Origin of the sequence: Bacteroides sp. f07 (assembly GCF_042854785.1) — a bacterium.
Lineage (GTDB): Bacteria > Bacteroidota > Bacteroidia > Bacteroidales > Bacteroidaceae > Bacteroides.
Window position 1 is genome coordinate 980,414 of sequence record NZ_BAABXI010000001.1, and the last position, 57,671, is coordinate 1,038,084.

37 protein-coding genes and 1 pseudogene (2 of these 38 running past the window's edge) are annotated in these 57,671 nt (G+C 43.7%); 23 read left to right on the plus strand and 15 right to left on the minus strand.

Going from position 1 to position 57,671, the window contains the following annotated elements; all coding sequences use genetic code 11:
• The 19 genes from ACGHVY_RS03940 to ACGHVY_RS04030 form a co-directional block, all read left to right on the plus strand.
• Nucleotides 1-39, plus strand: partial view of an alpha/beta fold hydrolase gene (locus ACGHVY_RS03940; RefSeq protein WP_390597291.1) — the 3' portion only. It extends 1,884 nt beyond the left edge of the window; the window shows 39 of its 1,923 coding nt (coding positions 1,885-1,923); its start codon lies beyond the left edge, outside the window; its stop codon occupies nucleotides 37-39.
• A 44-nt stretch (nucleotides 40-83) separates the two neighbouring features.
• Nucleotides 84-2,363: a heparinase II/III family protein gene (locus tag ACGHVY_RS03945; RefSeq protein WP_390597293.1), complete on the plus strand. Its 2,280-nt coding sequence runs from the start codon at nucleotides 84-86 to the stop codon at nucleotides 2,361-2,363.
• Between the two features lie 101 nt (nucleotides 2,364-2,464).
• Nucleotides 2,465-5,236: a two-component regulator propeller domain-containing protein gene (locus ACGHVY_RS03950; RefSeq protein WP_390597295.1), complete on the plus strand. Its 2,772-nt coding sequence runs from the start codon at nucleotides 2,465-2,467 to the stop codon at nucleotides 5,234-5,236.
• A 186-nt stretch (nucleotides 5,237-5,422) separates the two neighbouring features.
• The gene (locus tag ACGHVY_RS03955; protein ID WP_308744291.1) at nucleotides 5,423-5,938 is read left to right on the plus strand and encodes a sigma-70 family RNA polymerase sigma factor; all 516 of its coding nucleotides are present in this window, start codon (nucleotides 5,423-5,425) and stop codon (nucleotides 5,936-5,938) included.
• A gap of 44 nt (nucleotides 5,939-5,982) precedes the next feature.
• Nucleotides 5,983-9,192 (plus strand): TonB-dependent receptor, encoded by a 3,210-nt coding sequence (locus tag ACGHVY_RS03960; RefSeq protein ID WP_308744292.1) that lies wholly within the window; start codon nucleotides 5,983-5,985, stop codon nucleotides 9,190-9,192.
• Nucleotides 9,193-9,219: 27 nt separating this feature from the next.
• Nucleotides 9,220-10,941: a RagB/SusD family nutrient uptake outer membrane protein gene (locus ACGHVY_RS03965; protein WP_308744293.1), complete on the plus strand. Its 1,722-nt coding sequence runs from the start codon at nucleotides 9,220-9,222 to the stop codon at nucleotides 10,939-10,941.
• 34 nt (nucleotides 10,942-10,975) lie between these two features.
• A complete protein-coding gene (locus tag ACGHVY_RS03970; RefSeq protein WP_308744294.1) occupies nucleotides 10,976-12,439 on the plus strand; it encodes an Ig-like domain-containing protein in 1,464 nt (487 codons plus the stop codon).
• Between the two features lie 53 nt (nucleotides 12,440-12,492).
• On the plus strand, nucleotides 12,493-13,758 hold the full coding sequence (locus tag ACGHVY_RS03975; RefSeq protein WP_308744295.1) for an alginate lyase family protein: 1,266 nt from the start codon (nucleotides 12,493-12,495) through the stop codon (nucleotides 13,756-13,758).
• 96 nt (nucleotides 13,759-13,854) lie between these two features.
• Nucleotides 13,855-17,010, plus strand: a complete 3,156-nt coding sequence (locus tag ACGHVY_RS03980) for a glycoside hydrolase family 2 TIM barrel-domain containing protein (protein ID WP_390597298.1) — start codon at nucleotides 13,855-13,857, stop codon at nucleotides 17,008-17,010.
• 186 nt (nucleotides 17,011-17,196) lie between these two features.
• Complete coding sequence (locus ACGHVY_RS03985; protein ID WP_390597300.1) at nucleotides 17,197-20,019, plus strand: two-component regulator propeller domain-containing protein; 2,823 nt, start codon at nucleotides 17,197-17,199, stop codon at nucleotides 20,017-20,019.
• Between the two features lie 287 nt (nucleotides 20,020-20,306).
• On the plus strand, nucleotides 20,307-20,822 hold the full coding sequence (locus ACGHVY_RS03990; RefSeq protein ID WP_308744298.1) for a sigma-70 family RNA polymerase sigma factor: 516 nt from the start codon (nucleotides 20,307-20,309) through the stop codon (nucleotides 20,820-20,822).
• A gap of 127 nt (nucleotides 20,823-20,949) precedes the next feature.
• Nucleotides 20,950-24,186, plus strand: a complete 3,237-nt coding sequence (locus ACGHVY_RS03995) for a SusC/RagA family TonB-linked outer membrane protein (protein WP_390597302.1) — start codon at nucleotides 20,950-20,952, stop codon at nucleotides 24,184-24,186.
• 3 nt (nucleotides 24,187-24,189) lie between these two features.
• Nucleotides 24,190-25,923 (plus strand): RagB/SusD family nutrient uptake outer membrane protein, encoded by a 1,734-nt coding sequence (locus ACGHVY_RS04000; protein ID WP_390597304.1) that lies wholly within the window; start codon nucleotides 24,190-24,192, stop codon nucleotides 25,921-25,923.
• A 32-nt stretch (nucleotides 25,924-25,955) separates the two neighbouring features.
• Nucleotides 25,956-27,479: an Ig-like domain-containing protein gene (locus ACGHVY_RS04005; protein WP_390597305.1), complete on the plus strand. Its 1,524-nt coding sequence runs from the start codon at nucleotides 25,956-25,958 to the stop codon at nucleotides 27,477-27,479.
• 5 nt (nucleotides 27,480-27,484) lie between these two features.
• Entirely contained in the window at nucleotides 27,485-28,888 is a 1,404-nt protein-coding gene (locus ACGHVY_RS04010; RefSeq protein ID WP_308744873.1) for an alginate lyase family protein, read from the plus strand.
• Nucleotides 28,889-29,087: 199 nt separating this feature from the next.
• Entirely contained in the window at nucleotides 29,088-29,351 is a 264-nt protein-coding gene (locus ACGHVY_RS04015) for a hypothetical protein (RefSeq protein ID WP_390597307.1), read from the plus strand.
• Nucleotides 29,332-29,493 carry a hypothetical protein gene (locus ACGHVY_RS04020; RefSeq protein WP_390597309.1) on the plus strand — a complete coding sequence of 54 codons (162 nt, stop codon included), beginning with the start codon at nucleotides 29,332-29,334 and terminating at the stop codon, nucleotides 29,491-29,493. The genes ACGHVY_RS04015 and ACGHVY_RS04020 overlap by 20 nt, the downstream gene beginning before the upstream one ends.
• 344 nt (nucleotides 29,494-29,837) lie before the next feature.
• On the plus strand, nucleotides 29,838-31,490 hold the full coding sequence (locus ACGHVY_RS04025) for a glycoside hydrolase 43 family protein (protein ID WP_390597311.1): 1,653 nt from the start codon (nucleotides 29,838-29,840) through the stop codon (nucleotides 31,488-31,490).
• A 27-nt stretch (nucleotides 31,491-31,517) separates the two neighbouring features.
• Nucleotides 31,518-32,738, plus strand: a complete 1,221-nt coding sequence (locus ACGHVY_RS04030) for a glycoside hydrolase family 88 protein (RefSeq protein WP_390597313.1) — start codon at nucleotides 31,518-31,520, stop codon at nucleotides 32,736-32,738.
• Nucleotides 32,739-32,892: 154 nt separating this feature from the next.
• Here ACGHVY_RS04030 and ACGHVY_RS04035 read toward each other — a convergent pair whose 3' ends face one another.
• The 4 genes from ACGHVY_RS04035 to ACGHVY_RS04050 form a co-directional block, all read right to left on the minus strand.
• Nucleotides 32,893-33,372 carry a copper resistance protein NlpE N-terminal domain-containing protein gene (locus tag ACGHVY_RS04035; RefSeq protein ID WP_390597315.1) on the minus strand — a complete coding sequence of 160 codons (480 nt, stop codon included), beginning with the start codon at nucleotides 33,370-33,372 and terminating at the stop codon, nucleotides 32,893-32,895.
• 54 nt (nucleotides 33,373-33,426) lie between these two features.
• Complete coding sequence (locus ACGHVY_RS04040) at nucleotides 33,427-34,713, minus strand: hemolysin family protein (protein WP_308744880.1); 1,287 nt, start codon at nucleotides 34,711-34,713, stop codon at nucleotides 33,427-33,429.
• Nucleotides 34,714-34,901: 188 nt separating this feature from the next.
• Nucleotides 34,902-35,687 (minus strand): M48 family metallopeptidase, encoded by a 786-nt coding sequence (locus ACGHVY_RS04045; RefSeq protein WP_308744881.1) that lies wholly within the window; start codon nucleotides 35,685-35,687, stop codon nucleotides 34,902-34,904.
• 29 nt (nucleotides 35,688-35,716) lie between these two features.
• The gene (locus ACGHVY_RS04050; RefSeq protein WP_390597317.1) at nucleotides 35,717-38,095 is read right to left on the minus strand and encodes a TonB-dependent receptor domain-containing protein; all 2,379 of its coding nucleotides are present in this window, start codon (nucleotides 38,093-38,095) and stop codon (nucleotides 35,717-35,719) included.
• Nucleotides 38,096-38,209: 114 nt separating this feature from the next.
• Between ACGHVY_RS04050 and ACGHVY_RS04055 the strand changes: the two are divergent.
• Both ACGHVY_RS04055 and ACGHVY_RS04060 read left to right on the plus strand, forming a co-directional pair.
• A pseudogene (locus ACGHVY_RS04055) lies at nucleotides 38,210-38,278 on the plus strand (DUF2007 domain-containing protein); the annotation flags it as partial.
• 26 nt (nucleotides 38,279-38,304) lie between these two features.
• Nucleotides 38,305-39,123: an alpha/beta hydrolase family protein gene (locus tag ACGHVY_RS04060; protein ID WP_308744883.1), complete on the plus strand. Its 819-nt coding sequence runs from the start codon at nucleotides 38,305-38,307 to the stop codon at nucleotides 39,121-39,123.
• Between the two features lie 130 nt (nucleotides 39,124-39,253).
• On the opposite strand, the gene ACGHVY_RS04065 is transcribed toward ACGHVY_RS04060, so the two are convergent.
• Complete coding sequence (locus tag ACGHVY_RS04065) at nucleotides 39,254-40,663, minus strand: S41 family peptidase (RefSeq protein WP_390597318.1); 1,410 nt, start codon at nucleotides 40,661-40,663, stop codon at nucleotides 39,254-39,256.
• 197 nt (nucleotides 40,664-40,860) lie between these two features.
• On the opposite strand from ACGHVY_RS04065, the gene mnmA reads away from it, so the two are divergent.
• Nucleotides 40,861-41,928: a tRNA 2-thiouridine(34) synthase MnmA gene (gene mnmA / locus ACGHVY_RS04070; RefSeq protein ID WP_390597319.1), complete on the plus strand. Its 1,068-nt coding sequence runs from the start codon at nucleotides 40,861-40,863 to the stop codon at nucleotides 41,926-41,928.
• An 89-nt stretch (nucleotides 41,929-42,017) separates the two neighbouring features.
• On the opposite strand, the gene ACGHVY_RS04075 is transcribed toward mnmA, so the two are convergent.
• The 8 genes from ACGHVY_RS04075 to ACGHVY_RS04110 all read right to left on the minus strand — a co-directional run bounded on the left by ACGHVY_RS04075 (nucleotide 42,018) and on the right by ACGHVY_RS04110 (nucleotide 55,672).
• Nucleotides 42,018-42,677 carry a DNA-binding response regulator gene (locus tag ACGHVY_RS04075; RefSeq protein WP_390597321.1) on the minus strand — a complete coding sequence of 220 codons (660 nt, stop codon included), beginning with the start codon at nucleotides 42,675-42,677 and terminating at the stop codon, nucleotides 42,018-42,020.
• 92 nt (nucleotides 42,678-42,769) lie between these two features.
• Nucleotides 42,770-43,360, minus strand: a complete 591-nt coding sequence (locus ACGHVY_RS04080; protein ID WP_308744886.1) for a DUF4251 domain-containing protein — start codon at nucleotides 43,358-43,360, stop codon at nucleotides 42,770-42,772.
• A 67-nt stretch (nucleotides 43,361-43,427) separates the two neighbouring features.
• Nucleotides 43,428-44,855 carry a Na+/H+ antiporter NhaC family protein gene (locus tag ACGHVY_RS04085; RefSeq protein WP_308744887.1) on the minus strand — a complete coding sequence of 476 codons (1,428 nt, stop codon included), beginning with the start codon at nucleotides 44,853-44,855 and terminating at the stop codon, nucleotides 43,428-43,430.
• A 44-nt stretch (nucleotides 44,856-44,899) separates the two neighbouring features.
• Nucleotides 44,900-45,772, minus strand: coding sequence for a VIT1/CCC1 transporter family protein (locus ACGHVY_RS04090; RefSeq protein ID WP_308744888.1), 873 nt, complete (start codon nucleotides 45,770-45,772; stop codon nucleotides 44,900-44,902).
• Between the two features lie 122 nt (nucleotides 45,773-45,894).
• Nucleotides 45,895-46,329 carry a hypothetical protein gene (locus ACGHVY_RS04095; RefSeq protein WP_308744889.1) on the minus strand — a complete coding sequence of 145 codons (435 nt, stop codon included), beginning with the start codon at nucleotides 46,327-46,329 and terminating at the stop codon, nucleotides 45,895-45,897.
• A gap of 47 nt (nucleotides 46,330-46,376) precedes the next feature.
• Nucleotides 46,377-47,552, minus strand: a complete 1,176-nt coding sequence (locus tag ACGHVY_RS04100) for an MFS transporter (protein ID WP_308744890.1) — start codon at nucleotides 47,550-47,552, stop codon at nucleotides 46,377-46,379.
• Between the two features lie 25 nt (nucleotides 47,553-47,577).
• A complete protein-coding gene (gene pbpC / locus ACGHVY_RS04105) occupies nucleotides 47,578-49,917 on the minus strand; it encodes a penicillin-binding protein 1C (RefSeq protein WP_390597324.1) in 2,340 nt (779 codons plus the stop codon).
• Nucleotides 49,918-50,035: 118 nt separating this feature from the next.
• Entirely contained in the window at nucleotides 50,036-55,672 is a 5,637-nt protein-coding gene (locus tag ACGHVY_RS04110) for an alpha-2-macroglobulin (RefSeq protein ID WP_390597326.1), read from the minus strand.
• A 98-nt stretch (nucleotides 55,673-55,770) separates the two neighbouring features.
• Here ACGHVY_RS04110 and ACGHVY_RS04115 point away from each other — a divergent pair, with 98 nt between their 5' ends.
• The gene (locus ACGHVY_RS04115; protein ID WP_308744893.1) at nucleotides 55,771-56,172 is read left to right on the plus strand and encodes an FKBP-type peptidyl-prolyl cis-trans isomerase; all 402 of its coding nucleotides are present in this window, start codon (nucleotides 55,771-55,773) and stop codon (nucleotides 56,170-56,172) included.
• Nucleotides 56,173-56,191: 19 nt separating this feature from the next.
• On the opposite strand, the gene ACGHVY_RS04120 is transcribed toward ACGHVY_RS04115, so the two are convergent.
• Both ACGHVY_RS04120 and ACGHVY_RS04125 read right to left on the minus strand, forming a co-directional pair.
• Nucleotides 56,192-56,593 carry a LytTR family DNA-binding domain-containing protein gene (locus ACGHVY_RS04120; RefSeq protein WP_308744921.1) on the minus strand — a complete coding sequence of 134 codons (402 nt, stop codon included), beginning with the start codon at nucleotides 56,591-56,593 and terminating at the stop codon, nucleotides 56,192-56,194.
• A 149-nt stretch (nucleotides 56,594-56,742) separates the two neighbouring features.
• Nucleotides 56,743-57,671, minus strand: partial view of a helix-turn-helix domain-containing protein gene (locus tag ACGHVY_RS04125; RefSeq protein WP_390597328.1) — the 3' portion only. It continues 172 nt past the right edge of the window; the window shows 929 of its 1,101 coding nt (coding positions 173-1,101); its start codon lies off the right edge, out of view — the gene reads right to left on this strand; it ends in the stop codon at nucleotides 56,743-56,745.

The following is a 57,671-nucleotide window of genomic DNA, read 5'->3' on the forward strand; positions in this document are numbered from 1 at the left end:
AATGCAGCATTGGAAGAATTTTTGAAAAACGTTCAATAAAGAATAATATTGTAACTGATTATATATAGAATAGACTAAGTAGCATGAAACAAACTATTATTGCTGTTATCTGTTTTTTGTGTGTTTCTTCATTATATATACAAGCACAAAAAATAAATCATCCTTCATTACTGTATACTCCACAACGCATACAGCAAGTGAAACAGCGTATGCAGCATGAACCTAAATTGCAGGAATCATGGGGAGATATTAAGAAAACAGCAGATGAAGCTTTGCAAAAGAAAGATTTTAATCGATTAGACTATTTGTCATTAGCTTATTTGATGACTGATAATAAGGAGTATGCAGACGCAATCAAAGAAATCCTCCTGAAAACTGTGGAAGCCGAATCATGGGGAGATGTGGAAATGATGGCACGTATTCCTGCGTGGCGTTCACAACTGGGTATGGCTCATAAGAGTTTTCTTTCCGCAGTGGGGTATGATGCTGCATACAATGTCATGTCTTCTTCAGAAAGAAAAAAGATAGCCGAAGGATTGAAACGGTTAGCCGTGGAACCGGCATTGGGAGACTGGTTGTTGGAGCCGACCCGTATTCACTCATTGAATTCGATGGGACATAACTGGTGGACCTCCTGTGTTTGTCAGGGTGGAATATTGGCTTTGAGCCTTCAAAACGAAATCCCCGAAGCCAGGGAATGGGTGGAACAACTTCACGAATCTCTTCCTGAATGGTTCGATTTTGCCGGTGATGTATTGCAACAGAAAGCAAAGAGTTTTGATGAGGCCGGTGGAATGTATGAAAGTCTGAATTATGCTAACTTTGGTATTCAGGAAGCTTTGTTGTTTAGGATAGCTTGGATAAACACTCATCCCGGACAGAATCCGGGTGATATTCCTCAATTGGCAAAATTGCCGAGTTACTTCTCACAAGTCTGCTACCCACGTACGGGTATGCTGCATAGTTTGAATTTTGGAGATAGCCATAAAAATGTATCGGCAGAATCCAGTATGATGTTATTGTATGCATTGGGGATGAAAGATCCAACTATTTTGTGGTATATATCTCAAGTGGAACAAGGACAACATCGTGATGGCTTTTTCCTGAATCGTCCTATGGGTTTCCTTTACACTCCTGATTTGAGTAAGGCGCCCGCTGTCCTTCAACTGCCGACTTCTCAATTATTTGCCGATTTTGGTTGGGCTACGATGCGTGATTCGTGGGAAAAGGATGCTACGATGCTGGCTGTAAAAAGCGGTCATACATGGAATCATTCTCACGCAGATGCCAATTCATTTATTGTCTTTCATAAAGGGGTAGATATTATTAAAGACGGGGGAAACTGTTGGTATCCTAATCCTGCTTATCGGAATTATTTCTTTCAAAGCCAGGCGCATAATGTAGTACTGTTCAATGGCGAGGGACAACCCCGTGAGCAGCAGTACAGCGGTTCTACTTTGAGAGGATATTTACATCATCTTTTGGATGCGGGAAATGTGAAATATGTCCTGGCTAATGGAACAGGTCCTGTATCTAATAATTTCAGTCGTAATTTCCGCCATTTCCTTTGGATGGATAATGTGATTTATATGATTGATGATTTAAAGACGCATAAGGTCGGCCGTTTTGAATGGCTGTGGCATACCAACGGGACTTATAAGAAGTCGGGAGTTGACGTGAATGTGACGAATGGTAATTCTTCCGTTGTGATTCGTCCTCTTTATCCCCGTTTGCTTGCTAAGTCTGATTTTGTACACGACTATCCGGAGGATTTGTATTGGGAAGAAATACAGGCTCCAACTGAAGATTTGAAAGGTACTGAAACCTATTATTCATTTCATTTGCCGGCAGAAGTCAATCGAGTAAAAGGGCTGACAGCTATTATTTTGAAGGAGACTCCCAATGAAAAAGACCTGCCGCAAATGGAACGGCGGGAAGGGCAGGACTGGATTGGTCTTCGTATCCGTCACAAAGGTAAAGTGACTGACTTGTATATTAACCAGTTGGCAGATGGCAGACTGATGCACAGCAACTCATGGATTATGCCGGACGGCTGGATGACAGATGCCTATATGTTTGCAGTTTCTTATCCCGAAGGAACGGAAGCCAAAGACGCCAAAGATTTCTTTATCTGTCATGGCAGTGCATTAAGGCGCGATAAGGAAACCTATTTTTCTTCTTTGGCTAAGTTATTCGTTATCCAAAAGGAAGAAGATAAGAAACTCAATCTTTGGATAGACGGGCAACCGAAGATCCATGCCAGTTTCAGGAGTAAGAAGAAGCCTGTAAGAGTAGAGGTTAATAATAAGAGAATTCCTGTTGTTTATAAACAATTCCAATTGAGTATAAAGCTGGTAGATTAACACTCATTTTTAATGAGGAATGTGTTTTGTTTTTGTATAAACCTACATAAAATTCGGGATATTTTATGTAGGTTTGCATTGTTTCATCAAATATGAATCCTATGAATAATCTGATACGACATATAACAAGCCTTATATTTATTTCTTTTTCTCTGTCTGCCTATCCGATTTCTTATTCCTTCCGTGGTCTGTCAGAAACAAATGGATTATCTGATTTAACGGTCAGTGCCTTGTATAAAGACTCCGTAGGCTATATCTGGATTGGAACAGCTACGTCAGTTGAATGTTTTGATGGCTTTCGTTTCAAGCATTATCCGATATTCGGAGATGATGAGAAACTGAAATGGGTGAATGTTATTGCAGAAACACAAGGCAATCAGATTTGGATGGGAAACGATATGGGGCTTTGGCGGATAAATAAAGAATCCGGTAAATTAGAACCGTTTGTTGCTGAAGTGATAAAATTTGGAGTTCGTTCTTTATTGACCGATGCGCAGGGAAACTTATATATTGGCAGTGAAAAAGGATTGTTTGTCTGCAAAAATAATGAAATGGAGCAGATTACTATCAATCCGGATATGTGGTCATCGGATAATTTCATAGTCGATTTGAATATGGGAGAAAAAGATACATTATGGATTCTGACCCGCTCCAAACTATATTCAATGAATCTGTCTACCCGAAAAATATCTTTATGCCCATACGGTGACAATGATAGACAGGATTATACTTATCGGAAAATGGCACGAATTGGTTCCAGGCTCTATTTAGGAACAATGGAACATGGAGTGGTTGTTTACGATATACCGACAGGGAAGTTCAAGGATAATTGGATTGATTTGGGATGCAATGTAATTTCCTCTTTGTCGGGTGACGGAAAAGATATACTTTATGTTGGAACAGACGGAAATGGAGTACATTTTGTATCTGTCAAGGAAAATAAGGTTATGAAATCTTTCTGTCATGAACCCGGTACTAATGGCGGAATCCGCTCTAACTCTGTCTATTCATTGCTGGTGGACAGGGAAGGATTGATATGGGTTGGATTCTATCAGTTGGGACTTGATTATACACTGTATCAGAGCGGGCTTTTCTCTACCTATTCTTATTCTCCTTATTTTGATTCAAAAGACATACCGGTACGGGCCATAGCTATCAATGAGAATGAAAGATTGATAGGTTCCCGCAATGGCCTCTTCTATGTCGATGAGACGAAACGGCGTTTTAGGAGTTTCAAGTCACCTCAATTACGCTCTAATATGATAATGTGCATTTACCCGTTTCAGGGAAAGTATTATATCGGTACGTATGGTGGTGGCATGTATATACTGGATTCTTCTACATTAACTATCCATGATTTTGAACCTTCGGAGACTCCTTTTGTGAAAGGGCATGTTTTCTGCATCAAGTCGGACAATGACGGTTGTCTGTGGATTGCCACTTCAATGGGCTTATATCAGTATAAAGATGGCGAACAACTCAATCACTATACCAGTTCGAACTCCAAACTCCCGGAAGGGAATGTGCTTGATATATGTTTTGATTCTACAGGAAAGGGCTGGATTTGTACGGCTACCGGTTTATGTATCTGGGATCCTTCCACTCGTAGTATAAAATCAGATGTATTCCCCGAAGGCTTTATACATAAAGAGAAAATCAGGACAGTATATGAAGACTCTTCCCACGAGCTCTATTTCCTTCCGGATAAAGGCCCTATTTTTATTTCAGATTTGTCGATGACTCATTTCCGAAGATTCCAGCCGGGCACTCTTTTGGAAGGGAAAGATGCCATGTTTATGATCGAAGATCGTGAAGGGTGGCTGTGGATTGGTACGAATCTGGGCTTGTACCGTTATGATAAAAAAAGTACAATTGTTCCTTATACTTTTGTGGACGGGTTGCCGAGTTCTGTTTTTATTACCTGTTGCCCTGTTATAGATACTTCGGGAACAATCTGGTTCGGCAATTCCAAAGGATTGATTTATTTGACCAGGGATTTACGTGATATAAATGAAGAAAATAGTTATCCCCTGGCTATCACAGATGTATATGTGAATGGTAAAGAACCTTATCACCCTGCTATACAGAGAGAACAGCATCTCTATAAAGTCTCTTTGGAACCGTCGCACAAGAATTTGACTATCTGTTTCTCCGGATTTACCTATTCCGATCCTGCATATATGTCTTATGAATATAAAATGGAAGGGATGGATGATGATTGGCAGTTGTTGGGTGGTAAATCCGAACTGACCTATTATGACTTGTCTTCCGGGAAATATCAATTCAAAATCCGTCGGATTGGTGAGCCCGGTTCGGAAATCTGTTTATCAGTGACTATTGCTTCCTCTTTTAACGCGACCTTATGGGGAACAATTCTATTATTGATTGCAATAATATGCTTAAGCTATGCTTATTACCGGAGAAAAAAGAACTCTCCGGCTCTTGCGGCGGACGCCATAGAAACCGGGAAACCGGTAGTTGAAGAAAAATACAGAAAGAGCAATGTGAGTATGGAAGAATGTCATCGGCTGGCAAACGAACTGGATATGCTGATGCAGGAAAAAAGACTGTATGTTAACCCTGATTTAAAGATTGCGGATTTGGCGTCAGTATTGAACGTCTCTCCATATACATTGTCCTACGTGTTTAATCAGTTCTTGAACAAGAATTATTATGATTATCTGAATGATTACCGCATAGCTGAGTTTAAACGGTTGCTTAATGAGGATGAATATTCAAAATATACCTTAAGTGCTTTAGCTGAACTGTGTGGTTTTAGTTCTCGTACTTCCTTTTTCCGTTATTTTAAAAAGACGACCGGAATAACCCCGAACGAATATGTCCAAAGTATAGGACGAACTAATGAAGATTGATTGCCGGAGTCTCATATAATAATTTGAGACTCTGGTTTTTAATTGTCTAATTAATTGATTACCAGTAAGTATTGTGACTTCTGTTTCCCTTCCAATAGGATGAAATCTATCCGCCCTTTTTTATTGTTTCTTTTCCGTATTTACCATTTATATTTGCCAGCGTAATGATAAACAAAAATCTAAGCAATGGAAAATATAAACATGAAATCCACTCAACTGGTTGCTGACTCTTATAAGAGTTATCATCATTCCGTTTATCTTTATATCTATTATAAAATAGGTAAGGACGAAGAAGCAAAAGACCTGTCACAAGATGTCTTTTTGCGTTTGATGGACTATAAGCAGATATTGCGTCCGGAAACAGTGAAACATTTTATATTCGCGATTTGCCGGAATCTGGTAACGGACTATTTGCGTCGTTTTTACAAAGCTCAAGAAGTAACTTCCTATCTTTTCGACCGGATTCCTACTTGTACCAATGAAGTGGAGAGCCAGATTATTGCCAATAATCTATTGACATGTGAATGGGAGCGAGCCAAACAGCTTCCTGAACAACGTCGGAAGATTTATATCATGAGTCGTTTCGAAAATAAATCCTCGGCTGATATTGCCGCCCAATTGGGAATTTCTTCCCGTACGGTGGAAAACCACTTGTTTATCAGTCGGAAAGAAATCCGTGAGTATATTCAACAGTGTATCTAATATTAGAATAAATAGTATAAATGTTAGTTTTAAATTTTATGTATATGAAAAAAAATCTCTTCAGATTCTCATCGAGAAGATTTCTATTCTCTACGGTGATAGCCTCTGCTCTTGTAGCAGGTGCTCCGCAGGCGGTATTTGCCTATGTGGGAGAAGTACAGGTTGTTTCACAGACTGGGGCAATCAAAGGTAAAATCGTGGATTCCTATGGAGAACCTGTTATTGGTGCCAATGTCAAAGTGAAAGGCACTACCAATGGTACGATAACGGATATGAATGGAAACTTTACTTTGAATAATGTATCAGGTGGTACGTTGGTGATTTCTTTTATTGGTTATAAAACGTTGGAAGTTTCTGTAAAAGGGACGAATCTGGCTAAAATTATCATGCACGAAGATACAGAGGTGCTGGATGAAGTTGTCGTGGTAGGTTATGGTACTCAGAAAAAAGAATCGTTGACAGGCTCGGTAACAGTGGTCGACCAAAAACTTTTTAAGGACAAAGGTACAGTGGCCAATCCGCTTTCGGCTATGCAAGGTCAGGTTCCGGGTTTACGCATCACTCGTTCGTCAGCTGCTCCCGGCGAAGAAGGATGGGGTGTCTCAATACGTGGCTCTGTATCGAAGAACAAGGTAGAACCTCTTTTGATTATTGACGGTGTACCGGCTAGTGGTGTAAGCGAGATGGCTCAACTCAATGCCGACGACATTGAAACCATTAACTTCCTGAAAGATGCTTCGGCTGCTATTTATGGTGCAAAAGCTGCGGGTGGTGTGATTTTGGTAACTACCAAACGTCCCGATGCCGGCAAAACCAAAGTGGAATATAGTGGTTCGGTTACACGTAAAATTGTGGGGTTGCAGCCTCGCATGATGAGTATGGACGAATGGACGGACGGTGTGCTCCAAGCCCGTTTGAATGACGGTTATGGCGAAGATGACAACTGGGTTCGCTATGCCCGTTTGGCGAAAGCGATGAAGGGGAGTTGGATTAACCTACATGGTGGAAACAATCCTGATGAAGATCCCATTCCGGGAGGATTTCGCGGTGTGGCTGACTTTGTGTTTCATGATATGAACTGGACTGATGTGCTGTGGGGAAATGCCACTTCTACCCAGCATAACCTCAGTGTAAGCGGAGGTTCGGAAAAATCGACCTATCGACTTTCGTTGGGTTATTTGAACGACCAAGGGACGCTGCAATGGGGGAACAACTCGAACGAACGCTATAACGTACGTTTATTCAACAGTTTCAAGATAAACAACCGTATCAGCCTGGAAACCAATATGTCAGCCAGTCGTCAACATCAGGTGGCTCCTACACAGATCGGTAGTGTATTAGGTAGTAGCATCCCGCAGCCAGGGCTACCGGTTTCGACTATTGATGGCAAACCGTATGCGTGGGGAGGTATTCATACTCCTAACTGGTCGGCTGAATTGGGTGGCGACAACAAACTTGTGGTGACTACTATGAATGTGAACGAAATTTTGAAAGTGAACATTTTGGATGGCCTTGATTTTCAGGGTACTTTGGGGTACTCAACGAACAATGCGGCTCGTGACGAACAATATCTTTCGATTGATTGGTATCAATATGACGGTACACCGATTCAAAATGAGAACTCTCCCTATCCCGCAAAAGAAAAATCATCGTATACTAAAAGTTCTGCGCGTACCGACAATTACACGGCATCAGCTTTCCTCACTTATAAGAAATTATTTGATGAGGTTCACGACATATCGCTTATGGGAGGTGTTCAATACGACTATGTCGCTTACGATTATAGCGGTACCAAAGCAATGGACGTGGAAGCGGCAATCGAATCACTTAATGGTAAAGGACAAATCTACATAGACAAGGTAGACCGTTGGGAAGAAGCCATTCTCTCTTATTTCGGTCGTTTGAATTATAACTATAAGTCGAGATATATGGTCGAGGTGAATGCTCGCTACGACGGCTCTTCGAAATTCTTGCCCAAGAATCGCTGGAACTTCTTCTGGGGCGCATCAGCCGGATGGCGTATCACTGAAGAAAAATTTATGGAGAACTTGCGTGACTATGTGAATGAACTGAAACTACGTGCTTCATATGGTGAGGTAGGTAACCAAAATGGTATCGGACGCTATGACGGCATCCAACTTTACAATTACAAATCGAACAATGGCGCTTTGTTGGGCAACTCGAAAGGAACATACGTAGAATCTGCCGGACTGGTGAGCACTGTGCGTACTTGGGAACGTATCTACAACTATAATTTAGGTATTGACTTCGGATTCCTCAACAATCGTCTTACGGGTACGTTTGAGGTCTTTAAAAAGAAAAACGACAATATGCTGGTTTCGCGTCTGCACCCCGGTGTCTTGGGTGGAACTGCTCCCAGTACTAATAGCGGTAAGTTTGAAGCCAATGGTTACGATGCCAGCTTGACTTGGCGTGACAAGATAGGCGGTTTTAACTACCACGTTGGCGGTACATTAACCTATATGACCAACAAACTCGTCGATGGAGGTAACATCGTGATAAGCGCAGGTTATAACGAAGCTGTGAATGGTTATCCGCTCAATTCGGTATTTGGCTACCGTTATGTGGGTAAAGTACAAAACCAAGACCAATTGGACTATTATGTGGACAAATATGTGGGCAGCAACTCTATCTCCCTACCTGCCAACTTGCGTTTGGGCGACCACATGTATGAAGATGTGAACAAAGACGGCAAACTGACACAAGACGACCTTGTATTTCTCGGTTCCGACGACCCCAAATATTCGTTCTCGTTTAATTTAGGATGCGAATGGAAAGGATTTGATTTCAATACCGTGTTCCAAGGTGTGGGCAAGCGTACCATCTATCGTGAAATTGACTCTTGGAAAGTGCCTTTCAAAGCTATTTGGCTGAACACTACCAACCAGTCGGTAGGCAATGTATGGAGTCCCGAAACTCCCAATAACCATTTCCCGACTTATTCAAACAGTAATGACATTAATAACTATAACTACATTCCATCTACCTGGTCGGCCGATAATGGTGCTTACCTGCGTCTCAAAGAGGTTGTACTAGGTTACACATTGCCAAAGGCATGGATAAATAAGAGTGGTTTCATCAGTAACTTACGTATTTATGTATCGGGTGCCGACTTGTGGGAAAAATCGTATATCACCGATGGTTGGGATCCCGAAGCTACCCGTAAGGTAGAAAAAAAGCAACGCTATCCGTTTAACCGCACCGTGACTTTCGGTGTGAATGCCACATTCTAATTTTTATTCTTAATATTGAAGATAACAATGAAAAAAATAGCATATATTTTAGGAATTATTTGCGCCATGACCATGCAGTCGTGTTTAGACCTTGAGCCCAAGACGCAATTGGCGGATACCAATTATTGGAAGTCGCCCGAACACTTCAAACTTTTTGCCACCCAGTTCTACGGCTGGTCGGCCGACTTTCGATGGCTCGATGACAGTCAGCATGCTGATATTCGATCGGACTTGTTTGCCGGTAGCACGGTGAACATCTATAGTAACGGAACGAACAGTATTCCGTCGTCTGACAAGCATTATACCGACAATTACAATCGTATTCGTCAAGCCAACACCTTGTTGCAACAGGCTGATGCATATGACCAACCAGCCGACATCGCCATTTCAGTGGGGGAGGCCCGTTTCTTCCGTGCTTATTGTTACTTCGAGTTGTTGCAGGCCTACGGTGACCTTATCATTACCCGCACGCCGCTCGACATCGACTCGCCTGAGATGCAGAAGGCCCGCAATCCTCGTACCGAGGTAGCTGACTTTATCATTGACGACTTGAAAGAAGCCGCTAAACTATTACCTGTTGATAAGGCTATCAGTAGCAGCGACAAAGGTCGTCTCTCCAGCGAAGCTGCTTTGGCATTTCTTTCGCGGGTAGCCCTTTATGAAGGTACATGGGAGAAATTTCATACTGGCGGTCAAAATACCGAACGTACAAAAGATTTGCTCAATACCGCAGCACAGGCGGCTCATGATGTAATAGAGGGCGGAGCATTCGAACTTTTTGCTCCTCAAGAATTGGGTACGGAAGCCTATAAATATCTCTTTATCTTGGAGAATGAAAAGTCGAATCCTGCCAGTATCAATAAAACAGGTAATAAAGAGTATATCTTTACCCGCCGCCACGATCCTGTTATCAATTCTATCGGCTTCAACATCACACAAGGGCGTTTGGGCAATGCCTTGTATGTTACTCGTAAAATGGCTAATATGTATCTGCAAAGCAATGGATTGCCTATCAATCCTCAAACGTGGAATTATACGAAAATGGATGATGAATATAAAAATCGCGACAACCGCATGAACAATCAGCTTATGGTGCCCGGACAAACTTACTGGGGTACAAGCGGCGGACGCATCGATTGGAGCGGCAATGCTGCCGAAATAGCCAATGCCTCGCATAGGAACTTCATACCTCAAACGGGTACAGGGTACTTTCCTCACAAGTGGTGCTGCGAACGCGACGGAGTGCCTACCGGTATGGAAGCCTATGACTTCCCCGTCATCCGCTATGCCGAGGTACTGCTGAACTATGCCGAAGCCGTGTTTGAACGCGATGGACAAATATCGGATGAAGACTTAGCCATCAGCTTGAACCTGACACGCAAACGCATCAACCCCGAAATGCCTGACTTGACTAACGACTTTGTTACGGCAAATAGTCTGGATATGCGCACAGAAATTCGTCGTGAGCGCACCATCGAATTTTTTGATGAGAATTTCCGCATTGATGATCTGAAGCGTTGGAAAACGGCCGAAGACGAAATGCCGATGAACCTCACTGGGGTGAAGTGGAAAGGTACCGATTTTGAAAACAGATGGCCTGATGCTTCTTTTAAGGACAAAGATGGCGAAGGTTGCATTATCCACGAAAAAGGACGCAACTGGCACGAAAAGCATTACTTGTTGCCACTGCCCACCGACCAACTCAAACTGAACTCCAACTTGAAACAAAATCCGGGTTGGAATCAATAATCCATTCATTATTCATTTATAAAGTAATCGAATTATGACATACAAAAATATACTTCAAAAGGGTGCGTTTGCAGCACTGATGACGGCTGGTTTAGTGATGACCGTTTCGTGCAATGATGACGATGTATCCCCTGTTTTAGAAGAAAGAGTACTCGTTAAGGAAATCAACCTTGAAGTGACTCCCGAACTGCCTCTGTTGATAGGCACTGACACTTTGATAAAATATACCGTAGGTCCTAATGAGGCTTTCAACAAAGAGGTGGTATGGAAATCGACTGTACCTGATGTGGCTACCGTAGATGCCGAAGGACGCATTACGGCAGTGAAGGCAGGTAGCACGGTAATTTCGGCTAAGCCGGCTGTGGGCTATTCTGCTACTTCGACCATCAATGTGAAGGTGGTAAACGAAATTATTCACATCACTGACATCAATCTCACTAACGAAGAACTCGAAGTGTTTGTAACCTCGACTTTGCCACTCACTTGGCAGACTACCCCGGCCGACCCCACTTACCCTGGCTTGATTTGGAAAAGCCTTACTCCCGATAAAGCCACTGTCAATGAAAAAGGCGAGGTGAAGGGTATAGCCGAAGGAAAGGCACGCATCCAAGTTATCGCTACCGATGACAAACATTTCACGAAAGAGTTTGAAATAAAGGTGAAGCCTATTATCTATATCGAAAGTATGGAATTTGTGAAAGAATCAGACAAACTGGCCTTAGGCGAAACTTACACTCCGCAGATGAATGTAACGCCGATAGATGCTACGCTTTCGTACATCGCATGGGAAAGCAGTAAGCCGGATGTTGTAGAGATTGACGAAAAAGGCCGGTTCGTGGCGAAGGCTTATGGCAATGCAGTGATTACCGCTCTGGCTGACTATGGTGACGGTAAACCTGTCAAAGCTACGATGAGTGTCAACGTAAGCGAAGGTTTAATGAACGACCAGTTTACCATTGAGAACATCTGGCAGCCGTTCGGCAACTTTACCCACCGGGAATTTGAATGGATGGAGAATGACGGAGTACTTCGTATTTTCCCCGGTGAAGATAAGGCTTACAAAGCTGTCCGCATTTGCCGCACCGGTGGTTTTGGGTTTAACGTAACCAACTATCCCATTTTGGCCTTTAAAGTGAAATTCCCCCAAAATGTGTTCGAAGCATCGACAGGTATAGAGTGGTATCTCGACATTTGGGGTGGAAGTGGCATTACCGTAGCCGGTAAATATGGCGAAGATACCGATAAAGGAAAAAATGCCATGACTGTGGTAGATTGCGGTGAATACAAAGTATTCTATGCTGATTTCACGAAGAAATTCCTCGGCAAAAACCAACAGTATATGCCTACCTCATTGACGAAGTACGACACGGTGGAACTTCAAATTTGGAAAATCTGGTATGAAGCCAATGAAACAGGCAGCATCTATGTGGATTGGATAAAGACTTTCGAATCGGAACAAGAACTGAAAAATTTGATAAAGAACGAAAGTGGCAAATAATTGCATCTACTTTCTCTGGAAACTGATTGAATAACAAAATGAAAATTGAATGTATGAAGAATCTGATTTATACCTTCGTAGGCAGCGTAATGCTTGTGTTGCTGACCAGTTGTAGTGTTGAGTTCGAGAACGGAACTCCCGAACCATGGCAACGTGAAATCAACCCCAATGAAAATTATGAGTACACCATCAAGCACCCTTGCCTGGTGAATACCGAAGCCGACTTTGAACGCGCACGCCGTAAAGTGAACGAACGTGCCGAACCTTGGATAAGCGGTTGGCAAAAATTGTGCGAAAGCCGATTTGCCCAACTGAGTTACAACTCAAACCCTCAAGAAGAAATTGTGCGCCACTCGAAAGGAGGAAACTTTAATACGGCCGCTTTTGATGCCGGTGCCGCTTATCAGTTGGCTGTACGCTGGAAAATTTCAGGAGACGAAGATTATGCCAAGGCAGCTATTAAAATTCTGAACGGATGGGCTAAGACTTGTAAGGGGGTGAATTATAAAACATGGCCCGACGACAGCCATCGCCTGCTTGCCGCCGGATTTATCGGATACCAGTTTGCTGCTCCCGCTGAATTGATGCGGGATTACGAAGGCTGGAAAACCGAAGATTTTGAAGTATTCAAGAAATGGATGGATAAAACTTTCTATCCCATTTGTGATGATTTTTTGGATAACCATTTTAATTCTTCAGCCATTTCGGGCTGGATGAGTTGGGATTTGCCTGCCATGCTCACTATTCTTTCTATCGGTGTGCTGAATGATGACGATGCCAAGATTAAACAAGCTTTGGAGTTTTTCTATCACGGAAAAGGTATGGGGTGTATTGAATGGTCGGTGAAAGGTATGCACGAGGATCCTGCAGGAAAAGTGAAAGGCAGACATTTGGCACAGAGCCAAGAAATGGGACGCGACCAGGGACACGCTACTCTCAACGTAGGCTTACATGCTTACTTCTGTCGTACAGCCTATAACTTGGGTATTGATCTTTTTGCTTACAACGACAACATCATTCTCGACCTTTGCGAATATACAGCTAAGTACAACTTAACTTCGACCGAAGATGTGGAAATGCCTTTCGAACCTTACTATCACCCTAAATACGGTTGGCATGAGAAGGTGTCGGTCGACGGTAAGGGGCGTGCCCGTCCGGGATGGGAACTCCTTTACAACCATTATGCCAAGGTGAAAGGTCTGAATGCTCCATATTCGCAAGCTTTTGCCGAAAAAGAACGTCCTGAAGGGTATGGTGAGCGTGGTACTGCCGAAGCCGGTGATTTAGGGTTTGGAACTTTATTGTATACTGAAGAATAACTTTTTGAGATTTTCCTACAGATTTCAAGGAGTTAAGAGGTTAGGCTTCTTAACTCCTTGTTGTTACTCAATGAACCCTTCACAATTCTTTGTCTTATGATAAATAGATTATTTTCTACCTTATTATTCCTTGCTTGTCTCTTTTGTGGTTTGTCCCCAATGGCAAAGGCGCAAAACAACGAGTGGGAAAATCCCACCCAATATGAGTGGAACAAAGAGAAACCACACGCTGACTTTCGTCTCTACGAGCGGGCAGATGATGCTGTGAACGATAATTCCCAGAAATCGCCTTGGCAGCACTCGTTGAATGGTACGTGGAAATTTGTTTATGCTCCCTCTATCGCAGAAAGCATAAAGGATTTTTATCGTACAGATTTATCCGATAATGATTGGGATACAATTACTGTCCCTTCCAATTGGGAAATCCAAGGATTCGGTGAACCGATAATCCGTAATATTCAGTATGTGTTTTCGCCCAATCCACCTTATATTGATGTTGATAATCCTGTGGGGACTTACCGGCGTACATTTACGGTTCCTCAAAACTGGCAGGGGCGTGAAGTGTTGTTGCACTTCGGGTCCATCAGTGGCTACGCCCGTATCTATGTGAACGGGCAGCAAGTGGGGATGACTAAAGCGTCCAAGACTCCGGCAGAATTTAATGTGACAAACTATTTGAAAAAAGGAGAGAACTTACTTGCTGTACAAGTGTATCGCTGGCATGATGGCAGCTATATGGAAGACCAGGATTTTTGGCGTCTAAGCGGTATCGAACGCGATGTTTTCCTGACCGCTTATCCCCAAACGACCATTTGGGATTTCTTTCTGCATGCAGGACTGAACGATACCTACCGACATGGGCAATTTCAGGCTACTGTAGACTTGCGTTCGTTCAATACCAATGCAACCCTGCAAAAGGGGACACTTACACTCGAATTGAAGGACGCAGGGGGGGAGACTGTCCTATCTGCGCAGAAAGCATATTGTATCTCAGGCATAAGTACTACACTTACTTTCGAAGGCACTGTGCATAATGTGCAGAAATGGAGCGCTGAACACCCTTCGCTCTACGACTGTATTCTGACACTTCGAGCCAATGGCGACAAGCAACAGACGGTAGTAGCTCATAAAGTCGGATTCCGCCGCATTGAGATAAAGAATGCACGGTTACTGGTGAATGGTGTACCCACCTATATAAAAGGTGTCAACCGCCACGAGCACAATGATACGTTGGGACATGTGCAGACCCGCGAAATCATAATGAATGATTTGCGATTGATTAAACAACTGAACATGAACGCTGTTCGTACCAGTCATTATCCAAATCATCCGTTATTCTATCAATTGTGTGACCAATATGGTATTTATGTAGTGGACGAAGCCAATATTGAAACTCATGGAATGGGTTCGGTTCCTTATTTCAAAGATACCATCCCGCATCCTGCTTATCGTTCCGAATGGTATGCAGCCCATGTCGACCGTATCACCCGAATGGTGGAAAGGGATAAAAATCATCCATGTATCATCGGATGGTCGTTAGGAAACGAATGTGGTAATGGAATCGTGTTCCACGACGAATATAAGCGCTTGAAAAAGTATGACCCCGGTCGTTTTGTACAGTTCGAGCAGGCTTGGGAAGATTGGAATACAGATATTGTCTGTCCTATGTATCCCAATATGTGGAAAATAACAGAATATCGGAATTCTGGCAAACAGCGACCGTTTATCATGTGTGAGTATGCTCACGCCCAAGGAAACAGCAATGGCAATTTTAAAGACCTTTGGGATATTATTTATGACAGCCCTAACTTGCAGGGCGGTTTTATCTGGGATTTTATGGATCAGGGATTTAAGATAAAAACCGAACCAAGAGACGGACGTACTTATTGGACGTATAATGGTAAGATGGGTAGCTATAAATGGCTGGAAGATAAGAAAGGGGAACTAAACACAGGAACTGACGGCTTGATTTCTGCCAATGGTATTCCTAAACCACAAGCGTATGAAGTGAAGAAAGTGTATCAGTACATTCTGTTTAGCGCAAAAGACTTGGGGAAAGGAATTATTTCCATTAAAAACCGTTATGACTTTACCAGTCTGGATGAGTATGCTTTCATGTGGGAAATATACAAAAACGGAGAAAAAATATCTACAGGGGATTTTAGCGTTGATTTAAGACCTCACGAAGAGAAAGAGATACGTTTATCTCTTCCCGTTATTCCGGAAGACGGAAATGAGTATTTCCTTAATCTCTATGCGTATACCCGGGTTGCTACCGATTTAGTACCTGCCCGCTATGAAGTAGCTAGAGAGCAGATGCAATTAAATAAAAGTAGTTTTTTTACATCGCTTCCACCTTGCTCGGGAAAACTGTCTTATGAAACGAAAGACAATATTTTGTCTTTTCAATCGGGGGTCGTTTCAGGTAAGATTGATTTGAAAAAGGGAATCTTGTTTGATTATATGATAAATGGCAAGCAACCTATCAGGCAATATCCCGAACCTGCCTTTTGGCGTGCTCCGGTCGATAATGATTTTGGGAATAAAATGCCCGTTTTGGCAGGTGTCTGGCGGACGGCTCATGTCAACCGCTATGTGAAGAAAGTGACAATAGGGGAGAAGAATGAAAAAGGGTTATCCGTAAGGGTTGATTGGGTCTTAAGCGATATTCAAGCGCCTTATACGATGGAATATTTGATACGGGATAACGGAACTATCATTGTGACAGGGAGTATTGAACTGACAGGAACGAAACTTCCCGAACTTCCCCGTTTTGGTATGCGTATGGAATTGCATCAACCTTATGAATACTTGACCTATTACGGTAGAGGGCCTTTGGAGAACTATATCGACCGTTATTCAAGTTCATTTATCGGACGATATGAAGACAAAGTTGAAAACCAGTTCTATTGGTATATACGTCCACAGGAAACGGGAAATAAGACAGATGTTCGTTGGCTGACCTTATTGGATAGTGAAGGGCAAGGAGTGAGAATTACAGGCTTACAACCTATCGCATTTTCCGCTTTACATTTCTCGCCGGAAGACCTTGACCCCGGTTTGACTCGTAAATTGCAGCATACTATTGATATTGTTCCGCAAAAGAATATCTTTCTGCACGTTGACTTGAAGCAACGCGGATTAGGCGGTGATAATAGTTGGGGAATGTATCCGCACAATAAATATCGCTTGCTTGACAAGAAATATACTTATAGCTATATGATTGAATTGGTAGAAAAAGGTTCAGATTAAGACTGTTATTAAAGCAGGTGCAAATAAAATTTTCAATAGCATTGAGTAAATAATCACGCCCCTTCGTATTTGTTTGTCATATACAACAAATACGAAGGGGCTACTTTTTTAGGAAAAGGAATGTGCTCTTTTGGAGATTTTTATGTATGTTTGTCACATGTTTAATATGAAAGGAAGCAGTTGTAAGTGAAGAACACGATTAAATATCAGATTCTTATATTAATATACTTGGTTTGTGGTATGGAACTGCAAGCCCAGAATTACACATTCCGTAATGTCGTCATGTCCGACGGGCTGTCCGGACTGTTGGTCAATGCTATTTATAAAGATTCCGAAGGCTTTGTATGGTTGGGGACGGATAACTGTCTTGACCGTTTTGACGGCGTGAAAGTGCGCCATTTTGAATTCCGGGGCATTGAGTCGGGAAGAATGAAACGTGTGAACTGTATCACGGAAACTGCCAAGAAACAACTTTGGGTGGGAAATGGCATCGGACTTTGGCGGCTGAACCGCGCAAACAGCCAATTGGAGAGGATTGTTCCCGAAAAGATAGACTTTGCCGTCAATACGTTACTGTCCGACGGAGATATTCTTTATATCGGTACGGAAAAAGGCTTGTTCATTCATAAAGACGGCCAGTTGCTCCAAGTATTGACAGACCGGAATATGTTGGCTGCCTGTAATCGAATCATGGATATTTGTCTGAATGAAGATAAGACCGCACTGTGGTTGGCTACGGTGCAAGGACTGTACTCCTATTCATTGAAAGACGGAAAGATTGATTCCTGGCATTTTCAGGAGAATGTGCCCGAAGCCGATTATTTCCGTTGCCTTACCCGTATCGGGGAGACGCTCTACTTGGGGACAATGAGCCAGGGGGTAGTACGTTTCGATATGAAAAAGAAGACGTTCTCCCATACGGTATCTTTAGGATGCGATGTTATTTCCGACATCTCCAGTGACGGAAAAGAAACCGTCTATATAGCTACCGACGGCAATGGCGTCCATTTCCTTTCACATAAAGACCAGCAGGTGACGCGTCGTTTCTACCATGATGTAAGCGATAAGGAAGGGATTCGCAGTAACTCTGTCTACTCCTTGCTCGTTGATGACAGAGGTGCCGTATGGGTAGGACATTTCCAGGCAGGCTTGGATTATTCACTCTACCAGAACGGTCTTTTCCGTACATATGCCTATCCGCCTTCGTTCAATTCGGCAAACCTTTCTATCCGCTCTTTCATAAGCAGAGGGCAGGAGAAAGTTATCGGTTCGCGTGACGGCTTGTTCTATATAAACGAAGCTACGGGAATAGTGAAGAGCTTTGTAAAACCTGTCCTGACCTCGGATTTGATACTGACCATCAGCTTCTATCAAGGAGAATATTATATCGGTACGTATGGTGGCGGCATGATGGTATTGAATCCGGAGACGTTATCTCTTAAATATTTCGCCCAGGGGGATACCGAGCTTTTTCAGAAAGGACATATCTTCTGTGTGAAACCGGATACAAAAGGAAATCTCTGGATAGGCACTTCGCAAGGACTGTTCAGCTATAATGGACTGACAAAACAGATAAAGCACTTTACCAGTGCCAACTCCCAACTGCCGGAAGGCAATGTATATGAGGTCAGTTTCGACTCTACCGGCAAAGGGTGGATTGCCACGGAAACCGGTATGTGTATTTATGACCCGGCTTCCCAGAGCCTGCGTTCCAATGTCTTTCCTGAAGGATTCGTGAACAAGGACAAAGTACGGACGATTTATGAAGACTTCGAACATAACCTTTATTTTATCCGTGAGAAAGGGAGTCTGTTTACGTCTACGCTGACAATGGACCGTTTCCGTAACCAGTCCGTATTTTCCACGCTTCCTGACAATTCGCTGATGGCGATTGTAGAGGATAATCAAGGTTGGTTGTGGGTAGGCTGTAATGACGGTTTGCTGCGTATAAGGAAAGAAGGGGAAGAGTATGACGCTTTCACTTTCAATGACGGAGTGCCCGGGCCGACTTTCACCAACGGGGCTGCCTATAAAGACGATAAAGGAATACTATGGTTCGGCAATACCAAAGGATTGATTTACGTCGACCCGAAGCGTGTGGATGAAGTACGTGGCAAGGCGCGTCCGATAGTATTTACGGATATATTGGCTAACGGCGTTTCCTTTACCGGTTCGTCCTTGAAATATAATCAGAATAATCTGACCTTCTGCTTTACGGATTTTGCCTACGGATTGCCTTCTGCCTTGCTATACGAATATCAGTTGGAAGGGATTGATAAAGATTGGAAACTATTGGCTGCGCAGAACGAAGTTTCTTATTATGGACTTCCTTCCGGGACTTATACATTCCGTGTCCGCCTTCCGGGAAATGAACATTCAGAAGCTACCTGCCAAGTGACGGTATGTCCTATGATTCCTTGGTGGGGATGGGCGCTTTCTATCTTATTAATCATAGGAATTGTAGCCTTTATACGCTATTATGTATGGAAACGCATGCGCCGCTTGCTTCCCTCTCCCGTTCAGGTGGTTTCGACACCGGTAGAGGATATATCCCGGAAAGAACAAGTAACGGAACAACCGGGAGTGATTTCTGAACAATCGTCCACTGCTACCGAAGAGAAGTATAAGACCAACAGGCTGACTGAAGAGGAATGCAAAGAGCTTCATAAGAAACTGGTAGTTTATGTAGAGAAAGAAAAGCCTTATATTAATCCCGACTTGAAAATGGGTGACTTGGCTTCCGCATTGGATACTTCTTCACATTCGTTATCGTATCTTTTGAACCAGTATCTGAACCAGTCCTACTACGACTTTATCAATGAATACCGCGTCACTCAATTCAAGAAAATGGTAGAGGACAGCCATTATTCCCGCTATACATTAACCGCATTGGCAGAGCTTTGCGGCTTTAGCTCACGTGCTTCTTTCTTCCGGTCATTCAAAAAGAGTACGGGAGTCACTCCGAACGAATATATCCGTAGCATCGGTGGAACTGCCAAAGAAGAGTAAGTACTTCTTTCATCAGTTTCACGTACATCTTTCACTGATATCCAGTACTTGATTTACCCAAATGTTCTACTTGTTTATCTTCTCAAGATTCTCTAAATGGGGATAATTGAGTCTCATTTTATAAAATGAGACTCAATGAAATATAAATGTAATATACTGATATTGAGTGATATAATTTGGAATAAGTCTATCTCGATTCGTTGAGATTGATACGCCCTGTTTTCCTGCTATTATCTCCGGAATCCCCTTTATATTTGCATTGTGATTAAAACCGAAAAGATAGTATTATGGATACAACGACTAACACTTCCGACAACATTATCACCAATTCTTATAAAGAATATTATCAGGTGATTCTTACCTATATTACTTATCGTATCACTCATCGCTACGAAGCTGAGGATTTAACCCAAGACGTATTTATACGTCTGCTGGACTATAAACAAATGCTCCGTCCGGATACAGTGAAGTATTTCCTGTTCACCATTGCCCGTAATATAGTAACCGACTATATCCGCCGTTATTATAAGAAGCAGGAGATAGACAGTTATATGTATGATTTTGCCGTAACCTCGTCCAATGAGACGGAAGAAACGATTATTGCCGATGATTTGGCTTCCGTTGAGCAGCGGCAACTTTCTACCTTCCCCGAACAGCGTCGGATAGTCTACGCATTGAGTCGTTATGAAGGCAAGACATCTGCCGAAATAGCAGAAGAAATGCAACTTAGCCGTCGTACGGTAGAGAACCACTTATTTATAGGTCGCCGCGAAATGCGTGAATTCTTCAGAAAATGTATTTAATCTTATTTATTTAATATATAATCCTTTGTGCTTATGGAAAAAGAATCTATGGAGAGACATCCTGATGCCTCATTTAATTTTAGAAAACAAGAAATAAATATTATTTTTAAACCTCAAATTTAATTTTATGAAACGAAGAGGATTAATTTTTAATTCGCGGCCTAACAAAACAGCAGTGTTTGCGTTAGGATTAATGCTGGGATTTTGTCCTGTTTCAAAGGCATGGGCCGATACGAATATGTACGATAGCCAGGTTGTGGCGCAGGCTCAGAAGAAAGTGAAGGGTCAAGTGGTTGATGCCACGGGTGAGCCGTTGATTGGTGTGAACATAACTGTGATAGGCGGAACGGAAGGAACCATTACGGATATTGATGGAAATTATACGATTAGTGTGCCTGCCGGAGCCAAACTGAAATTCAGCTATATCGGCTATAAAGACCAGATTATAGATGTAGCTGCGCAAACGGTGATTAATGTAAAATTGCAAGAAGACAGCGAAGTACTGGACGAAGTGGTGGTAGTAGGATATGGTTCGCAAAAGAAAGAGACATTGACAGGTGCCGTAACGGTAGTATCCGATAAAATGCTGAAGAATAAAGGGACGATGTCAAGTCCGTTACAGGCAATGCAAGGTCAGGTTCCGGGTGTTACGATTACTCGTAATTCAGCAGCACCGGGAGATGAGAGCTGGGGCTTGAAATTGCGTGGTTCTGTTTCTGCAAATAATGCGGAGCCATTGATTGTAATTGATGGAGTAGCTTATGACGGTGTAAATGCATTGCGTAATATTAATCCTTCTGATATCCAGTCTATCAATTTTCTGAAAGATGCATCGGCAGCTATTTATGGTTCCCGGGCGGCAGGTGGTGTCGTATTGGTAACCACCAAGCAGGCAAAGGAAGGAAAAGCGAGAATAGAATATAGCGGTTCATACACTTACAAGATGGTGGGATTGCAGCCGGAACTGATGAAAATGAACGAGTGGGCGAATGCTGTGTTGCAGACTTGTCAGAACGATGGTCAGCCGGATTCTTATTCATGGGTTAAATATGCGAAAATGGCATTGGCAAACGAAGGCAAATACATTGATTTGGAGCATAGCGCCAATCCTTTTGCTCCCAGTTATTCGGATGTAATGGACTTCGTATTTATGGATACCAACTGGCAAGATGTATTGTTCGGCAACTCTTACTCCACGCAACATGACCTGGCTATTTCCGGAGGTACGGAGAAAAACTTGTATCGTTTGTCCGTAGGATATATGTATGATGACAGTAACCTGAAATGGGGAAATAATAACAACCAGCGTTTCAACCTTCGTCTGACTAACAAACTGAAAGTCTTTGATAACTTCGCTATTGAATCTGTCATAGCTTATAACCGTCAGGATCAGGTAGCTCCATCCCAACTGAATAGGACGCTGACTTCCAGTTATCCGCAACCGGGTCTTCCGGCTTCTACCATCGACGGGAAACCGTATTCGTGGGGAACCTGGCTGTCACCTATCTGGTTTGCCGAACTGGGTGGCGATAATAAATTGAAAGTATCCGAAATCAATATCAGCGAGAAGTTCACTTACAATATCAATAAGCACTTGGATGTGGTAGCCAATCTTGGTTATAACTCCGGAGTAGCTTCACGTGACATCAAAAAGATGGCTATAACGTCCTATAATTATGCCGGAACTAAAATAAATACTAAAGCCGACGGTTACAAGCAGGAAGAATCGTCTTACGAAAAAACGAGTTCACGTACCGATTTCTACTCTATGACAGGTTATGTTGACTATCATAACACATTTGCGCAACACCACAATGTAAGTGCGATGGTCGGTGCCCAATACGAATTGAAAGAATACGATTATTTTGGTGTATCGGTGAAAGATATCCAGAACTCATTGGAAACGGTAAATGGTGCAGGGCTTGTGAATCTGACAGACAAACATGGTACGAAATGGCATGAGGCTGTGATGTCCTATTATTCCCGTTTGAATTATAATTATAAGTCTAAATACTTGCTGGAAGTAAATATGCGTTATGATGGTTCTTCCAAGTTCAAACCGGAAAACCGCTGGGACTTCTTTTATGGAATATCCGGTGGATGGCGTATTACGGAAGAAGCGTTCATGAAGAACGTCAAGTGGCTCAACGACTTGAAAATCCGTCTTTCATACGGTGAAGTGGGCAACCAGAGCGGTATTGACCGCTATGACGGCACACAGTTCTACAAGTTTGAATCCCAAAGCGGAGCTTATATTGGTCCCAACAAAGGCACTATCATAGATACGAACGGCAAAATCGCTTCTTTGGGACGTGAATGGGAACGCATTAAGAATTATAACTTGGGATTGGATTTCTCCTTATTGAATTCCCGACTTACAGGTACTGCCGAGGTATATATGAAGCGTAATGACAATATGCTGATAAACATCTCTTATCCGGGAATTCTGGGTGATAACGCAGGTATGTCCAACAATGGGAAGTTCAAGTCGCATGGTTGGGAAGTGATGCTGAACTGGTCTGATAAGATTGGAAAAGACTTCACTTACCACGTAGGAGGTACTTACTCCTTCAATACCAACAAACTGACGGATATCGGTGCGGTATCAGTTTTGAAATCCGGTTTCGTTGACAAACAACAAGGCTATCCGTTGAACAGTATCTTCGGCCTGCGTTATGCCGGCAAGGCACAGACGGAAGAAGAACGCCAGAAGTATTTATATAGATTCCTTACCGGAAATACTATCGGATTGACCGAACAAAACTTCCGTTTGGGAGATAATATGTATGCCGATGTAAACAATGACGGTAAACTGGATCAGAACGACATTGTTTATCTGGGTACGGACGATCCGAAAATCTCCTTCTCATTTAATGTGGGAGCAGAATGGAAAGGGTTTGATTTGTCACTGGTTTTCCAGGGAGCTGCAAAACGTACTATTTTCCGTACGGGAGATAATAACGGTAATGAGATATGGCGCATACCGATGAAAGCATTGTACCTGAATACCTCGAACCAGTCTGTGGGTAATACATGGAGTCCTGACAATCGGGGCGCTCATTATCCTACATATAGCAATAAGAATGAGATTAACGATTATAACTACCAGGCTTCTTCCTGGTCGGTAGAAGATGGCTCTTACATTCGTCTGAAGAATGTGACGCTGGGATACAACGTACCTTCCGCGTTTCTGGCTAAAACGAAGGCAATCAGTTCATGCCGTGTTTACGTAGCAGGAGCCGACCTTTGGGAATACTCTAAGATTAATGACGGCTGGGATCCGGAAGCAAGTCGCAAAGTGTCAGCCGCTGGACGTTTCCCCTTTGTCCGCACAGTGACTTTTGGATTAAATCTAACTTTTTAATGTATGAAGATTATGAAACTATATAAGAAAGCCCTTTTGATTGTATCGCTTGGACTGACACTGAATTCGTGTCTGGACCTTGATCCGCAGGACCAGTTGGCGGATGGTAATCTGTGGGGAGCAGCAGATGACTTTAAATATTTTGCAACCAATTTTTATGGTTGGACACGTGATTTCAAGTCAGTTATTTCTGACGGTGCACATTCCGACTGGCGTTCGGACTTGATGACTTCCAGTTCCGTAAATATGTACAGTAACGGTAGCAATCCGATTCCGACTTCCGACGGTAACTATACAAGCAATTATGCTCATATCCGCCGCTGTAATCTGTTGCTGCAAAAGGCGGCATCTTTTTCCGGCAACGGCGATATCAGCCGCTATGTAGCGGAAGCCAAGTTTTTCCGTGCTTATTCTTATTTTGATTTGGTGCAATTGTATGGAAATGTGATTCTTACCAGAGAACCGTTGGATATTACTTCACCCGAATTACGCATGAGCCGCAATGACCGCAGTGAAGTGATTGACTTCGTAATTCAGGATTTGAAAGATGCGGCTGAAGTATTGCCGGAAACTATTGCGACGGATGATGAAGGACGTATATCCAAATGGGGAGCTTATGCATTCCTTTCACGTGTCGCTTTATATGAAGGCACATGGCAGCAGAACCGCAATAATGAAGAGCGTGCCAAGATCTTGTTGGACATTGCTGCGGATGCGGCGAAGAAAGTAATAGACAGTAAGCAGTTCGAACTTTTCAAACCTGCTTCTTTGGGTGATATGGCTTATAAATATCTGTTTATACTGGAGAATGTGCAGTCCAATCCTGCCAATCTGACTAAGAGTGCCAATAAAGAGTATATATTCTATCGCCGTCATGATGAAACGATTGCTCCTATCGGGACTAATATCACTCACGGTTGCGTGGCTAACGTGCAATATATCAACCGCAAATTTGTGAATATGTACTTGTGCAGCAATGGATTGCCGATTGAGCATACAAAGAGTGCCGATGTCTTTAAAGGATACGGGGGACTGACTACGGAATTCGAGAACCGTGACAACCGTATGAAGAATTGTCTTTTGGCTCACGGAACCAAGTATTGGGATAACGACAAACCGCGTATCGACTGGAAAGGCATGGAAGGAGAAGATGCGACGAATGCCATCACATGTAATGTTTTCCAGGGTTCCGGTTATCAGAATCAGAAATGGGGTACGGAGCGTAAAGTTGCCGATACGTTTGAAGGTTATGACTTCCCGATTATCCGTTATGCAGAGGTTTTGTTGAATTATGCGGAAGCCATGTATGAATTAGGGACTACCGGTAAAGCTTTGGACGATGCATTGAACATTTCATTAAATTTGGTTCGTCTCCGTGTGAACCCTGATATGCCTAAACTGACAACTTCTTTTGTTTCGGAAAACAGTCTGGATATGCGGGAAGAAATTCGTCGTGAACGTACCATCGAATTGTACAATGAAGGTTTCCGTGTTGATGACCTGAAGCGTTGGAATACGGCTATTGTAGAGATGCCGAAACCTATTCTTGGGGTGAAATGGACAGGAACGGACTTTGCTACTTCATGGGCGGGTGCTTCTACTATGGCAAAAGATTCGGAAGGTTGTTTGATTTTGGAAGGCGGCCGTCGCTGGGGTAGTAAGAACGACCTGTATCCGCTTCCGGTAGACCAATGCCAATTGAATCCGAACTTGGGACAGAATCCGGGATGGCAATAATTAAGTCTGAAATAACTTAAAGAATAAGAATTATGAAAAGAGATTATATAAAATATTTTGTCGGACTGGCTGCTTGTTCGCTTTTAGGTCTGACTGCATGTGATGATGATAAGGATTTGGGAGAGAAGATGGATGAGATGATTACAATATCTGCCATTACTCTTGAAGATACTCAATATGACGCAGGAAATAAAACGATTTGTTTGCTAAAGAATAAGGAACTTCAGCTCTTTTGGAGTATCATGCCCGAGAGTGCGACTGATACGAATGTACAATGGACCTCGTCTGATGAATCTGTTGCGACAGTTACACAGGAAGGTCTGGTTATGACTAAAGATAAAGCGGGAAAAGCTATCATAACAATGACACCGGAAATAGGCTTCGGGCCCGAGGCTGCTATCGTCACCAGAACAGTTGAAGTTGTGGATGAATATACCTATATGTCAGCCGTCAATATAACTAATGTTCCGGCAGAAGAGATTGCGGCAGGCGATGAATATCAATTAACTGTTTCTTCAGAACCGGCAACTACTACGTTCAAGCGTTATAAATGGACAAGTAATAACCCGGAAGTAGCTACAGTGGATGAAAAGACAGGTTTGGTGACCGGAATCAGCAAAGGGGATGCGACTATTACAGTGACGGCTGATGATTTCAGTTCGAATCCGGTGTCTGCAAGTTGCGAGATAGGGGTTAAGATAGTAACTCCAATTACCGGAATGACGTTTACTGAAGATGCGGAACTTAATCAATTGGGATATGGACAGGAATATCAGATTAAGTACACGTTGGAACCGGTAGATGCTACAGCTTCGCTGCTGGCTTGGACGAGTGATAATCCGGAGGTGATTAGTGTGGATAAAACAGGAAAATTGAAAGTACATACTACTAAGGCCGCTTCTGCTGTGATAACAGCTTCTTATGGCCCTGTTGTACAAAATGTAACTGTCACAGTTGCCGATGGACGTTTCTGGTATTCATTAGGTAATGGTTTGGGGAACGGACTGGATAATAATTGGTATTTGGATGGCAACAATGCGTCTGTCGTTTCATCTGACGGAAATAAGACCACTGTTCAGATGGGCTCTGGATACCGTGGTGACTTATGGCTTGCAAGAAATGGTAAAGGAAAAATTGTAAATGTAACTCCTGCTGATTATAGATATTTTGCCATTAAGATAGGATTTAAATCTCAATTGATTCCAGGAAAGAACAAACCCAATGGCTGTATTAAATTAGAGATTTTTGATGATGGCATTAAGAAAATCGGTCCTGAATATTTTGGAACAGGCGGAGATGCTAATAATAGATACGAGATTCTGGGTGCAAGTCAGATTTCGACTGCGGAGCCAAATGTCTTGTATTACGACTTACAGTCAAAATATAAAACAGTGACTCCTACAGATTGGAATCAGGTATTTGATTTAGTGCAATGTAAGTTTGTAATTGCCGATTTCCCGGAAACTGCTCAGACTTATGATCTTTACTGGATTCGTTCTTTCAAATCCCTAGAGGAACTTCAAGCTTTTGTAAACAGTGAAAACAATAACGAATAACTACCATGAATAAGATGAAAATACATACAATAATAGGAGCAGGGCTTTTCGCCCTGACTTCTACCGCACTTTTTGCCTGCAGTGAGATAGAAGACGGTTCTAATGATATGAGCAGTTGGCCGGAAGTAAAGGATTATGTTACGACCTTGGAGCATCCTTGTATGCTCCATACGGAAACGGATTTTGAGTTTGTAAAAGGGAAAGTACTATCCGGTGCACAGCCCTGGAAGAACGCATTCGACCATTTAACTCGTGGTGGAAACAACTTGTCGCAATCCGGCTATAAGGCATCTCCTGTGAAATTGTTGGCGCGTCTCGACCAAAATAACTGGTCTGGTAAATATCCTAATGACTGGAATAATTATACGAAATTGATGAGAGATGCCGCTGCCGCCTATCAATTGGCTCTTCGATGGAAATTGTCGGAGACGGATGGCACACAATATGCCGATGCAGCTATTGCTATTCTGAATGATTGGGCTAAAACCTGTACCGGTTTTATCGTGAACGATAAAGGGGAGTTTATAGACCCGAACGAGTTCTTGATTTTTATACAAGTACATCAAATAGCAAATGCAGCGGAAATAATGCGTTCTTACTCCGGATGGCAAGACGCTGACCTTGCAAAGTTCAAATCATGGATAGTCGATGTGTTCTATCCCCATATTACGAAATTCCTGTCCACACACAATGGAAACGAATGTGCACTTCATTATTGGCTGAACTGGGATTTGTCTGCAATGACTGCATTGCTTTCTATCGGTATCCTGACAGACGATAACTTCAAAATCAATGAAGCCATTCAATACTTTAAGTTTGGTATCGGTTCGGGAAATATAGGAAACGGTGTCCCGTTTACGCACCTAGACCCGGATAGTAATGAAATGTTGGGACAATGTCAGGAATCAGGTCGCGACCAGGGACATGCCACTTTGTGTGTCAGCTTGTTAGGCGCTTTCTGCCAGATGGCAAAGAATGTGGGGGAAGACCTTTTCATATTCGATGACGGACGTGCATTAGCTATGTGTGAGTATGTGGCTAAATATAACATCGGTGGTGCTGAAACTGGTAGCTCAAGCGCTAGCTGGAAGATGACTGATTTTAGATATACGGATAATGACTTGCCTTATACTACCTATACCAATTGTAGTGGTAGCTGGGATACAATTTCGGCACAGGAAAGAAGAGAAGGAAAAGATTCCCGTGGTGAGGTGCGTCCTGCATGGGAATTAGTGAACCGTCTGGCACAAGATTATGGAAAATCGAGTATCTATGCCAAGATGTGGGTAGATAAGATGCGTGAGAACGCTGGTCGCGGAAATTCAGATGGCGGAGCCGGTGATTACGGACCTAATAGCGGTGGCTATGACCAGTTAGGATTCGGTACATTAATGTTTGCCAAAGAATAAATAAGAAAAGATTCCGTACCGAATGAAGTATAAACGGGGAGAGTGCGCAAAGCAAAATCTTCCCGTTTTTTTATTTTAGGGCTATTAATTATATCTTACTTTCCGGAAAACAACCTTGTTTCCGAAAAAGTAAGATACATCTTCATAGAAAATATATAGTTTTGCAACAAGCATTGTGTTTTACTTAATTTTATATCTTATGAATAAGAAACTATTAGTGTATTTGTGCGGAGTAGTGATATGCTTTATGGCTGCCTGCTCCGATAATGAAGATGAACAGACGAAACCACAAGAACAACCCAAAGAAACACCGGAAGTGATAACGGAAGTGGTAGAAACTTTGGAAGAGACAGTGCCTCAGGCTAGTGACTTTGTTGAAGTGTTGAAGAAAGCCGATTTGACAGGAGTGACTGCCGAAAAGATTACTGTATTTGCCGTCAGGAATGAACTTGATTTATGCTGATATTCTGGGATTTTATAATAAGGTTATGATATGGGATGCCGGAAGTGACAGGTTTGTAAGTGATGCGAACGCTTTGATTCGGGGCAGTATGCGCTTGTTCCCATTGTTTGATACCTATTTGCAAAATGAAGGTTTGGAGTGATTCCTAAAGCAATCTCGATGCAATATCCGGAAATGACACAAAATCCAGGATATTATTAAGTCAGTGGTTATATGGTCAGGAAATCTTTCTGGGTAAGCCAATGAATAAGCCGGACTTGAAGGGAGAAAACTGATAGATTAGAAGAATTATAGAAAAAATAGTGAAGGGGATTAGGTATTTACCTAATCCCCTTCGTATATATAAGCAAATAGGTCAGTAAATAGATTGTTTGAAAGAAAAGATATTAGATTCGGTTTTCCGGATGATTAGTTTTTATAAAGGTAGAAAGAACCTGTTTTTAGGAATAACGATTGAATTTTGAATGAACTTGATTTGTAAGGTATATGCGTAAAAAGATTCTGTTTTTGGCAGGGATGATGGCTTGCTGCACATTGGCGGGCGCACAAGAAATTTCTAAGACTTGGGTGGCTGATAAGGGAAATGGAACTTATCAGAACCCGGTTCTTCATGCTGATTATTCCGACCCCGATATATGTGTGGTCGGAGAAGATTTCTATATGACAGCATCCAGTTTTAATTGTATTCCCGGAATTCCTATCCTTCACTCCAATGATTTGGTGAATTGGTCGTTGGTGAACTATGCGTTGCCGGTGCAGGAACCGAAAGAATTTTTCGATAAGGCACAGCACGGCAAGGGCGTATGGGCGCCGTCTATCCGTTTTCATAAAGGGGAGTTTTATACTTATTGGGGCGATCCGGATTATGGAATTTATATGATAAAGACGAAAGACCCGAAAGGAAAATGGAGTAAACCCGTATTGGTGAAAGCCGGAAAAGGGATGATTGACGCCACTCCTTTATGGGACGAGGACGGAAAAGTATATCTGATACATGCCTATGCCGGAAGCCGTAGTGGAGTGAATAGTATTCTTGTGATTTCAGAACTGAATACAGAAGGAACGGAAGTTATCTCCGACCCGGTGATGGTGTTCGACGGCAACGACGGAAAGAACCATACCGTAGAAGGACCGAAACTCTACAAGCGGAACGGATACTATTATATTTTTGCTCCGGCAGGTGGGGTGGCTACCGGTTGGCAATTGGTGCTTCGCTCAAAGAACATCTATGGCCCTTACGAATCGAAAATCGTGATGGCACAAGGAAAGACAAATATAAACGGCCCTCATCAAGGCGGTTGGGTAGATACTCATACAGGTGAATCCTGGTTCGTTCATTTTCAAGACAAAGGGGCTTATGGGCGTGTGATTCACTTGAACCCGATGACCTGGGTGAATGACTGGCCGGTAATCGGAGTGGATAAAGACAAAGACGGTTGCGGTGAGCCGGTGACTACTTATAAGAAGCCGAATGTAGGAAAGACTTATCCGGTAGCTACTCCGCCGGAAAGTGATGAGTTCATTACCCGGCATTTGGGGTTACAGTGGCAATGGCACGCTAATAAGCAAGATACTTACGGATTCACTACCGACCTAGGATATATTCGCCTGTATGCGGGCAGCCTTTCAAAAGAGTTTGTGAACTTTTGGGAAGTACCGAACCTGTTGATGCAGAAGTTTCCTGCGGAAGAGTTTACAGCCACTACCAAGCTGACGTTTACCGCAAAACAGGATGGCGAACAAGCCGGACTTATCGTGATGGGATGGGATTACAGTTATCTTTCTATCCGCAAGGCGGGAGATAAGTTTATTCTGCAACAGGCAGTCTGCAAAGATGCGGAACAACAGAATCCCGAGCAGGTAAAAGAATTAGCACGTATTCCGGTGGAATATCTCAAGATGCCGGGAGTAGCGGATAATGAATGGAAAACAGTTTACTTGCAGGTCAAAGTCCGTAAAGGCGCTGTGTGTTCGTTTGCTTATAGTCCGGACGGAAAGAAATATACGACAGTGGGGGACGCCTTCACCGCCCGTCAAGGCAAATGGATAGGAGCCAAAGTCGGTGTATTCTGTGTGACTCCTAATGAGGGTAACCGCGGTTGGGCAGACGTAGACTGGTTTAGAGTAAATAAAAAATAAGAATTAACACGAAGATATCAGATTAAGATGAAAAAGATTGTAGTAGGTTTGGCTGTGATATTAGGGTTCTGTACGTGTGCTCATCAGCCTTCCGGTACATTGGATGTGAATAAGGCATTGGATTACTGTGCAGAACAGACACAACGTACGCTTGCGGAACTGAAAACGGATTCCGGAATTGACTATACGATGATGCCGCGTAATATCATGGCTGACGAGCAACACTGGAACTGTCGTAAAGCTACGAAAGAAGAATGGTGTGCCGGTTTCTGGCCGGGAGTGCTGTGGTATGATTACGAATATACGAGAGACAAGAAGATTCGGGAAGAAGCGGAGAAGTTTACGAACTCTCTGGAGTTTCTTTCCAAGATTCCGGCTTTCGACCATGATTTGGGATTCCTCGTTTTTTGCAGTTATGGGAACGGTTATCGCCTGACCAAGAATCCGGCGTACAAACAAGTAATCCTGGATACAGCCGACACACTGGCTACTCTATTCAATCCGATAGTAGGGACAATCCTTTCATGGCCTCGTGAAGTGGAACCCCGCAACTGGCCGCACAATACAATCATGGACAACATGATTAACCTCGAAATGCTTTTCTGGGCGGCAAAGAATGGCGGCAACCCCTACCTGTATGATGTAGCGGTAGCTCATGCCGACAAGACCATGAAATGTCAGTTCCGCCCCGATTACACCTCGTATCACGTAGCTGTATATGATACAATTACAGGAAATCTGATTAAAGGAGTCACCCATCAGGGATATGCCGACAGTACGATGTGGGCGCGCGGTCAGGCATGGGCAATCTATGGATATACCGTAGTCTATCGTGAAACGAAAGATCCTAAATATCTCGACTTCGCGCAGAAAGTGACCGATGTCTATCTCGCACGCCTACCGGAAGACAAAGTACCCTACTGGGATTTCGACGCCCCGGATATCCCGAATGCTCCCCGTGACGCTTCGGCAGCTTCGGTGGTTGCTTCCGCTTTGCTCGAATTGTCTACGTATCTTCCGAACGGGACAGGAAAACGCTATAAGGATGCGGCTGTCGGGATGCTGGCAAGTCTAGGTACCGACAACTATCAGAGTGGTAAAAGCAAGCCTTCGTTCTTATTGCATAGCGTAGGGCACTGGCCGGCCCATTCGGAAATAGATGCATCCATTATCTATGCGGACTATTATTACATCGAAGCATTGCTAAGATTAAAACGCCTGCAAGAAGGACAAGCGGTACTTGGATAAAATAGGACTTGGACTAGAAAGAATAAGAAAGAACAAGAATCAAAAAGAATTAGAATCAAAAAGACCGGGACAAGGTCTGAAAAAGAAATGCTCTGCAAGAACTATTCATTCTCTGCAGAGCATTTTTACTGGTTAGGGTTAGGTTGCTTATTTATTATTGTTTCACCTTGATGATGTCATAATTCAAGTCGCTGACAGCTTCCTGTAAGCTATCGTTCACCAGGCGGAGAGTAGTATCATTCACAATCACGAAATACATCGGAGCATCATTGCTATTCTTCGGGGTTAATTTAACGGCGGTAACAGGTTTCTTGTTCACGACTTTGTGTACAGTCTGCTGTTTTCCTTTCGAAGTGAAGGTTTTGTTTTTGCCCTGGCCTTCTGCATTGAGGTAAGTCATATCCAGTGTATAAGTGGTGTCTATACCATCAGTTGCAGCGTTCAGGGTCAGTACATAATCGATACCCGGGCCGTCGGCAGCGGGGAGAGTACCGGCATAAACTTCAGTCATTTCAGTGATTGGAGTCATTGCAATGGCGAGACTGTCTGCTTCTGCCTCTGCAGTTTTGTTGGCTTTTGATTGGCAAGATGCCAAAGCAGCTACGACGGCTGCTAACATAATTACTTTTTTCATTGTTAAGTGCTTTAAGTTAATATAAATATAGTTGAGCTACCGCTCGGTTTATCCTTATTCTTCATCCCGTTTGATGACCAGCAGTTTGTCTACTCGTCCCCGGTCCATGTCTACTACTTCGAACTGCAGGTTCTTGTAAGTAAAGATGTCTCCGGCTTTCGGGATGCGGCCTATCAGGAACATTGCCAGTCCGCCTAAAGTGGTGAAGTCTTCCGATTCCAGGTCTTCATAGGATAAGATTCCCATTTCTTCCATGAAGTCGTCAATGTTCATTGAGGCTTCCACCAGCATCGAACCGTCCTGCCTTGTGACGATTTCTTCTTCTTCCGTTTCGTCCTCTTCGAGGATGTCTCCAAAGATACTTTCGGTCAGGTCGTGCAGTGTGATAATACCTTCCGTGCTACCATACTCGTTAACAACAACTCCGAACTTGTTTTTGTTCTTCTTGAATAGCTCTAAAACTTTATTTGCATACAAACTTTCTGGAATAAAGAGAGGAGGACGGGCTATCTCACGCAGATTGAACTGTTGTTGATTGCCTACCATCAGGATAATATCTTTTACGGAAACCACTCCGATAATCTCGTCTCTCCGTTCGTCTACCAACAGATATTTGCTGTAATGTTCTTCTTCAATGACCTTCATTACCTTTTCCTGCGTGTCGTCAGGATGAAGGATGATGAGATCCCTGCGGTGTGTCATCAGTTCGTTGGCACGTTTGTCCGAGAAGCGGAACACGTCACGTAGCATTTCCGTTTCTTCCTTGTCAATCACACCCTGTTCCGAACTTTGGTGGAGAATCATTTTTATCTCTTCCTGCGTCATAGGGCGTTCTTCACTTTTCAAGCCGATAAGTCTGTTCAGCAGTCGGGTAGAGATACTGAGCAACCAGACAAAAGGATAGGACACTTTTGTCAGCAGAATCATTATCGGGCTGAATAGGATTGCATATCTTTCAGGATTGCTGAGGGCGATGGATTTGGGAACCAGCTCTCCGATGATAAGGGAAAGATAAGTGATGACTGCCACGGTGGTAATCATGGCCAGGTTGCGTGCGTACGCTTCTGCTCCCGGAATGAGAGAGAACAGGGGAACGAGGTCGTCGGCGATGGCTACTCCACCATAAGCACCGGATACAATACCGATGAGAGTAATACCGATTTGAATAGTAGACAAGAACTTTTCCGGCTCTTCCAGTTGTTTTAATACTCCGCGTGCTGATTTGTTACCTTTAGCTACAAGGGTTTCGAGACGTGCTTTGCTGGAAGATACCAGTGCAATTTCATACATGGCGAATACGCCATTCAGTATGAGTAAGAGAAGAATGATAAAAAATTCCATAAATGGATTAAAATGGTTATAGCTTCGAAATTACATGAAATCACGACACTATGCAAATCTATGTAATATATTAATGAATATTTAATAATCGTGTTGTCTTTTTTTGTATTAGAAGTGGAAAAGGGAATGCTGAAGTACGGTCACTTCGGCATTCCCCTTCCTAATTATATGATAAAGAGATAGACTCCTTATTTCTTAGCGTAGCTGTCTGCTTTGGCTTTGGCGCGTTCGATACGTTTTGCTGTATCCGGGTGAGAAGAGAACATTCTCTGCATATAAGAAGATTGCGGAGCTCCTTCGGCCATTTTTGCTAGTTTGGTCAATGCGTTAGCCATGGCGTAAGGGTCGATATTATTTTTTACACAGAACTCAACACCATACTCGTCTGCTTCGTTTTCCTGCTTTTGTGAATACTGTGCACCGGCAAGGGCTTCTGCCATAGCTCCCAGTTCAGAGTCAGTCAGTTTGGCAACCTTGTCGCTGGCTGCGCCTGCCGCGTTCTTCACTGCCGAGCGGAGATAAGCGTTTTTCATTGCGTCTTTAGAGTCTGTGTGAACCACGTGGCCGATTTCATGTCCTACCACTGCCATCACTTCTTCGTCAGTCATAACATCCATCAGTCCGGCGCAGATACGTACACTACCGTCGCCACAGGCAAAGGCATTGACGTCTACCACTTCATAAACACCGAAGTTCAGTTTCAGCCCGTCCATTTCTTTGATATGTCCGGTCAGCTTCTCCAGGCGTTTGCCGTACTCAGTGTCAGGTTTTGTCAGCGGATTGTGCGTGTCCATCCATGCCATGTATTCCTTGCTCATGTTAGCGATGTCGGCGTCTGATAATGTAACTGCCGATACTACGTCTTTTCCTGCTTGCAGGGCTTTCCCTACATTAAATTTCTTTCCGAACTGTGCGGAAGCTGTCATTCCCATGCCCAGTAATACGAGGGCAATCATAGCAATTTGTCTTTTCATACTCTTTTAATTAATGTTCAATTATAAAATTAATATTCAAATGTAATTCCTAAGGTTGGCAGCAATGTCCCACTTGATTGTTCAATGCGTTTCATTCTGTAATGCCGGCTGTCGGCGGGAGCTTCCGGGTTTTCGATAATTCCCGTGCTCATAAGCACATCCTGTTGCTTGAGTTTGCTCATTGTGATATTTTGCAAGTCAATATAGAAACCCAGCATACAGTGTTTCAGATAAAATGTCTTATCAATGCGGATGTCTGCCTGCACAAAAGCAGGCAGGCGTTCCTTATTGTATTTTGTATAGTCGTAGTATGCTTTCCCTTGGGCATCCCACGCAGACACAAGAGATGATTTGTCTTCATCATAAGGTGTGTAGGGAGCACCGCCGATACAACTGACTTTCATTCCGACGCTCCATTGGTGGGGGAGATTGTACGTCCCGCGCAGATTGAAAATAAACCGGTTGTCCCATGCGGAGGCAATGTATTCACTCTCTTTGTCGTTGCGGTATTCACTTTTAAATAAGGTGAAGGAAGAAGCAAGATTCAGCTTCTTGGCAATGAGCCATTTTACTAAAACCTCTGCGCCGTAAGAGCGTCCTTGGGCAGTGGAAGTCAGCAATTCATTGCCGATTACTCCATAGTCATTTCCTTTACAGGTAAGAGGGATACCGTCTGCAACAGAGAGCGGAATCTTATCATAGTCTTTGTAGAACCCTTCTACGGAGACTTCAAAAGTATCGCCCTGACGCCAACTGATGCCCAGGCTTTCCTGACTGACTTTCATGTAACGGAGATTGTATTTGTTGGCATACGTTCCGTTATTGTTCTTAAAGCCAAGAGCTGTATAAGGGGGAAGCTGGTAATAAAGTCCTGCATTTCCGCTGACAAACCAGTGGTCGGCCAGTTGGTAGGAGAGGGATATGCGGGGAGACAGTTGGTCGGAAAGCGACTTCATTGCCGACGAATAATTGTTGGCATCGGCTCTTAATCCTAAAGAGGCTGTGAAGCGTTCGTCCATTGACGAATAATTGATGGTTCCGAAAATCCCCCAGCGCAAGATTCCTAAATAAGTGTGATAGTCGGATGTTTGTGCCTGATTGGTATATACTTTCTGGAAAGTTGTATTGGAGTATTGACTGTAATCCAGGTTCACTCCGAGGTTGATTTTCCAGTTGCGGAAAGAAGATTTGTTCTCGAAGCGGAATTTGGTTTCCTGTTCGGTAGAACGAAGACGGAGCATCAGATTCTCTGGAACACTTTCGTCGTTCTGACGGTATTTCGTGTTGCGGTTGTTCAGATAGCTGTGGCTGACAACCAGTGATTGTACATGCGCGCCTGCATAATGACGATATACAGCGCCCAGCGTAAATGTTTCCTGTTTGATTTTAGGCAGGTAACCGAGGATATATTCGTTGTCTTCGCTGTCGGCTTTGGTATTCAGCCGCATATTGTCAATCCCTCCCAGTCCCAATACGGTCAGTTCGTTCTGTTCGTTGAAACGGGTTTTCAGTTTGAATTGGGCATCGGTGAAAGTCGGCAGGAAAGGAAGACCGAGCATATCAAACAGGAACTGCAAGTAGGATTGGCGTACGGATACCAGATAAGAAGTCTTTTTCCCCAGATGTCCGTTGGAGGCGAGGGAGACTTCGGAAGCCCCGAGCGTTGCTTTCAGTGAGTTGCGTTCCATATCCCCGTCACGCAGTTTGAAGTCAAGCACGGAACTGAGCGCATTTCCTTTGTCGGTGGGGAAAGCACCGGTATAGAAGTTCACCTCACGTATCAGGTCGGCATTGAGGATTCCTACAGGGCCGCCGGACGCACCTTGTGTGCTGAAATGATTGATATTCGGTATTTCTACTCCGTCCAGATAAAAACGGTTTTCGAAAGGAGAGCCGCCACGCACGATGAGGTCATTCCGGTAGCCTATCGGTGAGAAGGCAACCCCGGGATAAGACTGTACGATACGTGAAATATCACGGTTGGCTCCTGGGCTCTTTTCTATTTCCTGTAGTCCGATAATACGCAGGCTGACGGGACTTTCCATATCACGACGGAAAGGAGATGCAGTGACGGTGACTCCTTCGAGTTCGGTCAGGTTTTCTTCCATCTCAATCGGGATATTCAGGTTCCGGGTGGAAAGGATGTATTCGGGAGTGGTGACGCTTTTGTATCCGATGGCGGTCGCTTGCAGGCGATAGATGCCGGGCGGCACTTGCTCAATTGTGAAATGTCCTTCTGCGTTGGTGACACTGCCTTTGTTCAGGCCAATGACCATCACATTGATGAACTCCAATGGTTGACGGCTGTTCTTGTCAATCACCGTTCCCTTTATCTGGTGCACGGGTTGTGCTTGCAGCAGGGGGAGTAATGTATTAAAAAACAAAAGAAATATCAGCAGTCTTTTCATGCGATTGCAGTTTAGTGCCGCGAAAGTACGAAAAAAGTATTAAAGAATGATATATTCAGTGAATAAAAAAGGAATATATCTTATATTTGTGGGAAATATAAAAACAGATTCCTTGTGAAGACTGTAAAATTGATTACTTGCAACGATGCGATGAAGGCACATATCCTTCAGGGAGCGTTGGAATAACTTTATCTAACTATATACATATAATGAAAAAGAGAAATTTCCTGTTAGCTGTTTTATTATTGCTACTGGCAGCGCCTTCTTTTGCTGCCCGGGTAGATACCTTATTAGTAAATAGTCCTTCCATGAATAAAGATGTGCAGGTGGTGGTCGTTACACCGGATGCTGCACTGGGAAAGAAAGCGGTGGCTTGTCCTGTCATTTATCTGTTGCATGGTTACGGCGGAAACGCAAAGACATGGATTGGTGTAAAGCCGAATCTTCCGCAGATTGCGGATGAAAAAGGAATCATCTTTGTCTGTCCGGACGGAAAGAACAGTTGGTATTGGGATAGTCCGAAAAATCCGTCTTATCGTTACGAAACTTTTGTTTCATCGGAATTGGTGAAGTATATTGACGAACATTACAAGACGGTTGCCGACCGGAAAGGACGTGCCATCACCGGATTGAGTATGGGCGGACACGGGGCGATGTGGAATGCTATCCGTCATAAAGATACGTTTGGTGCCGGTGGAAGTACCAGTGGTGGAGTGGATATTCGTCCGTTCCCGTTAAACTGGGAGATGGCGAAACAATTGGGCGAATTTGCACATAATAAGAAGTCATGGGACGAACATACCGTTATCAATCAGATTGATAAGATAGAGAACGGGGATTTGGCAATCATCATCGACTGTGGCGAATCGGATTTCTTCTTGAATGTAAACAAAGACTTGCACAACCGTCTGTTGGCAAGAAAGATTAATCATGATTTTATTACCCGTCCGGGCGGACATACCGGAAAGTATTGGAACAACTCTATTGATTACCAAATCCTGTTCTTCGATAAGTTTTTCAAGAAATAAAGGGGCTAATGCTTGACTTTGGCTTTTTGATGTTGTATCTTTGGATACGTCAATCATAAAATAGATTGAGGTTAAACTACGATAGAAGGAGAAAGTGAGAGCTTTCTCCTTTTTTGTTGTATGCTGTTTATTATTTGATTCTTATTCCGGTTCCACCCGTAAACACTCTGCTTGCCGGACTGCTGACACTCTTCTCTATCTTGAATTGTGCTTTTGTTTTATCCTCCTCTTCTTTTGGTGGATAAGTTTTGTTTAGTACTCCGAGGGCAACACTTAGCAAAGTTTCTTTTTCATCACCGAACGGCAGGAAAGTCAAGTAATCGGTTGAGGCATTGACTGCGTATGTCGGTTTGAATCCGCCATAAGTATCATGCTCTGAATTATAGATAGTACATACGGCTGGGTTGACAGACCACATAAACTCTTCATTGATGAATTGTTCCGTAGCTACATTTTGCCCCTTAGTTGAACTACCGATAGCTATTAAAGATTGAATTTTTCCGTTCAGACTGTGTATCAACATTTCCGGTGCTCCTGCCGTATCTCCACTTATCAGAACGATAAGAGTCACTAAATCAAGATTTTTGCCGGAGGGATTTAATAGTTCCGAATTGAATGTCAGAGTTGCATCTTTATCCGTGTTCTTGTCATTATATTCCAGGAATGCCATTGTTTGGTCAAGATAATAAGAAGACACAAGCATGGTACTTAACAGTTGTGTACAATCAATGCTTCCTCCTTTATTATATCGTAGGTCAAGTATCACTTGGTGGATATTCTTTTGAGCAAGTTCATCCGACCATTCGCGTAATTCGGTATTGTATTTTTCCGGATTATCTTTAGTGCCTGCTGTAAAGTTGTTGTACATCAGGTAACCGACTTCGCTTCCGTCAGCCAGCGTTAATATTTTCTTGCAGTGGATAGGGTTGTCTACCAATGATACGGCTGCCCCTATTTTTACCGGGTCGTCTACCGGCACAACCCGGTAAATTTCTTCTTCTTCTTCACCTTCTACTGGTGGTTCTGCAGGTGGCACTTTTTGATATTTTCCCAAAGTTACTTCTATCGGTTCTGTACCTTGCAGTAGTTGACTCTCGTATTTTTTGCTGATATACGATGTATCTACTTTTACAATCCAGTCACCACGTTTTAGTACGGCGGCAGCCGGTGAACCGGGAATGACATAGGTTATCAGTGCATTGTAAGCAGTGTCTATATCCGGGTTGCGGACTAGTGAATAGTCAAATCCGTAACTGGGCAGTGGGGTTTCCATCACGGAATCCACGAACGAATAACTGTCGTTTTTTGATTTTACTTTAGACAGGAACGTGGCAGGCTCCTGGAATAGGTTCACATCATTGTAGGAAGGTAGGTCTTGATACCACAGATAGTTCTGTTGCATGATATCGTACATCCATGTATCCAATGCAGTCATGTGGGCATACTCCGGCCAACGGTCGACGCCGCAGGAGAAAAAGCCGCTGATAAATACGATAACCAGGGCAGGTATAAGGATTATCTTTCTTAAATTTGTCATCATAAAAAGCTTTTCACTGTGCAAATGTAGGAAATACTTTGCTTATCTACCACATTTATGGTATAAAAATGCCTTTAATGTGTGATTGGCTGTTAGAGGATTCCACCTTATCTTTGTATCGTTAAAGTTTTCAATAGGTATTGACTATTATTAGGTCTTTGATTGTTATAGAGTAAGTTATTAATAGACGAATTATTTTAATGGATATAGCTGCATTATTATCAGGGGGTGTCGACAGTTCGGTTGTCGTACATCTCCTTTGCGAACAGGGATACAAGCCGACTCTTTTTTATATCAAGATTGGTATGGACGGGGCGGAGTATATGGATTGCTCGGCAGAGGAAGATATTGAATTGTCTGCTGCTACAGCCCGAAAGTACGGTCTGGCTTTGGAAGTAGTGGATTTACACCGCGAATATTGGGATAACGTGGCGGCGTACGCTATTGACAAGATTAAGAAAGGACTGACCCCGAACCCTGATGTAATGTGCAACAAACTCATTAAGTTCGGTTGTTTTGAACAGCGTATCGGAAAGGATTTCGACTATACAGCAACCGGTCATTATGCTGCTACCTTGGAACGTAATGGCAAAACCTGGCTTGGGACAGCTAAAGACCCTATAAAAGACCAGACGGATTTTCTTGCACAAATAGATTACCTGCAAGTCTCCAAACTGATGTTCCCTATTGGTGGACTGATGAAGCATGAAGTGCGCGAAATGGCGTTGAGTGCAGGATTGCCGAGTGCCCGGAGGAAAGATAGTCAGGGCATTTGCTTTCTCGGAAAGATAAACTATAATGATTTCGTCCGCCGTTTCCTTGGAGAAAAGGAAGGGGTGATCATTGAACTTGAAACCGGCAAGAAACTGGGTACACATCGCGGCTATTGGTTCCACACCATCGGACAGCGGAAGGGACTTGGGTTGAGTGGTGGCCCCTGGTTTGTGATAAAGAAAGATATTCAGGAAAATATTATCTATGTATCTCATGGCTATGGCGTGGAAACGCAATATGGCAATGAATTCCGAATCAACGATTTCCATTTCATTACGGATAATCCGTGGACAGGGCAGAATAAGGAATTGGATATAACCTTTAAAATCCGCCATACTCCGGAATTTACCAAAGGAAAACTCATACCGATAGGAGAGAATCAATTTCGTATTTTGTCTTCTGAAAAGTTACAGGGCATCGCTCCCGGACAGTTCGGAGTTATTTACGATGAAGAATCGAAAATCTGTGTGGGAAGCGGGGAAATCTTCTGTTAAATATTTCTTTTTGAATGGTGAAGATTGGCTGAACAGGATAATTGTCACGTACTATTGTTACGTAGAATATTGAATAAAGGGGATTACTCTCAAATATAATATTCCGCCAAATCCACAATTCCCGCCCGCATCGCATACTTGGTAGCTTCATGCACATTATTCACCCCCAACTTGCGAAAGATGTTCTTGCGATGGCTATTAATCGTGTGGAAACTAAGATTCTTCTCTGCCGCAATCTCCTTGGTCGTTTTTCCTAACGCAATTTCTTTTAGGATATTCTTTTCCGTTTGCGTCAGCAGATGGTCGTCCATCACTGGCGCGGCTATCGGAGAAGCATTGCCGGAAAGCAGTAGATTACTGACATGATTGCATATATACCGTTGTTTGCGGGTGGCGCATTGAATGGAAGTTATGATTTCCTCTTTGGAGTTATCTTTCATCACCACTCCGAAAGCCATGCTGCTGAATAGTACCTGCCGGAGAAAACCAAGGCTAAGCTCATCGGAGAATAGAATCCAGTCGGCCTCTTTGAATCTTTCTTGCAGGACGATGAGTTCATCCGCTCCGGCAAAGTCGAACAATGTATAATCCAGGATAATCACCGCTTGCGGATACAATCGTAGTTGCTGAATCAGTTCTGCCTTATTGTCTACTTCTAAAAGAGCGGCCACATCCTTTTGCTTGCCCAGCAGGAACATCATACCTGCCTTGCTGATATCCTGATTGTCTGCGATGATGAATTCTCTCATAATTTAAGAATGGATAAATAAAAAACTCCGTTACAAATGTACGCATTTTGCGCGATTTGTAGCGGAGTTGTGATAAGATTCTTGTATCCGGATTACCAGGAACGTCCTTTGAAGATGTTAGACTGGTCGAGCGGAACGATATTTCCGTTCAGTGTCAGGTTATTGTTGCTGAAGTTGGGGCTGATTGTAACCGAAGCATTGTTGTCTCCGCCGCTCATGGTGATAAATACCTGGGCGGAGATGCCGATACCTTGAACGCTGAATGAGCAGTTCACATTCCCTTTCTTGTCGACATTCATCTTCATGTCCGAAGAGTTACCATCTACTGTGACACCACCGATTCCGTTAGGGCCGGGATAAGGAGTGTTGAAAGCAGTCTGTACTGTGGCTCTGTTACCGTTCATCAGAACGAAGTTGGTGTTTGAAGTCACAAAAGCACTCATACCATTGCGGAAGATAACCTGATTGGCTTCCAATACAAATTGCTTGTTCTTCAAAGCCTGTACGGCCTGTTGGTAAGCTGCCATGTCCTGTACCTGTTCTTCGGCACGGAGTTTAGCTCTTTCCGCATCTCTCTGAGCTTTTCTTTCTGCGCGGCGTGCTGCTGCGTTACTTTCCTGTGCATACATCATCGTGCTTGCACTTACTAATACCAATGCTAATAATGCAATAAACTTTTTCATAACTTTTTTTTGTTTAGGTTTAATACGTTGTCCGTTTATTGCAAAAACAAAGTCCATGCCGGATTGTTCACGAACGTCGTGCAATTTTATATCCGATAGCTGCGACGGCAATACTCATTAAAGGGCTGATAATGTTGAAAAAACAATAGGGAAGGTACACCAGTGTAGGTACGCTAAGAATCGTGGCCTGAGTCATTCCGCAGGTATTCCAGGGAATCAGCACAGATGTAACGGTTACTGAATCTTCCGTAGTCCGGCTCAGCAGGCAGCTTTCGTATCCTTTTTTAGCATAAATATCCCGAAACATATTACCGGTCAAAATGATGCTGATATATTGGTCGGCAGTTGCCACATTAAGGAACAGGCCGGAGCAAACCGTTGCACTGACCACACTGACTGTTTTCTTCATGAAGCGGACAAAGATAGAAGTGATACTGCCCAGCATGCCACTGGCTGTCATCGCCCCGCCAAAACACATGGCACATAGAATCAGCCAGATTGTATTCATCATTCCGGACATACCGCGTGTGGCGATTAAATCTGTCAGAACGGCATTATCCGTGTGCAGGCTTGTACTTCCGTAGATGGTCATCATCAATCCCTTGAACAGCGAATCGAAACCGGAAGCGGTCATTCCCGAAACCTCCTGCAGCAAATCCGGTTGGAAGATTAAAGCAAAGATGCCGGCTAGTAAGGTTGACAGGAACAGCGTGATGATAGAAGGGACTTTCTTTGCAATCAATATTCCTGTTGCCACAGGGACTATCAGAAGCCACGGCGTGATATGGAACTTCTCGTTCAATGCGGCGGCCACTTCCGTGATGTGCTGCGTATTGCTTGCGTCATGTGAAAATCCTGCTATGGTGAAAATAATAAGCGTGATGATGATAGAAGGAACTGTCGTTATCATCATATAGCGGATATGGCGGAAAAGGGGAGTATCCGTGACGGAGGCTGCCAATATAGTCGTTTCCGATAAAGGTGAAACCTTGTCGCCGAAATATGCGCCGGAGATGATGGCACCTGCAATCCATCCTTCCTCGAATCCTTGTGCTTTCCCGATGCCCATTAATGCGATGCCGATGGTGGCAATCGTAGTCCACGAACTTCCGGTCATCACGGAAATCAGTACGCAGATGATACAGGTGGATGCAAGGAAGAAACTCGGGTGGATAATCTGCATCCCATAATAAATCAGTGTAGGCACTATGCCGCTAATCATCCAGATACCGCTTAGTGCGCCGATAATGAGTAGAATAATGATAGCTGTCGTCACTCCTGCCACATTGTTGGTTATGGCAATCTCATAATCTTTCCAGGGGATTTTGTAGAATGCCATTCCGATAAGGATACATACGGCAGTAGTGGAAAGCAATGATACCTGGCTTCCGCCACTTAGGGCGTCACTGCCGAAAGTGCGGATAGTGGCAAACAACAGTAATACGAGCACGGTAATCGGTATCAGCGATACAATAGGAGAAGGGGCTTTTTTCATATTAAGTTCTCTGGTACTTTCTCTTTTATTAAGACATTTTATTATCAGGCATCAATGCCGGTAAATGTTTTTAGGGCGTATCCGATCAGGAAGCTGATACCTGCTACACTGAAACTGAGTACGGCCATTTCCGTGAATCGCTTACGGAAACTTTCTCCGCGGGCTACGGAGTAATAGTAATTGAAGAGGGCGATAATGACAAGTGCCATACTTAGCATTACTGCCAGGGCTACGATTACGTTACTGATAAGGATAAACGGAGCGACCAGTGACACTACGGTAATCAGATAGGCAATGCCCGTGTAGACGGCTGCTTTTATAGGATGTTTCTTGTCGTCTCCTTCCGACTTGGTCGAAAGGTACTCGGATGAAGCCATTGATAATGCGGCGGCAATTCCCGTAATACTGCCGGTAAGGGCGATTAGCTTGCTGTCGTTCAGCGCCAGTGTAAATCCTGCCAGTGCACCGGTAAACTCCACTAATGCGTCATTCAGTCCCAATACGACCGAACCCATATATTCCAATCGTTCTTCATTGATGAGTGCGATGAGTTTCTGCTCGTGCACTTCTTCTTCCCGGGCAAGACGTTGCAAATCGGGTATATTGACATATCTGTCATAATTGCTGTGAGCGTTCTCTTCGCTGGATTCCATCAGCTTGATAGCGAAAGTAAGCCCTAACGTACGTGCCAGAAGATAGAAACGGGCAATGCGTTTATAGTCGGGAGTGACATCTTTTCCGGTATATTTCTTGAGAATGTTATAGTGTGACTTCTCTTCCGCGGCAATGAGCCTGAGTGTTTTGCTGTTGTTTGTGTTTTTTTCTATAAGGGCGAGCCGCTCGTATAGAATACTTTCTGTGATTTCATTCCGTTGGAAACGGATGAATTTATTAATGTCTTGTTGAGCTAAATTCATTCCTGTTCTTATTTTAGTTTGCAAAGATAGTACAAAATGCTCGAAATCTTTAGCATTGTGAGACCAGGCAATAAAATTTATTATAAGTTTATATTTTATTGGAATATAGGCAGATGCAGGCGTTAGTCGAGAATCGTCTTACGCTTTAGCCACCAATAACGTATAAAGAGTATTCCGGTGAGAATCAATGCTATGGACAGCCCCGTATAAAAGACGGAGATGAAACTGTCGGGCAACAGGCGGAAACTTCGGATAGTGATTCCCAAAGAAATCATGAATATCATGATTATCCAGCTTTTTACATCAAAGAAAGAGAAGGGGCAGTTGCGGGTTTCTTTCTTTTGCTCTATCCGCCGGGTATGTTTATAATAAAGTCTTCTGAAAATCAATACAAAGAATAGTAAGAAAACAACGGTCGCTTCTCCAATCTTGAACATCCACTCCTGAGAGCTGTTCAGCCAGGTCACAATTCCAATTCGTAAGATATTGGCACCGGCAATAATCCAGATAGTACCGGCGGTGATCAGTAAGATTTCTTTGTTAACTCCGTACTTCATTGGCTCTATTTTTTGTAATAAACGGTTTGACCGTTCATTTTGTTGACTCATTTCTTATAGAAAAGCGTAATTAATAAGGAAATACTCGTTAAAGCGACCCCGACACCGATAACACCGTGCCAGCCATACAACTGCCAAAAGCTACCCGCAAGGAACGTTCCTGTGGAGCCGCCGATAAAGTAGGTAGTCATGAAAATAGTATTGATGCGGTTCGAAGCGCGGGGATTCAGTTCGAAGATACTCGTCTGGTTACTGAGCTGGATACACTGCATTCCTATATCAATGATGATAATACCGGCGATAATTCCGATGTAGGTGTTCTCGCCGGCGAAAAACAGTAGCCAGGACAAGAGAATCAATCCGCAGCCGATGAAGTTGAAACGGCGCACACCCACCCGTTTTACATATCTTCCCACAAAAGAGGCGGTCAGTGCCCCGGCTACTCCGCAAAGTCCCAGCATACCGATAACGTCGCTATTGGCGAAGAAGGGTGCTTGTCCCATTTTAAAAGCCAGGCAAGACCACATGGCGAGAAGGGAGCCGAAGTTCAGCGCTGCCCGGATAGAGTAAATGCGCAGTTGCGGGAACTCTTTCACTAAAGCCAGCAGGGATTTCATCAGGTCGCTGTATTTTCCCCGGAAGTTGGTCTGAATGGTGGGAAGGACTTTAAGTACGACAATCGCACAGACAAACATCATGCCGGCGGCAATGTAGTACATTTCCCGCCATCCGAACAGTTCGCCTACAAATCCGCTGACAACGCGCGAAGCCAGGATACCGGTCAGCAGTCCCGATAAGACAATCCCTACATTTCTGCCTTTATGTTCCGGGCGCGAAAACTGGGCTGCCATGGGGATGAATATCTGCGGAATCATGGAACAGGCTCCTGTAAGGAATGAAGCGACAAGTATCACGTGGATATTATGTGCCAGGGCAATCGTCAGCAGGGAGAATATCAGGACGAGGAAGTTGGCAAGGATGATTTTCTTGCGCTGGTATAAATCGCCCAAAGGAGTGATAAACAACAATCCGGCTGCATAACCTATCTGCGTCACCATGGCGATGAGGTTGGTTCGGAACTCTGATATGCCAAGTTCATGGCGTATCATATTCAGCAGAGGTTGGACGTAATAGATATTGGCTACCGAGATACCCGCCACAATAGCAAGTGTCCAGAGGATAGACGCCGGTAGTCCTCCGTTTTCTTTTAATGGCTGTTTCATGGCGCAAAGATAGTAAAATTGATGCTCACTCAATGAAGAAAGTAGTGGAAACTGTGTTGCCTTCTCCATCCACTGCTGTCAAGGAATGTTTTCCGGGAGCGGGTTGCAGGGAAATCTTATGGAAATCCTGCGTTTGCATCAGATAGGTATCATCGAGATGCCAGAATACGTTCGCATTGGGATTGGTATGTGCTAATTCGACGGTCAGGAACCCTTTGCTGCCGTCCAGTTGTTTCGGTAACTTAATGTGCGCGTTCATGGGAGGGTAAATGAATTGCATGGGCTGGAAAGTATCTTCCCCGCAACCTGCCTTAAAGGGTGGGAGAGGGTTGTATTCCGGGTGGTGTTGCTTATAATACCATTCCCATACGGGTGGGAGGGTGAACCATGATTTTTGTAAGGTAGGTTCTGTGTTGGCGCAGCTCTCATAGACACGGTGTTTCTCATCGGCAGCCAGTGTGATAAGGTGATGGTACGGACAGGCATCCGTGCGCAGTCCGGCAGGGAGGATAAGGACAGTGTCCGTTTCTTCGCAGAAACGGCCTTTCAGATGTCCTGATTGGCGGCACACTTCCGCGTCCACAAAGACATCGGTCGGTCGTTCAAACCAGGGTGAAGCAGGAAGATAACTGAATATATCGAATAATACTGGGCCTGCCGTTTGTGCGCCGACCAGTCCGGGTTTTCCCTCACCGGTTGCATTTCCTACCCATACACCGACCGCATAACGGGGGGTGACGCCGACTGCCCAGGCATCCCGGAATCCGTAACTGGTTCCTGTTTTCCAGGCAATGGTCTGCATGGACGGGATTGATTTCCAGTCGATTTCTTCGGGACGGTTTACTTCCTTCAAAGCGTTGAACGTTTGCCACACGGCGCCTTTGTCCCAAATATATTCATGCTGAACAGTCTTGTTTTCTTCTTCCTTTATGATAATTCCGGCTTCTTTTTCTTTGGTGAGTTCCGGACTCAGGTTGGGGGTGAGGGCCCGTCCCATTTGGGCGTAGGCGTTTGTCACGTCCCATAAAGTAGCTTCCGCTCCCCCTAGAATCAAAGATAATCCATAATGAGACGAGGGACGGGTGATAGTTCTAAACCCGGTCTGTTGCAGGAAGTTGTGAAACTTGGGCACTCCATATTTTTGTAACATTGTCACAGCAGGAATATTCAGAGAGCGGGCAAGCGCTTCCGAAGCCGGGACAGCCCCTTCATATTGCATGCTGAAATTTTGAGGAGTATAGCCGTTTATATTAATAGGTATATCCGGCAATAGCATATCCGGCAGCAGCGAACCTTCCTGCAGCATGGCATAATATAGAAAAGGTTTTAAGATACTCCCTGTACTCCGAGGGGCTTGAATCACATCGACTTGGTTGCCGCCCTGTTTCCGGTCGAAATGTACGTTTCCGCAGTAGGCTGCCACTTGATTGGCAGGTATGTCAATCACCAGAATGGCTAGATTACGAATATCGCTCCGGTTGAACTCATTGCTCCATCGTTCAGCCAGGTCTTCTATATGAGTCTGAATCCCCCGGTCGATGGTAGAACGGGTATATTGCCCGTTTCGTTCTTTATAAAAACGGCTGACCAAATGGGGGGCTGTCTGTGGAAGAGGATGCGGCTCATCGGGAAGAGGCTCGGTGACAGCCAGTTCGTAGGTAGATGAATCTATGATTTTCTTTTCAAGAAGTTGTTTTAATAACCGGTTTCGTTTTGAGAGAAGCATTTGCCGTCCTTTGGACAGATGAATCATGGCGGGAGCATTGGGGAGCACGGCAAGCATGGCCGATTCTGCCCATGACAGGTCTTCCGCCGAATGACCGAAATACCGCCAGGCTGCTGCATCCAGTCCTACTACATTTCCTCCGAAAGGCGCATGAGATACATACATGGATAAGATTTCCTCTTTAGAAGCCCGGAATTCCAGCCGGGTAGCCCAAATCATTTCGATTACTTTCTCGCCGAAAGTTCTTGATTCGTTTCGGGCAAGCCGGATGGTTTGCATCGTCAGCGTACTTCCACCACTCACAATACGTTTGTGCCTGGTGTTCTGGTAGATGGCTCTTCCGATGGATAGTGGGTTGACACCCCAATGATGATAGAAATGTTTATCCTCGAACGTAATGAGACATTGTTTGATCTTCTCCGGTGTTGTCTCGCGTGGGGGAAAGCGCCATTGTCCGTCGGAGGCGATGCGTGCTCCTAATAATTCTTCGTTACGGTCGGTGACGACTGTAGAATAAGGGACATGAAACAATTGCCGGGGCAGACAAAAGATATATCCAATTAGCAAAAGAGTAATGCTTATTGTCATTACTTTCTTGAAGACAGATAGTCGTTTGAAGAATTTATAGATAGAAATCATTGAATGGCAAAAGTAAGGGCACATATATTTGTGATGAATGATCAGGCACGGATTATACGGATTTCGCGGTTTTAGTTAACGGGTAGAACCGTGAAATCGTATAGTCCGTGCCTGAAATTTACTGGCTCACCGTTGTTCTTCCTGCCTTGCTTCGTGCCTGTACGGTTGCATCATACATGGCTTCGCATTGAACAGCCGGAAGAATGAAGTTGCCTGCATAAGTCGCTTGCAGTCTGATTGTAAACATTTTCGTTTCGCCACGACGCAAATTGAAGTAAGTCAGTACACGGTCATCGCGGATATCCTGATAAGAATATCTGCTGATAGAATTTCTTGGAGTACTTGTTTCACTGTTAGGATTTTCCGTATCGGTAACCAGCATCCGTTCATTATATATCTCCCAGCCGGAAGGTATGATGTGAGTCAGTGCCAGATTGGTGTAATCCGAAGTGCCGCTGACATTGGATATGACAGCAAGAGCGATGAAATCGGTTCCCTGCTTAATATCATCTACTGATATAAGATTAGCGTTCATATCTGTATATTTTATATCCATCCGGATATTATCCGAGATAGCAGGCAGTGTATCATTCAGCAATTGTGTGCGCGTGATAACATCTACACCCAGTGCTCCCTTACCCTGGTTCTTTACAGAGATTGTACCGGATTTCGGGGAAGTGGAGATTGCTTTCTCAAACACTGCTTTCGCAGATTTCACCGCAGGCTGTTGTTTGCCGTTCCATGTCCATGTGAAATCCAATGTGCCTGACAGTTTTTCTGCCAACCGTCCCATTGCCATCAGGGCGAATGCAGTAGATTGGGTGCTGAACCAGTTCTCCTGCGATAAATTCTCTGATACTTTCTTCGCTTGTTGAAGCGCATCCCGTTCGCGGTTCATCAGAAGCAATGTTTCCAGAATCATCGCTTCGTCCCGGTCGGACGAACCATAAATAAAGTTCATAGAAGAATAAGGGATGACAGTAGTCTCAGCGTTGTACACCAGCTCCTCGGCAGGTTTCATCTTTCCCGTCAAGGCATAAGCGGCTGCCAGTCTCCATTTGGCTTGGATGGACATACCTTGCTGTTCTTTCATTCTGTTCATTGCTCCGTATTCCGGTGCGCCTGCCAATGCCAACGTATATAGGCGGAAAGCCTGCATCAGTTCCGCCTGCCATTGCTGCCAACTGCTTGCATCTTGTGGCATCCGCCAGTTCTGAGCTGCTGCGCGTTGGAAGCGTTTCCACTTGCTTAATACGTTGGAGTTGACAGCATATCCCTTTTCTTGTGCCAATGTCAGGAACATTCCCGTATACGAGCTAATCCATTCATCTGCGACGGCATTTCCCGGCCAATAGATAAATCCGCCGTTAGGAAGCTGGCGGGCATAAATCTGCCGGATGGCTTCTTGTACATTTGTCTTTATTTTCTCCGCTTCCTGTTCGTCTACCGCCTTGAATTGGGAGACGAATAAGAGTGGCAGGGCTTTGGAAGTCAACTGTTCCGTACAGTGATGCTCGTAATTATACAAGAAGTCGAACCGGCGGCTGATGTCTACCGACGGGATACGGGAAACTTCCAGTTGGATATGATTATTGTCGGAAGAACCGGCAAGGCTGTATGACAGCTCACCGCTTTGTCCGGCTTCTACCCATTGGCTGTTGCGTAATGTCACAACCGGGTTTGGATTTCGTACTTCTATTTCGACAGTTTCTTTTGTCTGTTGTCCGCCACCGCTTGCTGTAAGATGGATGGTTGCTTTTCCTTTTTTGTTGCCGGTCTTTAGCGTAAAGAAAGTAAGCTGGTCGCCCGGTTGGTTGAAAGTCAGCGACTGTTGCGGAGAACCGACAATCTGAACCCCGCCACCGGTGGCTTGGATAGATACGGTTACATTCTTCACTTGGTTTTCCATGGCAAAGATGTTCACCGGAACAGTAATTTCCTCTTGGATGCTAAGTACACGCGGCAAAGTGGACAACAGCATTAACGGTGTCCGTACATAAGCTGTCTTTTCCGCATTGCCGTAAGCCCCATCCTGTCCTGCCACTACCATGGCGCGCACTGAGCCTACATACATCGGCAACTTCAGCGTATGTGTCTGATGCTTGCCTTTTCCCAGATAGAAAGGCCCGATGAATTTAACTACCGGTTTGAAACGGTTCGCCTTTGCGTCGGCAGGTTTCAATGAAGCGTCTCCACCCGTGCTGAAAAGCGAACTGTAACTTCCGGCGGAAGCTCCTAATACATTATCATACATATCCCATGTCCGGATACCGAGTGCTTCACGTGAATAGAAGTCGTTCCAGGGGTCGGGAGTCTTGAAGTTCGTAAGATCCAGCAAGCCGTCATCTACGATAGCCAATGTATACGTCATCGGTTTCCCGCTCTTCTCACTGACTGTGACATTGAAATCCGTTTCCGGCCGCAATACTTCCGGCATCTGTATCTGCGGTTGCAATATCGTTTGACTGTTAGTCACGAATACCGGAACAACTCCGTACATACGGATTGGCAAATCATTAACCGTCTGCGCATGAGGCTGTAAGAGGCTGATGTGCAGGTATACGTTCGGTGCCATTTCCGGCATAATCTTGAAGTTGTATTTGGTATCTCCCTGGTTGGATACTTCTATCCATTCTTGTTTGAGCACTGTCGAACCGTTTTCGATGGATACCAAAGCACGTCCGCCGGCAGCAGCGGGAATAATGGCAGTAGCCGTTTCGCCTATTTCATAAGAATCTTTGTTCAGTGAGAAAGCAAGCATTTTGATACCGCTGGGATCCGATTTGCTTGAACGTCCTCTCCAGTCCGGCCAGTCTACATAGATAGTACCACCGGTGGCATGACCGCTTTCTTTGTCTTTTACATATACCAGGTAGCGTCCCCAACTCGGATAGTCGACACGGAATTTGAAGGAAGCCTTTCCGCCGTTAGTCTGCAAGTTGCCGCTGGCTACCGGAGTGATAGAACTGCTGTTTACATATGAACTGAAAGATTCATCGCTGTTTTCCCACCACCAGCTCCAACTGATACGGTATATCTTGTATTCCAGATTTGAGCGGCTTACCGGTTTTCCCTCGGGGGTCACCGTAACGACATCAAATACATGGTCTTTGTCCGTCTCAATATATTTTCCCTGAGGTTGATTCAAGTTGATGCCCACATACGATGTGAATGGTGAGAACGGGACACTTTGCGTATAGATGCTTGCGTCTCCGCCCGGTTCGAATACGCGTGTAGTGAAAGATGCGTTCAGCATACCCGGCGCATTTGTCGCTGCCGGAAGTTTCAGGGTGACGCCTGCTCTTCCTTCCGCATCGAGCACGCCATCGAATACATCCGTCTTGATGGTTGTAAAGTCCGTTGCCGGATTATTGAAGAGATATTGCCCGTAATTCTTGAACTGTGTGTTTACTCTGGACAGTGACATTTCTACTTTCGCTTTCAAGCGTGACGCGGTTGCCCCTGTCAGCCACGCGGAAGTGAGCGGGGCATGAAACTCTTTGTCTGTCGCTTGAAGCACCTTGGGTAGTGCCAGCGTTATTTTGAGCCGGTTGGGCTTTATTGTCTCGATGCGCAATCCTTTATGGAAGGTTGTTCCGCCCACTTTTACGTAAGCATTCCAAAGACCGGTAGGAACATCGGGCTGAGTCGGGACGTCAAAAGTGTAGAAACCATTCATGCCTTGCGTCGAAATCATCTTGGTATAGAATTGTCCTTTCGGATTGTAAATCTCCAGTGCTACCGGATGCTTGTCCGGTATTCTTTTCTCACGGTCTTCTAGGATAAAGGATATGTGCAACGTATCTCCCGGTCGCCATACGCCTCTTTCGCCATATATAAATCCTTTCAGACCTTTCTGAATATCCTTTCCGCCTACATCGAACCGGCTGACGGATTGCTCTTCACCGTCTACCACACGTACATAGGCTTTTTGCTTATCTGATTCCGCAACGACAATAAAAGGTACGCCTTTCGGGGCGATTTCTACCAGACCTTCCCCGTTTGTTTCTCCTTTGCCTATTACTTGCAGTTGGAAGTTATAAACGGTGACCTGTGCCTTGCCGACGGGTTTTGTATCTAAAATATTGTTGACTGCAACCCATAAATTATTCAGGGAGTTTTTCTTCACAATCATTCCCAGGTTGGAAGCAAAAACATTGCAGGAGGCCGTCCGGGTCGACTCCATATAGTAGGATGGATGGCAAGGATTATCCCGTTCCGTCCATCGGTACAAGCTCCAGTCCATTGTGGCACCGTAATAGTAATAATAAGCTTCGGGAACATCCCACATGGCTTCATCTTCTTCAGACAAAACGCTTCCGCTTACTTTTGTCAAACCATCGGAAGCACTGTCGGCAAACTTCATTTCCTGACTATCGTTTCCACCGCAAGGATATGCTGAATATTCTTGTCGGAAGGATAAGATAACCCGGTAGATAGCGCCCGGTTCCTGATGAATCAGTCCGGCAAGGTCTATCGAGTAATCTTCCCAGCGATGAATGTCTTTTGACGAATCTTTACCCAACCACAAGGTCTTCTTATAAACCAATCGTCCCGAACGGCGCAATTCATTGGCGGAAGCCAGCGAATTATTCTGCATGAACATCAATACATTATTCTCGAAAATGCGGATCACATTCAAATCCACCGCATACAGGTTGACAGCCCGGAACGGAATAATCAGGCTTTTCGAATCGGGGAGGATGGCTGCCGAAGTAGACATTTCGACTTGCGGCTTCAGGTTCTGCTCACTGAACGAGATAGAATGTGAAGTTCCTAAAGTCCGATCCTGGCTGCTTTTTACCCCTTCGTGAATATTTAAAGTCAACTTATTTATCTTGTTTGCTTCGAAATAGATAAATACTTTGTTGTCCTTGATTTGAGTGATAGAGGAAGATATTTCCGGTATCTCAATCAGTCCTTTCAGATCCTGGGTATTGGATACGGGGGTGGAGAATACGACTTCAATCCCATTCTCCGGTTGGTCAATGCGTTCGGCGGTTAGAAAGCGGAAACTGTCTTTTGCCGGAATCAGAATTTCTTCGCTTTGTGTATGGTCGATTTGTACAGGCGTTCCATCTGCCTTTATCTCTAGTTGATAATCTTTCGTCTCTCGTGGAATCCGGTTGATATTGAACTCATAACGGCTAGGGTTGTTGGTCGAAGTAATCTCTACCGGATAATCTTTGCTTTTTCCATTGCCGGCAGTCAACATCTTCTCTACCTCTTCTTTCTTCACCACGTCACTGAAACGTATTTCTCCTTTTATACTTGCTTCATCGGGTTGAGTGGCTGTAATTGTTATAGGTTCTGTGTGGATAGTAAAGTTGCGTTCCTGCACCCGGAATGAAAAATTGAACTCCTTCAGCTTTTTATCTACTTCAATAAAATCCCCGAGTTGGAAAGTTCCTTCATAGAATGCCCCCGGTTTTAGTGTACCTTCTTCCGGTACAAACTCTATGGTATTGTTGCTGACCCAATAGGCTTTTCCTTTTAATGAAGGTGAGAAACTGAACGGATTATCTTTCAGTTCATTGTTCATGTCCACCATTGGCTGGTCATGCGTCAGTTCGATGCGTATGGTTGAACCTTGTGAGATGACTCCGCCTGTATACGCATTGACGTATGGCGCATATTCTGCAGAAGGAATAATATCTTTTTGATTGCGTGTGCATCCGAAAAGACCCATAATCATTATTATAAGGAAGAATAATTTGGTAGCAATGCTACTACATCTAGTTTTAATTTGTCTCATAGTGAAGAGTTCTTTATAATTTAGCAAACAAATATACGGTTTTTATGGTAGATTCTTTTTAATTCTAATTATTTTTGTACGCTCTAATAAAATTGTGTATGGGAAAAAAGAAAGAATATAAAGAGGCCAACCGGCGATTTCTGAAAAGACTGTCTTCTCAGGAAGGTGTTTTTGCGTTGCCGTGTGGTATCTATTATAAGGTTTTGGAGACTGGTGAAGGAACTGTCTCTCCGGAACCACGGAGTATTGTTACCGTGCATTATAAGGGAAGCCTGATTGACGGGCGGGTATTTGATAATTCTTATGAACGTACCTGTCCCGATGCCTTGCGTCTTAGTGATGTAATTGAAGGTTGGCAGGTGGCACTTCAGAAAATGCATGTTGGAGATAAGTGGATAATCTATATACCTTATACGATGGGATACGGTATTAAGGCTGTTGATTCTATCCCCGCATACTCGACATTGATATTTGAGGTGGAACTGTTGGCTGTTGCATAGGGACGGACTTTCTGGACGGTTAAAGACAAGGATATTTCTCTTTTAGCTTTTTCAGAAAGGATTTGCTCACTTGCAGCAGTTCCGACGAACTGTTAAAAGGGGGAAGTAATAAGCAGTTGTTATCTTCAATTGAAGCCAGATAAGTGATATTAATAATATAGGACTGGCTAATCTGAAGAAAATAAGGATGCAAACCCAGTATTTTTTGTGAGTTTGTATTTCGCTTTAACACTAAGGTGTGCTTGTTGTACAATACAACTTCCCACAATTTACTTTTGGAATTATAACGGAAGTAACCGATCTCTTCAAAATGAACCAATTGTAAATTCCCGGTAATAGTAGTATATAAAAAAATGTTTTCCTGTCTTTTTTCGATGATTGCGTGATTGCAATGATCGGTATGTAACTCTTGATTTTCCATGTGATTTTCTAATCTATGATAGCTTGGGGGCGCATTTAATTTTTCAGTCAAAAATAACGTATTACCGTTAATTGTGAAAATAAAAAGTGTCTCATTCCTGAAATGAGACACTTTTATATAGCAATCACGGTATCTTTTTAAATGGTATTCTATTGTTTAATCTGTTGGTCTTCAATGAACTTGCTGGGTGATACACCATATTTTTCGGAAAAGTTCCGATAAAAGGTCGCCCGGGAGCTAAAACCACATAAGAACATTAGTTCTTTCACGCTTTTTTCAGAGTTCCCGATGGCTAACTGTCTGAAGTATTCTAATCGGTTACAGTTTATGTATTCTCGGAAACCAGTGAATCCCTGACTTTTGATTGCCATTGAAATGTCATGCTCTTTTTCGTTTAGGGATTTTGCCAAATCTTTAATGTTGTAAGATTGGTCTATATAAGGGTGTTGTTCTTTAAGATATGTTTCAATGCTAGAGAAGAGTGGGAGAGGTTGAGGCGATTTTTCTATTTGTGGCATTTCTTTTTCCGTGTTTAGTACCATGCTGATATGATCTGAGAATGGATTCTCGGATTGTAAATACAGTATTGAAAACAGGACGGTGAAAACGATTGCCGTAATGCCGAATAAATTGAAGATGAATTCATTGATACTCAAAGTAAACAGAATGTATATTCCCAAAAACAAGAATAGAAACCCTATAAATAAATGCATATTATTATTTATTTTGCGATAGGTTTTGGTGCTGACCATCGCATAAATAAGAATAAAGAGGGGAGTGATGACGGAAAGTAGGAATATACAAACTCTAAGTTTGACGTCCGTATTATTAATATTCGGTATTATTTCATTCAATGAGTATATAGGAGTTATGATTCCATTAAATCCTAAATAACAGATTCCTACGGTGATTGTAATGATAGGCGGCAATAAAAATGTGAATATCCTGAAGTGGTTGAGGTATCCCGGAGATAAGGAAGCGATGGGAAATAGTGCGACAATATTGGCTAAAGCATACCATTTGAGCATCTTTTCAATACAGAGTAAGTCCGTGAAATTGTATTCGGGGGTATCTGTAA

Excerpts from the sequence above, each read along its gene's own strand:
- ACGHVY_RS03945 (WP_390597293.1), top strand. The coding sequence starts at position 84 with ATGAAACAAACTATTATTGCTGTTATCTGTTTTTTGTGTGTTTCTTCA.
- ACGHVY_RS03950 (WP_390597295.1), top strand. The coding sequence starts at position 2,465 with ATGAATAATCTGATACGACATATAACAAGCCTTATATTTATTTCTTTT.
- ACGHVY_RS03955 (WP_308744291.1), top strand. The coding sequence starts at position 5,423 with ATGGAAAATATAAACATGAAATCCACTCAACTGGTTGCTGACTCTTAT.
- ACGHVY_RS03960 (WP_308744292.1), top strand. The coding sequence starts at position 5,983 with ATGAAAAAAAATCTCTTCAGATTCTCATCGAGAAGATTTCTATTCTCT.
- ACGHVY_RS03965 (WP_308744293.1), top strand. The coding sequence starts at position 9,220 with ATGAAAAAAATAGCATATATTTTAGGAATTATTTGCGCCATGACCATG.
- ACGHVY_RS03970 (WP_308744294.1), top strand. The coding sequence starts at position 10,976 with ATGACATACAAAAATATACTTCAAAAGGGTGCGTTTGCAGCACTGATG.
- ACGHVY_RS03975 (WP_308744295.1), top strand. The coding sequence starts at position 12,493 with ATGAAGAATCTGATTTATACCTTCGTAGGCAGCGTAATGCTTGTGTTG.
- ACGHVY_RS03980 (WP_390597298.1), top strand. The coding sequence starts at position 13,855 with ATGATAAATAGATTATTTTCTACCTTATTATTCCTTGCTTGTCTCTTT.
- ACGHVY_RS03990 (WP_308744298.1), top strand. The coding sequence starts at position 20,307 with ATGGATACAACGACTAACACTTCCGACAACATTATCACCAATTCTTAT.
- ACGHVY_RS03995 (WP_390597302.1), top strand. The coding sequence starts at position 20,950 with ATGAAACGAAGAGGATTAATTTTTAATTCGCGGCCTAACAAAACAGCA.
- ACGHVY_RS04000 (WP_390597304.1), top strand. The coding sequence starts at position 24,190 with ATGAAGATTATGAAACTATATAAGAAAGCCCTTTTGATTGTATCGCTT.
- ACGHVY_RS04005 (WP_390597305.1), top strand. The coding sequence starts at position 25,956 with ATGAAAAGAGATTATATAAAATATTTTGTCGGACTGGCTGCTTGTTCG.
- ACGHVY_RS04010 (WP_308744873.1), top strand. The coding sequence starts at position 27,485 with ATGAATAAGATGAAAATACATACAATAATAGGAGCAGGGCTTTTCGCC.
- ACGHVY_RS04015 (WP_390597307.1), top strand. The coding sequence starts at position 29,088 with ATGAATAAGAAACTATTAGTGTATTTGTGCGGAGTAGTGATATGCTTT.
- ACGHVY_RS04020 (WP_390597309.1), top strand. The coding sequence starts at position 29,332 with ATGAACTTGATTTATGCTGATATTCTGGGATTTTATAATAAGGTTATG.
- ACGHVY_RS04025 (WP_390597311.1), top strand. The coding sequence starts at position 29,838 with ATGCGTAAAAAGATTCTGTTTTTGGCAGGGATGATGGCTTGCTGCACA.
- ACGHVY_RS04030 (WP_390597313.1), top strand. The coding sequence starts at position 31,518 with ATGAAAAAGATTGTAGTAGGTTTGGCTGTGATATTAGGGTTCTGTACG.
- ACGHVY_RS04035 (WP_390597315.1), bottom strand. The coding sequence starts at position 33,372 with ATGAAAAAAGTAATTATGTTAGCAGCCGTCGTAGCTGCTTTGGCATCT.
- ACGHVY_RS04040 (WP_308744880.1), bottom strand. The coding sequence starts at position 34,713 with ATGGAATTTTTTATCATTCTTCTCTTACTCATACTGAATGGCGTATTC.
- ACGHVY_RS04045 (WP_308744881.1), bottom strand. The coding sequence starts at position 35,687 with ATGAAAAGACAAATTGCTATGATTGCCCTCGTATTACTGGGCATGGGA.
- ACGHVY_RS04050 (WP_390597317.1), bottom strand. The coding sequence starts at position 38,095 with ATGAAAAGACTGCTGATATTTCTTTTGTTTTTTAATACATTACTCCCC.
- ACGHVY_RS04060 (WP_308744883.1), top strand. The coding sequence starts at position 38,305 with ATGAAAAAGAGAAATTTCCTGTTAGCTGTTTTATTATTGCTACTGGCA.
- ACGHVY_RS04065 (WP_390597318.1), bottom strand. The coding sequence starts at position 40,663 with ATGATGACAAATTTAAGAAAGATAATCCTTATACCTGCCCTGGTTATC.
- mnmA (WP_390597319.1), top strand. The coding sequence starts at position 40,861 with ATGGATATAGCTGCATTATTATCAGGGGGTGTCGACAGTTCGGTTGTC.
- ACGHVY_RS04075 (WP_390597321.1), bottom strand. The coding sequence starts at position 42,677 with ATGAGAGAATTCATCATCGCAGACAATCAGGATATCAGCAAGGCAGGT.
- ACGHVY_RS04080 (WP_308744886.1), bottom strand. The coding sequence starts at position 43,360 with ATGAAAAAGTTTATTGCATTATTAGCATTGGTATTAGTAAGTGCAAGC.
- ACGHVY_RS04085 (WP_308744887.1), bottom strand. The coding sequence starts at position 44,855 with ATGAAAAAAGCCCCTTCTCCTATTGTATCGCTGATACCGATTACCGTG.
- ACGHVY_RS04090 (WP_308744888.1), bottom strand. The coding sequence starts at position 45,772 with ATGAATTTAGCTCAACAAGACATTAATAAATTCATCCGTTTCCAACGG.
- ACGHVY_RS04095 (WP_308744889.1), bottom strand. The coding sequence starts at position 46,329 with ATGAAGTACGGAGTTAACAAAGAAATCTTACTGATCACCGCCGGTACT.
- ACGHVY_RS04100 (WP_308744890.1), bottom strand. The coding sequence starts at position 47,552 with ATGAAACAGCCATTAAAAGAAAACGGAGGACTACCGGCGTCTATCCTC.
- pbpC (WP_390597324.1), bottom strand. The coding sequence starts at position 49,917 with ATGATTTCTATCTATAAATTCTTCAAACGACTATCTGTCTTCAAGAAA.
- ACGHVY_RS04110 (WP_390597326.1), bottom strand. The coding sequence starts at position 55,672 with ATGAGACAAATTAAAACTAGATGTAGTAGCATTGCTACCAAATTATTC.
- ACGHVY_RS04115 (WP_308744893.1), top strand. The coding sequence starts at position 55,771 with ATGGGAAAAAAGAAAGAATATAAAGAGGCCAACCGGCGATTTCTGAAA.
- ACGHVY_RS04120 (WP_308744921.1), bottom strand. The coding sequence starts at position 56,593 with ATGGAAAATCAAGAGTTACATACCGATCATTGCAATCACGCAATCATC.